52 protein-coding genes and 1 other RNA gene (2 of these 53 running past the window's edge) are annotated in these 56,653 nt (G+C 64.2%); 25 read left to right on the plus strand and 28 right to left on the minus strand.

Annotated features, from left to right (window positions below):
- On the plus strand, positions 1–23 hold the final stretch of the coding sequence (tolR, locus tag V1261_RS02570; RefSeq protein WP_329769875.1) for a protein TolR. It extends 409 nt beyond the left edge of the window; only the last 23 of its 432 coding nucleotides appear in the window; its start codon lies off the left edge, out of view; the stop codon is at positions 21–23.
- Between the two features lie 8 nt (positions 24–31).
- Positions 32–1,141 (plus strand): cell envelope integrity protein TolA, encoded by a 1,110-nt coding sequence (tolA, locus tag V1261_RS02575; RefSeq protein WP_329769876.1) that lies wholly within the window; start codon positions 32–34, stop codon positions 1,139–1,141.
- 12 nt (positions 1,142–1,153) lie between these two features.
- Here tolA and V1261_RS02580 read toward each other — a convergent pair whose 3' ends face one another.
- The 6 genes from V1261_RS02580 to V1261_RS02605 form a co-directional block, all read right to left on the minus strand.
- Positions 1,154–1,516 (minus strand): HepT-like ribonuclease domain-containing protein, encoded by a 363-nt coding sequence (locus V1261_RS02580; RefSeq protein ID WP_329769877.1) that lies wholly within the window; start codon positions 1,514–1,516, stop codon positions 1,154–1,156.
- Entirely contained in the window at positions 1,513–1,803 is a 291-nt protein-coding gene (locus V1261_RS02585) for a nucleotidyltransferase family protein (protein WP_329769878.1), read from the minus strand. The genes V1261_RS02580 and V1261_RS02585 overlap by 4 nt, the downstream gene beginning before the upstream one ends.
- Before the next feature lie 107 nt (positions 1,804–1,910).
- Entirely contained in the window at positions 1,911–5,438 is a 3,528-nt protein-coding gene (gene dnaE / locus V1261_RS02590; protein ID WP_329769879.1) for a DNA polymerase III subunit alpha, read from the minus strand.
- 50 nt (positions 5,439–5,488) lie between these two features.
- Complete coding sequence (locus tag V1261_RS02595; protein WP_329769880.1) at positions 5,489–5,716, minus strand: hexameric tyrosine-coordinated heme protein; 228 nt, start codon at positions 5,714–5,716, stop codon at positions 5,489–5,491.
- A gap of 102 nt (positions 5,717–5,818) precedes the next feature.
- Positions 5,819–6,379: a flavodoxin family protein gene (locus V1261_RS02600; protein ID WP_329769881.1), complete on the minus strand. Its 561-nt coding sequence runs from the start codon at positions 6,377–6,379 to the stop codon at positions 5,819–5,821.
- A 46-nt stretch (positions 6,380–6,425) separates the two neighbouring features.
- Entirely contained in the window at positions 6,426–6,869 is a 444-nt protein-coding gene (locus V1261_RS02605) for a DoxX family protein (protein WP_329769882.1), read from the minus strand.
- A 136-nt stretch (positions 6,870–7,005) separates the two neighbouring features.
- Here V1261_RS02605 and V1261_RS02610 point away from each other — a divergent pair, with 136 nt between their 5' ends.
- The 7 genes from V1261_RS02610 (at position 7,006) to V1261_RS02640 (ending at position 13,834) form a co-directional block, all read left to right on the plus strand.
- Positions 7,006–7,965, plus strand: coding sequence for a LysR family transcriptional regulator (locus tag V1261_RS02610; protein ID WP_329769883.1), 960 nt, complete (start codon positions 7,006–7,008; stop codon positions 7,963–7,965).
- A gap of 27 nt (positions 7,966–7,992) precedes the next feature.
- Positions 7,993–8,898 (plus strand): tRNA glutamyl-Q(34) synthetase GluQRS, encoded by a 906-nt coding sequence (gene gluQRS, locus V1261_RS02615; RefSeq protein WP_329769884.1) that lies wholly within the window; start codon positions 7,993–7,995, stop codon positions 8,896–8,898.
- Between the two features lie 117 nt (positions 8,899–9,015).
- A complete protein-coding gene (locus V1261_RS02620) occupies positions 9,016–9,258 on the plus strand; it encodes a hypothetical protein (RefSeq protein ID WP_329769885.1) in 243 nt (80 codons plus the stop codon).
- Positions 9,259–9,377: 119 nt separating this feature from the next.
- Positions 9,378–10,133, plus strand: coding sequence for a tRNA (guanosine(46)-N7)-methyltransferase TrmB (gene trmB, locus V1261_RS02625; RefSeq protein WP_329769886.1), 756 nt, complete (start codon positions 9,378–9,380; stop codon positions 10,131–10,133).
- A 70-nt stretch (positions 10,134–10,203) separates the two neighbouring features.
- Positions 10,204–11,697: a malonyl-CoA decarboxylase gene (locus V1261_RS02630; RefSeq protein WP_329769887.1), complete on the plus strand. Its 1,494-nt coding sequence runs from the start codon at positions 10,204–10,206 to the stop codon at positions 11,695–11,697.
- Between the two features lie 187 nt (positions 11,698–11,884).
- The gene (gene adk, locus V1261_RS02635; RefSeq protein WP_329769888.1) at positions 11,885–12,541 is read left to right on the plus strand and encodes an adenylate kinase; all 657 of its coding nucleotides are present in this window, start codon (positions 11,885–11,887) and stop codon (positions 12,539–12,541) included.
- A gap of 57 nt (positions 12,542–12,598) precedes the next feature.
- The gene (locus V1261_RS02640; protein ID WP_329769889.1) at positions 12,599–13,834 is read left to right on the plus strand and encodes a tetratricopeptide repeat protein; all 1,236 of its coding nucleotides are present in this window, start codon (positions 12,599–12,601) and stop codon (positions 13,832–13,834) included.
- Positions 13,835–13,845: 11 nt separating this feature from the next.
- On the opposite strand, the gene V1261_RS02645 is transcribed toward V1261_RS02640, so the two are convergent.
- Positions 13,846–14,832, minus strand: a complete 987-nt coding sequence (locus V1261_RS02645) for an asparaginase (protein ID WP_329769890.1) — start codon at positions 14,830–14,832, stop codon at positions 13,846–13,848.
- Positions 14,833–14,939: 107 nt separating this feature from the next.
- Here V1261_RS02645 and lexA point away from each other — a divergent pair, with 107 nt between their 5' ends.
- The 5 genes from lexA to ffs all read left to right on the plus strand — a co-directional run bounded on the left by lexA (position 14,940) and on the right by ffs (position 17,962).
- Positions 14,940–15,590 carry a transcriptional repressor LexA gene (gene lexA, locus V1261_RS02650; RefSeq protein ID WP_329769891.1) on the plus strand — a complete coding sequence of 217 codons (651 nt, stop codon included), beginning with the start codon at positions 14,940–14,942 and terminating at the stop codon, positions 15,588–15,590.
- A 151-nt stretch (positions 15,591–15,741) separates the two neighbouring features.
- Positions 15,742–16,170, plus strand: coding sequence for a hypothetical protein (locus V1261_RS02655; RefSeq protein WP_329769892.1), 429 nt, complete (start codon positions 15,742–15,744; stop codon positions 16,168–16,170).
- Positions 16,171–16,355: 185 nt separating this feature from the next.
- Entirely contained in the window at positions 16,356–17,381 is a 1,026-nt protein-coding gene (locus V1261_RS02660) for a D-2-hydroxyacid dehydrogenase family protein (RefSeq protein WP_329769893.1), read from the plus strand.
- Positions 17,382–17,479: 98 nt separating this feature from the next.
- Positions 17,480–17,797 (plus strand): quaternary ammonium compound efflux SMR transporter SugE, encoded by a 318-nt coding sequence (gene sugE, locus V1261_RS02665; protein WP_329769894.1) that lies wholly within the window; start codon positions 17,480–17,482, stop codon positions 17,795–17,797.
- 68 nt (positions 17,798–17,865) lie between these two features.
- An RNA gene (ffs, locus tag V1261_RS02670) (signal recognition particle sRNA small type) lies at positions 17,866–17,962 on the plus strand.
- Positions 17,963–18,146: 184 nt separating this feature from the next.
- On the opposite strand, the gene V1261_RS02675 is transcribed toward ffs, so the two are convergent.
- The 3 genes from V1261_RS02675 to V1261_RS02685 form a co-directional block, all read right to left on the minus strand.
- A complete protein-coding gene (locus V1261_RS02675) occupies positions 18,147–19,004 on the minus strand; it encodes a ferritin-like domain-containing protein (RefSeq protein ID WP_329769895.1) in 858 nt (285 codons plus the stop codon).
- 117 nt (positions 19,005–19,121) lie between these two features.
- Entirely contained in the window at positions 19,122–22,451 is a 3,330-nt protein-coding gene (locus V1261_RS02680; RefSeq protein WP_329769896.1) for a UvrD-helicase domain-containing protein, read from the minus strand.
- Positions 22,448–25,135: a PD-(D/E)XK nuclease family protein gene (locus V1261_RS02685; RefSeq protein WP_329769897.1), complete on the minus strand. Its 2,688-nt coding sequence runs from the start codon at positions 25,133–25,135 to the stop codon at positions 22,448–22,450. Before V1261_RS02685 ends, V1261_RS02680 begins: the two co-directional genes overlap by 4 nt.
- A 133-nt stretch (positions 25,136–25,268) precedes the next feature.
- On the opposite strand from V1261_RS02685, the gene trxA reads away from it, so the two are divergent.
- Positions 25,269–25,601: a thioredoxin TrxA gene (gene trxA / locus V1261_RS02690; protein ID WP_329769898.1), complete on the plus strand. Its 333-nt coding sequence runs from the start codon at positions 25,269–25,271 to the stop codon at positions 25,599–25,601.
- Between the two features lie 276 nt (positions 25,602–25,877).
- Positions 25,878–27,140 carry a transcription termination factor Rho gene (gene rho / locus V1261_RS02695; protein ID WP_329769899.1) on the plus strand — a complete coding sequence of 421 codons (1,263 nt, stop codon included), beginning with the start codon at positions 25,878–25,880 and terminating at the stop codon, positions 27,138–27,140.
- Between the two features lie 93 nt (positions 27,141–27,233).
- Here rho and V1261_RS02700 read toward each other — a convergent pair whose 3' ends face one another.
- Positions 27,234–28,220, minus strand: a complete 987-nt coding sequence (locus tag V1261_RS02700) for a diaminopimelate dehydrogenase (RefSeq protein WP_329769900.1) — start codon at positions 28,218–28,220, stop codon at positions 27,234–27,236.
- A gap of 211 nt (positions 28,221–28,431) precedes the next feature.
- On the opposite strand from V1261_RS02700, the gene V1261_RS02705 reads away from it, so the two are divergent.
- The 3 genes from V1261_RS02705 (at position 28,432) to V1261_RS02715 (ending at position 31,968) form a co-directional block, all read left to right on the plus strand.
- Positions 28,432–28,680: a type B 50S ribosomal protein L31 gene (locus tag V1261_RS02705; protein WP_329769901.1), complete on the plus strand. Its 249-nt coding sequence runs from the start codon at positions 28,432–28,434 to the stop codon at positions 28,678–28,680.
- A 175-nt stretch (positions 28,681–28,855) separates the two neighbouring features.
- Entirely contained in the window at positions 28,856–30,604 is a 1,749-nt protein-coding gene (locus tag V1261_RS02710) for a hypothetical protein (RefSeq protein ID WP_329769902.1), read from the plus strand.
- Between the two features lie 17 nt (positions 30,605–30,621).
- Positions 30,622–31,968 (plus strand): MATE family efflux transporter, encoded by a 1,347-nt coding sequence (locus V1261_RS02715; RefSeq protein ID WP_329769903.1) that lies wholly within the window; start codon positions 30,622–30,624, stop codon positions 31,966–31,968.
- A gap of 12 nt (positions 31,969–31,980) precedes the next feature.
- Here V1261_RS02715 and phoR read toward each other — a convergent pair whose 3' ends face one another.
- From phoR to pstS (V1261_RS02755), 8 genes are all read right to left on the minus strand, one after another.
- Positions 31,981–33,372, minus strand: coding sequence for a phosphate regulon sensor histidine kinase PhoR (gene phoR, locus V1261_RS02720; protein WP_329769904.1), 1,392 nt, complete (start codon positions 33,370–33,372; stop codon positions 31,981–31,983).
- 124 nt (positions 33,373–33,496) lie between these two features.
- Positions 33,497–34,204, minus strand: a complete 708-nt coding sequence (phoB, locus tag V1261_RS02725; protein WP_329769905.1) for a phosphate regulon transcriptional regulator PhoB — start codon at positions 34,202–34,204, stop codon at positions 33,497–33,499.
- A gap of 23 nt (positions 34,205–34,227) precedes the next feature.
- Positions 34,228–34,932: a phosphate signaling complex protein PhoU gene (gene phoU / locus V1261_RS02730; protein WP_329769906.1), complete on the minus strand. Its 705-nt coding sequence runs from the start codon at positions 34,930–34,932 to the stop codon at positions 34,228–34,230.
- 27 nt (positions 34,933–34,959) lie between these two features.
- Entirely contained in the window at positions 34,960–35,736 is a 777-nt protein-coding gene (pstB, locus tag V1261_RS02735) for a phosphate ABC transporter ATP-binding protein PstB (protein ID WP_329769907.1), read from the minus strand.
- A 21-nt stretch (positions 35,737–35,757) separates the two neighbouring features.
- Positions 35,758–36,627 carry a phosphate ABC transporter permease PstA gene (gene pstA / locus V1261_RS02740; protein ID WP_329769908.1) on the minus strand — a complete coding sequence of 290 codons (870 nt, stop codon included), beginning with the start codon at positions 36,625–36,627 and terminating at the stop codon, positions 35,758–35,760.
- Complete coding sequence (gene pstC / locus V1261_RS02745) at positions 36,624–37,622, minus strand: phosphate ABC transporter permease subunit PstC (protein WP_405198058.1); 999 nt, start codon at positions 37,620–37,622, stop codon at positions 36,624–36,626. The genes pstA and pstC overlap by 4 nt, the downstream gene beginning before the upstream one ends.
- Positions 37,623–37,748: 126 nt before the next feature.
- On the minus strand, positions 37,749–38,879 hold the full coding sequence (gene pstS / locus V1261_RS02750) for a phosphate ABC transporter substrate-binding protein PstS (protein ID WP_329769909.1): 1,131 nt from the start codon (positions 38,877–38,879) through the stop codon (positions 37,749–37,751).
- Positions 38,880–39,138: 259 nt separating this feature from the next.
- Complete coding sequence (gene pstS, locus V1261_RS02755) at positions 39,139–40,176, minus strand: phosphate ABC transporter substrate-binding protein PstS (RefSeq protein WP_329769910.1); 1,038 nt, start codon at positions 40,174–40,176, stop codon at positions 39,139–39,141.
- 209 nt (positions 40,177–40,385) lie between these two features.
- On the opposite strand from pstS (V1261_RS02755), the gene V1261_RS02760 reads away from it, so the two are divergent.
- Positions 40,386–41,888, plus strand: a complete 1,503-nt coding sequence (locus tag V1261_RS02760) for a Ppx/GppA phosphatase family protein (protein ID WP_329769911.1) — start codon at positions 40,386–40,388, stop codon at positions 41,886–41,888.
- Between the two features lie 9 nt (positions 41,889–41,897).
- Here the strand turns inward: V1261_RS02760 and V1261_RS02765 are convergent, their stop codons facing one another.
- From V1261_RS02765 to rplM, 7 genes are all read right to left on the minus strand, one after another.
- Positions 41,898–42,359 (minus strand): SixA phosphatase family protein, encoded by a 462-nt coding sequence (locus tag V1261_RS02765; protein WP_329769912.1) that lies wholly within the window; start codon positions 42,357–42,359, stop codon positions 41,898–41,900.
- A 196-nt stretch (positions 42,360–42,555) separates the two neighbouring features.
- Positions 42,556–43,467 (minus strand): GNAT family N-acetyltransferase, encoded by a 912-nt coding sequence (locus V1261_RS02770; RefSeq protein ID WP_329769913.1) that lies wholly within the window; start codon positions 43,465–43,467, stop codon positions 42,556–42,558.
- 138 nt (positions 43,468–43,605) lie between these two features.
- A complete protein-coding gene (locus V1261_RS02775; protein ID WP_329769914.1) occupies positions 43,606–44,589 on the minus strand; it encodes a cation diffusion facilitator family transporter in 984 nt (327 codons plus the stop codon).
- A 103-nt stretch (positions 44,590–44,692) separates the two neighbouring features.
- Positions 44,693–46,135 (minus strand): multidrug transporter subunit MdtD, encoded by a 1,443-nt coding sequence (gene mdtD, locus V1261_RS02780; protein WP_329769915.1) that lies wholly within the window; start codon positions 46,133–46,135, stop codon positions 44,693–44,695.
- A gap of 84 nt (positions 46,136–46,219) precedes the next feature.
- Positions 46,220–46,600, minus strand: coding sequence for an iron-sulfur cluster insertion protein ErpA (gene erpA / locus V1261_RS02785; RefSeq protein ID WP_329769916.1), 381 nt, complete (start codon positions 46,598–46,600; stop codon positions 46,220–46,222).
- A gap of 152 nt (positions 46,601–46,752) precedes the next feature.
- Complete coding sequence (gene rpsI, locus V1261_RS02790; RefSeq protein ID WP_329769917.1) at positions 46,753–47,145, minus strand: 30S ribosomal protein S9; 393 nt, start codon at positions 47,143–47,145, stop codon at positions 46,753–46,755.
- A 12-nt stretch (positions 47,146–47,157) separates the two neighbouring features.
- Positions 47,158–47,586: a 50S ribosomal protein L13 gene (gene rplM / locus V1261_RS02795; protein ID WP_329769918.1), complete on the minus strand. Its 429-nt coding sequence runs from the start codon at positions 47,584–47,586 to the stop codon at positions 47,158–47,160.
- Between the two features lie 249 nt (positions 47,587–47,835).
- Here rplM and V1261_RS02800 point away from each other — a divergent pair, with 249 nt between their 5' ends.
- Both V1261_RS02800 and V1261_RS02805 read left to right on the plus strand, forming a co-directional pair.
- Positions 47,836–48,717 carry a 23S rRNA (adenine(2030)-N(6))-methyltransferase RlmJ gene (locus tag V1261_RS02800; RefSeq protein ID WP_329769919.1) on the plus strand — a complete coding sequence of 294 codons (882 nt, stop codon included), beginning with the start codon at positions 47,836–47,838 and terminating at the stop codon, positions 48,715–48,717.
- Positions 48,718–48,864: 147 nt separating this feature from the next.
- Positions 48,865–50,313: a tryptophanase gene (locus V1261_RS02805; RefSeq protein WP_329769920.1), complete on the plus strand. Its 1,449-nt coding sequence runs from the start codon at positions 48,865–48,867 to the stop codon at positions 50,311–50,313.
- A gap of 75 nt (positions 50,314–50,388) precedes the next feature.
- On the opposite strand, the gene V1261_RS02810 is transcribed toward V1261_RS02805, so the two are convergent.
- Together V1261_RS02810 and V1261_RS02815 are read right to left on the minus strand one after the other, a co-directional pair.
- Positions 50,389–51,486, minus strand: coding sequence for an anhydro-N-acetylmuramic acid kinase (locus V1261_RS02810; RefSeq protein ID WP_329769921.1), 1,098 nt, complete (start codon positions 51,484–51,486; stop codon positions 50,389–50,391).
- A gap of 74 nt (positions 51,487–51,560) precedes the next feature.
- Positions 51,561–52,946, minus strand: a complete 1,386-nt coding sequence (locus V1261_RS02815; RefSeq protein ID WP_329769922.1) for a M23 family metallopeptidase — start codon at positions 52,944–52,946, stop codon at positions 51,561–51,563.
- 359 nt (positions 52,947–53,305) lie between these two features.
- Between V1261_RS02815 and tyrS the strand changes: the two genes are divergently transcribed.
- The 3 genes from tyrS to V1261_RS02830 all read left to right on the plus strand — a co-directional run.
- A complete protein-coding gene (gene tyrS / locus V1261_RS02820) occupies positions 53,306–54,556 on the plus strand; it encodes a tyrosine--tRNA ligase (protein WP_329769923.1) in 1,251 nt (416 codons plus the stop codon).
- Positions 54,557–54,681: 125 nt separating this feature from the next.
- On the plus strand, positions 54,682–55,089 hold the full coding sequence (locus V1261_RS02825) for a hypothetical protein (protein ID WP_329769924.1): 408 nt from the start codon (positions 54,682–54,684) through the stop codon (positions 55,087–55,089).
- Positions 55,022–56,653: the 5' portion of a PhoX family protein gene (locus V1261_RS02830; RefSeq protein ID WP_329769925.1), read on the plus strand. Its footprint extends 210 nt past the window's final position; only the first 1,632 of its 1,842 coding nucleotides appear in the window; its start codon is at positions 55,022–55,024; its stop codon lies beyond the right edge, outside the window. Before V1261_RS02825 ends, V1261_RS02830 begins: the two co-directional genes overlap by 68 nt.

A 56,653-nucleotide genomic window follows, 5' to 3' on the forward strand; every position in this document is an offset into this window, starting at 1 on the left:
TACAGCCGGTCGCGGCGCGCTGATCCGGGACATGAACAGCCTGCAGATGTCTCATGCGCAGCTGATGCCGCCGGCCACGCCACGGCGCGGCCTGCCGCTGCTGGGTGCGCTGCTGGTGCATGGCACGCTGATCGGCCTGCTGGCGCTGGGATTGCAATGGAAGACCGCCCCGCAGGACAGTGGCTTTGTTGCCGAAATCTGGGATGCGCAGCCAGAGCAGGAAGGGGCACGAGGCGATGCCGGCCCGCCGCCGGAGCAGCCGCCAGCTGCGGCTCCCAGCCCCGCTGAACTGCAGGCGCAAGCCGCTGCAGCACAACGCCAGGCCGAACAACGCCAGCAGGCGGCCGCCGAGCGCGCCGCGGCTGCCCAGCAGCGTCAGGCCGAAGCAGCTGAAGCACGCAAGGCAGCACAAGCCGAGGGCCAGGCCGCCGCCGCGCAGGCACACGCGCAAGCCCAACGCGATGCCGACATCGCCGAACGCCGCCGCAAGGAACAGGAACAGCGCCAGGCCGATGCCCGCAAGCAGCAGGAACAGCAACGCCAGCAGGCGGCGCGTGACAAGGCCGAGGCCGAGCGCAAGCAGGCAGAAGCACGCAAACAGCAGGAGCAACAGCGCCAGCAGGCCGCCCGAGACAAGGCCGAAGCCGACCGCAAGCAGGCAGAGGCGCGCAAACAGCAACAAGCCGCAGCCGCCACGGCAGAAAAACGCAAGGCCGATGCCGCCGCTGCTGCGCGCGCGCGCGCCGATGCAGCAGACCATGCCGCGCAGATGGCGCGGTTACAGGCACAGGCGGGTGGCAGCGGATCAGGCACTGGCTCTGCCCAGGCCAAGGGCACCCAGGGCGGTGGACAGGCCGCACGCAGCAGGGGCGGGCCGTCGGCCGGCTACGCCGCAAAAGTCCGCGCCAAGGTACGTCCCAACATCATCTACAACGATTACGATCGCGACAATCCGCGCACCGACATCGAGGTACGTGCCGCCCCTGACGGCACCATCATCGGTCGCCGCATCGTCCGCCCAAGCGGGATCAAGGCCTGGGACCAGGCCGCCCTGCGCGCGGTAGACCGCACGCGCACCCTGCCCAAGGATGTGGATGGTAGCGTGCCGGCCACCATTGTGCTGGAGCTTCGGCCGGGTTGATCCCTGCCGCGATCAGGCCTGCTGAAGGGCTGCCTGGTGCACAGCCGGCAAGTCACCCAGGAGTTGTGGCAAGGCCAGCTGTACCGTATCCCAGACCACCTCCAGATTGATATCAAAGTAGCCGTGAGCGATGCGATTGCGCATGCCCCGCATGTTGCGCCAGGGAATGCTGGCATTCTGGGCAGCAAAACCCGGATAGGCATACATAACCTTGGTCGCCGCTTCGCCCAGAATAATCAGGCTCATGATGACGGCTTGCTGGGTGCGCTTGTCCTGCAGAAAGTCATCCTTGCCCAGCCCTTCCACGAAAGAGCAGGCATCTGCAGCCGCCTGCTGCATGTGCTGGACATAATCCGGCAAGCGGTTCTGGCTCATACCGGCTGTGCCTCGGACAAGACAGCGGCGCGGAATTTCGCTGGCAGGTCGCCTGGCGTCAGCACATCAACCTGCACGCCCAGGATTTGCTGTACTTCGTCCTGAAAACCGCCCAGATCAAACAGGGTCACGCCCGGCTGCACTTCCACCAGCAGATCCAGATCGCTGCCATCTGCATCAGTGCCGTGCAGCACCGAACCGAATACGCGCGGATGCGACATGCGGAAGCGCCGTGCTGCGGCCAGTACGGCCTGACGTTGGTGGCGAAGGGCTACAGAGGGGCGCATGGGACCAATCCGGACTATGACTGCCATAGATGAGCAAAAACAGTAGCAATGCTATTGTTTCCCATCATCCCAGAACAGGACGGATTGTCAAACCCGTCACCCGCCCTTCACTCGTACACGACCCGCACATCCCCACGCGGCAGCAGCGCCATCCAGCCCGCCAATGCCGCATCGCTCGGATAGAAGCGCGCGGCATCGCCGAGCTTGAGCATGCCCTGCACCTGCTCGTCCGGATAGTACTGCTGCACCTGCAGGCGCACCGGCAGGCCGCGCACGATTTCATCGCCGGTATCGAGTATCTCGCGTTTGGCCGGATGCTCGCGCAGCACGCGCTGCAGGTCCGGGCCAGCCGCATCGGCAGACAACTGCACGCTGGCCAGCAGGTACTTGCCGAAACGCACGCGGGCCGCCGGCAGATCCCAGATCTGTTCCAGGTTCAGGCGCAGGTTGCCGCTGAAACGGTCAAAGCGCGTCACTGCCTGCACGATGATCAGCGCGTCGTCCTTGAGCAGACTCGGCTGCTGTCCCCAGACCTGTTCGTCGGCGCTGACCTCGTACACGGTGGACTTGTCATCGAGCTTGAACAGCGCCAGCTTGCCGCTGCGGCCATTGATGACGCGGAAATCGCTGACGATGCCGGCCAGCACCACGGTGTCACGGCTGTCGCTCAGGTCGTCCAGGCGCGTGCGCGCAAAGCGGCGGATTTCAGTTTCGTGCTCGTCAAACAGGTGGCCGGACAGGAAGAAGCCAATGGCAGTCTTTTCCTGCACCAGCCGCTCCTTGATGCCCCAGGGCGCAGCCTCGACCAGCGGCGGCTCGTCGGTGCTGGAGCCAGGACCATCGAGCATGTCGAACAGGCCGCCCTGGTTGGCGTTGGCGGCCTGGGTCGCGGCAAACTCAAACGCCAGATCGACGCTGGCAATCAGCTCGGCACGATTCAGGTGCAGGCTGTCAAAGGCGCCGCCACGGATCAGTGCCTCCACCGTGCGCTTGTTCAGACGCGTGCGATCAACGCGGTTGCAGAAGTCGAACAGGCTAGTGAACGGCCCGCCCTCCTCGCGCGCATCGGTGATCGCCTTGATGGCGTTTTCACCAGTGCCCTTGATCGCGCCCAGGCCGTAGCGGATCACCTGATCCGTGACCGGCTCAAAGCGATAGTTGCTGCGGTTCACGTCCGGCAGCTCGAAGCCCATGCCCATCTTGCAGGCATCTTCGTACAGCACCTTGAGCTTGTCGGTGTTGTCCATTTCCACCGTCATGTTGGCGCAGAAGAATTCGGCCGTGTAGTGCACCTTGAGCCAGCCGGTCTGGTAGGCCAGCAGCGAATAGGCGGCGGCGTGCGACTTGTTGAAGCCATAGCCGGCAAACTTCTCCATCAGGTCGAAGATCTCGTCGGCCTTCTGCTCGCTGATGCCGTTGCCGGCCGCGCCCTTGCGGAAGATCAGGCGGTGCTCGGCCATTTCCTCGGCCTTCTTCTTGCCCATGGCGCGGCGCAGCAAGTCGGCGCCACCCAGCGTATAGCCGCCGAGGATCTGCGCTGTCAGCATCACCTGCTCCTGGTAGACCATGATGCCGTAGGTCTCGCCCAGCATCTCGGCCACCAGCGGGTGCGGGTACTCTACCTCCTCGCGGCCGTGCTTTCGCGCGACAAAGCTCGGAATCAGGTCCATCGGGCCGGGGCGATACAGCGCGTTGAGCGCAATCAGGTCTTCCAGTCGCGTCGGACGCGCATCGCGCAGCATGCCTTGCATGCCGCGGCTTTCAAACTGGAACACGGCTTCGGTCTTGCCATCCTGGAACAGCTTGTAGGTCGGCTTGTCGTCCAGCGGGATGTCGTCAAAGCTGAAGTCCTCGCGGCCCTTGTGGCGCTTGCGGATGAACTCGCGCGCCAGCTCCATGATGGTCAGCGTGGCCAGCCCCAGAAAGTCGAACTTGACCAGGCCAACCGCTTCCACGTCGTCCTTGTCGTACTGGCTCACGGCGGAATCGCTGCCGGGCTGCTGGTACAGCGGGCAGAAATCGGTCAGCTTGCCCGGCGCAATCAGCACGCCACCGGCGTGCATGCCGATGTTGCGCGTCATGCCTTCGAGCTTCTGCGCCATCTCGATCAGCGTGCGGACCTCGTCATCGTTCTCGATGCGCTCGGCCAGCTGCGGCTCGGCGGCAATCGCGTATTTTTCCAGCGCCTCGCCGCTCAGGCCAGCGGGCGGATACTGGATCGTTACCGGCTTGCCCGGCTTGTTCGGGATCAGCTTGCTGATGCCATCGCAGAAGGTATAGCTCAGGTCCAGCACGCGGCCAACGTCACGGATCGCGGCACGCGCCGCCATGGTGCCGAAGGTGGCAATCTGGCTCACTGCAGCGCGGCCGTACTTGTCCTTCACGTAATCGATCACGCGGTCACGGTTGGTCTGGCAGAAGTCGATATCGAAGTCGGGCATGGAGACCCGTTCCGGGTTCAGGAATCGCTCGAACAGCAGGTTGTATTCGAGCGGATCCAGGTCGGTAATCTTGAGCACGTAGGCGACCAGCGAACCGGCACCGGAGCCACGGCCCGGCCCCACCGGGCAGCCGTTGTCCTTGGCCCAGTTGATGAAGTCCTGCACGATCAGGAAGTAGCCCGGGAAACCCATCTTGATGATGGTGCCAAGCTCGAACTCCAGCCGCTCCACGTAACGCGGGCGCTCGGCATCGCGCTTCGCCGCATCGGGGTAGAGATGCTGCAGGCGCTGCTCCAGCCCCTCGTAGGAGAGCTGGCGGAAGTACTCGTCCATGGTCAGGCCATCGGGGATCGGGTAGTCCGGCAGCTGCGCCTTGCCCAGCGTCAGCGTCAGGTGCGTGCGCTTCGCAATCTCGACGGTGTTTTCCAGCGCCGAGGGAATATCGGCAAACAGCGCCTGCATCTGCGCGCTGCTGTGGAAATACTGCTGCTGCGTGAAATGGCGCGGACGACGCTGGTTGCCCAGGATTTCGCCTTCGGCGATACAGACGCGTGCCTCGTGCGCCTCGAACTCGGCCGGGGACTGGAACTGGATCGGGTGTGTGGCCACCACCGGCAGCTGCATGCGCTGCGCCAGCTGCACGGCGGCGATTACATGTGGCTCGTCGGTACTGCGGCCGGCACGCTGCAGTTCCAGATAAAAGCGGTTCGGGAAAGTCTGCACGCATTGCATTGCCACGGCGTGCGCCTGCTCCATGTCGCCAGCCAGCAGCGCCGGGCCGAGCGGACCGGCCTGCGCGCCCGACAGCATGATCAGGTCATCGGCCAGCTCCTGCACCCATTCCCAGCGCAGGCTGGCCTGCGGCTTGTTGCCGGCATGGATCCAGCCGCGCGACAGCAGCTCGCACAGGTTCAGATAACCCTGGTGCCCTTGCGCCAGCAGCAGCACGCGCGGCAGCGGGCGGTCCTTGACTGGAGGCAGCAAGTCTTCCAGCATCACCTCGGCTCCCAGGATCGGCTGCACGCCCTTCTTCTGCGCAGTCTTGTAGAACTTGACCGCACCGAACATATTGTTCAGGTCGGTCAGGGCCATGGCCGGCTGGCCGTCTTTGGCGGCAGCGGCTACGGCGTCATCGATACGGACGGTGCCGTCGACGACAGAAAATTCGGAGTGGAGGCGGAGATGGACAAACATCCGGGCATTTTAGCGGCCGGGCCTGCTGCCGTCCGCGCCCGGAGGGTTTGTCACTTGCGCCAGTAGTTGTTGGCTGCAGCCACAGTCTGGAAGTTGACCGCGACCACATGCGATGCCGCGGTCAGCGCATCGGCAGAGTTAGCGTAATGGGCACGCAACTCCTTCAGTACGACCGGATCAGGCTGGGTGTACTTGACGCCGCGGCGGCTGAGCGTGATTGCCAGCTCGAAGCCTTGTTGCGGGGTGTCGGTGATCAGGGAATCGAGCCAGGTATCCATGGATTGCTCCTCACACAGGATGGGTTCAGGGGGTGAGGGCCATGGTAGCCCATGGGTGCCGCGCGGTCCTGCAAAGCACCCATGGCAGGCAAGTGATTGCACTCAGGCCTGCTGCCAGCGCGCTGCTGCAGCCGCCACGCGTTCGCCATAGGCACGCGCGGTGTCCAGATCGCCTTGCAGCATCTCTTCCACGCTGGCGTCAGATGGCGTCTGCGCCATGGCACCGGCGTAGGCACCGAGGTAGTTGGGATCGTTGCGGCTGGCCTCCTTGTGGCTGGAGGGCAGCACGCCCAGGCTGACCCAGAGGCCGCCATGCTGGCTGGCCAGCGTCTGCAAGTACTGCAGCGTGCCCTGCTTGTCACCGTTCATGCCGGCGCTATTGGTAAAGCCGCCAAACAGCTTGTCCTTCCAGGCCTGCACAAACCACTTCTTGGAAGTGGCATCGGCAAAACGCTTGAACTGCCAGCTCGGACCGCCCATGTAGGTAGGCGCGCCCAGGATGATGGCATCGGCTGCATCCAGCAGCTTCCAGGCCGGGTCGGGCAAGTGGCCGTCGGCATCGATGGCGATGGCGCGGGCCCCGGCACCGTCGGCCACAGCCTGCGCCATGCGCTGGGTATGGCCGTAGCCGGAATGGTAGACGACAACAATCTTGGCGGACATGGGCAGCTGCTCCTGAAAACAATCAGGCAGCTAGCTTAGCAAACTCTCAGGCGCGGCGTGCGTCCAGTGACAGGCGACCGGCACCTGCGGCTGCCAGCACCAGCAGGCCACCCACCACAGCGATGTTCTTGTTGAACAGCAGCTGTTGCACCATTTGCGCATCAGCCGGGGCAGACCAGTAGGCGTGGAAGAAGAAGCTCGCCACCAGCGTGAAGCCGCCCAGCACCAGCGCGGCAATGCGGGTACGGAAGCCGACGATCAGGGCCAGCGCGCCGAGGATTTCAACCGCTGCACCGACGATGGCGGCCAGTTCTGGCAGGGGCATGCCGACGGACTGGATATAGCCCACGGTACCGGCAAAACCGGTCAGCTTGCTGATACCGGCAGGCAGGAACAGCGCTGCCAGCAGCAGGCGGCCGATCAGGTTGGCGGAATCGGCAGCGGTGCTGGACGAAGAAGAGGCAGTCTGGAAAGCAGTGGTTTGGGACATGATGATTACCTGTATGAAAAATAATGAGTGAAAACTGGTGCAGCCCGTCTTGGCCGAACCACGATGTGTATGGTAGAACTCGTTCCATCAATCAATAACGATCTGTATTGATGTCAACATTCAAATTTTTTGAACCATGAATCTGGACCACCTGCACGACCAGCTCAACCCGGCCAATCTGCGCATGCTGCAGGCGATTGCCGATCACGGCAGTTTTGCCGCTGCCGCGCGCGAACTGGATCTGGTGCCCAGCGCGCTCAGCTACCGCGTGCGCCAGCTGGAAGACGCGCTCGACGTGCTGCTGTTCAACCGCCAGGGGCGCCGCGCCATTCCCACCGCTGCCGGCCTGGAGCTGCTGCAGGAAGGTGCGCGCCTGCTGACCGAAACCGGCCGCATTGCCCAGCGCGTGCGCCGCATCGCCACCGGCTGGGAATCGCACCTGAGCATCGTGATGGACAACCTGATCGATAGCGGCACCGTGCTGGAGCTGTGTCAGGCGTTTTTCGAGCTGGGCGCGCCCACGCGCATCCGCATCCGTGAAGAAGTGATGAGCGGCACGCTGGAGGCGCTCAGCCTGGGCCAGGCCGATCTCGCCATTGGCGCGGTGCTCGATACCGGCTGGAACGACCACCTGATCGAGGCGCGCCATCTGGGCGATGTGGAGTTTGTCTATGCGGTGGCGTCCAGCCACCCGTTGGCGGCGATCGACCGGCCACTGACACCGGATGACCTGCTGCAGTATCGTGCCGTCGCCGTGGCCGATAGCGCCTCGCGCGGCCAAGGGCGCACCGTTGGCCTGCTGGCGGGCCAGGACGTGCTGGCGGTACCGAACATGGCGACCAAGATCACGGCCCAGCTCTGCGGCATCGGCGTCGGCCATGTGCCGCTGCATCTGGTGCAACCGCGCCTGGATCGTGGCGCGCTGGTGCGCAAGGAACTGGCGCAGGAACAGCACGAAACCCATTTTTCCAGCTACTACGCCTGGCACCGTGGCAAGCAGCTGCAAGGCCAGGCACTGCAATGGTGGTTGCAGCAGCTGGACAGCCCGGCCACGCAGTGCGCGCTGCTTGCCGGCCACCAGCGCCAGCGCTGCTGAGGCACTTGCTACACTGCCGGCTGCCCCATGTATATCGGTCGATTCGCCCCCTCCCCCACCGGCGCGCTGCACGCCGGCTCACTGGTCGCCGCGCTGGCCAGCTGGCTGGATGCGCGCGCCCATGGCGGACGCTGGCTGGTGCGCATCGAGGATGTGGACGCGCCGCGCTGCAGCCCGGCATACAGCGCGCAAATTCTGCAGCAACTGCATGACCACGGTCTGCATCCGGATGAGACTCCGGTACTGCAATCAGAACGCAGTGCCCATTACGAACAGGCGCTGCAACAACTGATCGATACCGAACTGGCCTACCCCTGCGGCTGCTCGCGCAAGGACATTGCGACGGCGCTGGCTGCCAGCGGCCAGCAGCAGGCGCGCCATGGCGAACTGGTCTACCCCGGCACCTGCCACCCCTCACGTGGCGGGCTGCAGGGCAAGCCGGCGCGCGCCTGGCGGCTCGATGTCGCGGCCTGCCTGCAACGCATCGGCCTACCGCCCGATGGCAGCGTGCACTGGCAAGATCGCCGGCTGGGCGCGCAGCAGCAGCCGGTGCTGCAAGCCGTGGGCGACTTCGTGCTGCGTCGTGCCGATGGCCTCTGGGCCTACCAGCTGGCGGTGGTGGTGGACGACGCGCTGCAAGGCATCACCGATGTGGTGCGCGGCGAGGACCTGGCCGACAACACCGCGCGCCAGATCGTGCTGCAGCAGGCGCTCGGCCTGCCGGCGCCACGCTACCTGCACACGCCGCTGGTGCTGGGCCCAAATGGCGAAAAGCTGTCCAAGCAGAATGCGGCGCAGCCGCTGCCGGCCGGGCAGGGAATGGACAACTTGCAGCTGGCCGCCCAGGCACTCAGCCTGCCAACCCAGGCTGCCAGCACGCTGGACGCCCTGCTCGCCAGCTGGATTCCGCACTGGCAGCAACGCTATCCGTAACCGGCAGATACCCGCCGTCACCCCGGAGTCACGCCCGCGTCATGCCGCACTGCTACGGTAGCCGGGTGGCATCTGCATCATGCCCGCCCTGTCCACCCGATGCACGAGGAGATTCCCATGAGCGATACAAGCAAGCTGCTGGCCGCCGCCGATCTGGCCGACCGCTACATCGAAACCATCCTGTCCACCCAGCCCGACCTGCTGGTGGGTGATATCGTCGATTGCGACAGCTCCGAAGTCGGCGCGCTGGCCGAGCGCCTGGCGCACTACCGCGAAGCCCTGATCAACGAACTGCAGGGCCAGCCGCTGCCCTACGATTACTACGACGACGAAGACGACGAGGAAGAGAGCGAGGACTGAGCCGATTCCGCGTCCTGCCGGCGCATCGGCACTGCCGATCCCGGCGCGCATCGGGTACGATGCAGTCTGACCAGGTCGCCCAGGAGGCGGCCTCCCTGCATTGCTGGCTTCAAGACTTCATGAGCTCCGATACCCCGTCCCTGCCCACCCCCGACTCTTCCGATGCCGCCCCTGCCCCCGAGGGCGTGGCGCATCCGCGCACCATCCGCAGCTTTGTGCGCCGCACCGGCCGCGTCACCACCGGTCAGGCCAAGGCCTACGCCGAATTCGGTGATCGCTTCCTGCAGCCCTACACCGCCGCGCCGCTGGACATGGAGCAGGCCTTTGGCCGCCAGGCCCCCGTGGTGCTGGAAATCGGCTTTGGCATGGGCGAAGCCACGGCACATATCGCCGGCGTGCTGCCCGACACCAACTTCCTCTGCTGCGAAGTGCACGAACCCGGCGTGGGCGCGCTGCTCAAGCGCATCGGCGAACAAGGCCTGCAGAACATCCGCATCTGCGCGCACGATGCCGTCGAGGTGATCGACCAGATGCTGCCGCATGGCAGCCTGCACGGCGTGCACGTGTTTTTCCCCGACCCCTGGCACAAGAAACGCCACAACAAGCGCCGCCTGATCCAGTCGCCGCTGGTACGCAAGCTGGCCGAACGGCTGGCACCGGGCGGCTATATCCACTGCGCCACCGACTGGCAGCCCTATGCCGAACAGATGCTGGAAGTGCTCAGCGCCGAAGTCATGCTGCGCAACACCAGCCCGCACGCGCACGGCTACGCCGACAAGCCGCACTACCGCCCGCTGACCAAGTTCGAGAACCGCGGCCTGCGCCTTGGCCACGGCGTCTGGGATCTGGTGTTCGAACGCCAGCCGCTGGATTGAGCCGATCCCGGTTGAAGCATTCCTGACCATCCCCAGCTACAGAGATCATTCACAGACACAGGAGAAAACCATGCCCACCACCAGCTCCCCCAGCAGCACCTTCAGCCGCCAACTGGCCCGCCTGCTGCCCCAGGCGCTGTCAACCGTGGGCATGAGCGGCCTGGTCGATGCACCGCGCCAGGGCAACAAGCCCGATCCGCGCACCCCCACCCGCTCCACCCAGGAGCGCATGGACGCCTACCTGCGCGTGGAGCCGGAACAGCTGAGTCCGCGCAACCTGCGCAAGCTGCTGGCCGAGCTGCAGGCGATTGTCGAGCCGCGCATCAGCGAGGCCGAGGCGATCCGCCAGGCGCAGCCCTTTGTCGACTGGTACCTGCAGGCCGATGCGGAATCGCGCGCCGACGCCTGGCGCCTGATGACCGAGCAGTTTGCGCCCGATACCGCCAAGGTACGCCAGGCCAAGCAGCAGTACGATGCCGCCCTCGGCACGGCAGAAGAAGCCCAGGCCGAAATCCGCCTGCGCAAGGCTTTCCATTCGCCGCGCACACGTCTGCTGCAGCGCATCAGCGCCACCCGCCACGGCATGCGCTTCCTGCTGGACCTGCGCACCGAACTGATGCCCCAGCTCAAGCGCGAACCGGCGCTGCTGCCGCTGGACGCCGAGCTGGAGCACCTGTTCACCGGCTGGTTCGATATCGGCTTCCTGCAGCTGCAGACCATCAACTGGGATTCGCCCGCATCGCTGATCGAAAAACTGATCAAGTACGAAGCAGTGCACGATATCGTCAGCTGGGACGATGCCAAGAACCGGCTGGATCATGATCGCCGCTGCTTCGCCTTCTTCCACCAGCGCCTGCCCAACGAGCCGCTGATCTTTGTCGAGGTGGCGCTCACGCGCGAGCTGGCCGACAACATGGTGCCGCTGCTGGACGTCAGCGCCGGCGATGTCGATCTGGCCCGTGCCAACACCGCCATCTTCTACTCCATCAGCAACACCCAGACCGGCCTGCGCGGCGTCGGCTTTGGTGATTCGCTGATCAAGCGCGTGGTCGAGGCGCTGCAGACCGAACTGCCGCAGATCAAGCGCTTTGCCACGCTGTCGCCGATTCCCGGTTTCCGCAAGTGGCTGGAGCAGGAACAGAACGCCGAAAGCGTGGCCCAGGCCACCACGCCCAAGCTGCGCCAGCCGCTGGTCGAGGCCAGCGGCCTGTCCGAAGCCGACTGGATGCGCCAGTGGCCGGCCAAGATCGACAGCACCCTGCCGCGCGACGCCAATCACCCGGCGCAGCAACTGCTGCGCGGCGCGGCGGCGCGCTACCTGAGCAGCCTGAACGAACGCGGCCAACCGCTTGATCCAGTAGCGCGCTTCCACCTCGGCAACGGTGCCCGGCTCGAGCATGTGCATTGGCTGGCTGACCCTTCGGCCAAGGGCCAGCGCCAGTCCTGGGGCCTGATGGTCAACTACCTGTACGACCTGGGTCGGCTGGATCGCCATCGCGCCATGCTGGCCGAAGGCAAGGCCGCACTCTCGCGTGAAGTGATGCGCCTGGCGCAGCTCGGCTGAGCCCATCCGGGCAAACCCTGAATATCACGCCCGGACAAACTGTTGCTACAGCTGGTTGCCATGGTATTCTTGGGTGTTCCCTTGCGCCAGGCGGTGCGGGAGGAAGACAGGTGACCTGCGGGTCACCCATGACAAACAAGCATCCCGGACCTGATTCCGGGCTCCGAACCAGACCAAGGATCCACCTATGAAACTGATTCTCCTGGGCGCACCCGGCGCCGGCAAGGGCACGCAAGCCAACTTCATCTGCCAGAAATACGGCATCCCGCAGATCTCCACCGGCGACATGCTGCGCGCTGCCGTCAAGGCCGGCACGCCGCTGGGCCTGGAAGCCAAGAAGGTGATGGACGCCGGCGGTCTGGTCAGCGACGACCTGATCATCAACCTGGTGAAAGAGCGCATCGCCGAAGCCGACTGCGCCAATGGTTTCCTGTTCGACGGTTTCCCGCGCACCATCCCGCAGGCCGAAGCCATGAAGGAAGCCGGCGTCAAGCTGGACTACGTGCTGGAAATCGACGTGCCCTTCGATGCCATCATCGAACGCATGAGCGGCCGCCGCAGCCACCCTGCTTCCGGCCGTACCTACCACGTCAAGTTCAACCCGCCGAAGACCGAAGGCGTGGATGACATCACCGGCGAACCGCTGGTGCAGCGCGATGACGACAAGGAAGAGACCGTCAAGAAGCGCCTGGACGTCTACAGCCAGCAGACCCGTCCGCTGGTCGACTACTACAGCAACTGGGCCAAGGAAGACCCGGCAGCTGCGCCCAAGTACCGTGCCATCAACGGCATGGGCAGCGTTGACGAGATCACCCAGGCTGCGTTTGCTGCGCTGGCGAACTGATCGGCTGATCTGACACCCCAAGGAGCTGCCTGCAGCTCCTTTTTTATTGCAGGCAACATGGCTTCGACATCGCACCCAAAAAAATGGCATCACCCCAGCCAGGACCACTGGTTGCAGGGTCGGCAGGCGCAAGCGATCCAGACCCTGATTGCTCACCTGAATACCCTGGGCAGTACCAAGCCGGTCGACATGCTGCAGCAGCTGGCGTACTACTTTTACGGCCAGCAGGACTACCGGTCTGCCGCCACGATCACGGCACAGGCATTGGCACAATGCCCTGACGATCCGGCCATCCTGGCCAATATGGCGACCTGCTGCAGCAAGGCCGGCCAGCTGGAACAGGCCGTGGAGTATGCCCGCAAGGCTGCCCGGCTGCAGGCGGACAACGCACTCGCCTGGGACGTGCTGGCCGCTTCGCTACGACGTATTGGCCAACTGGAAGAAGCACGCGAGGCCGGCAGCACCTCGCTGCGCATCAAGGACCAGGCCCAGCCGTCTGCCACGCCTGGCTGGCAACTGCCCGCTGGCAAGCCGTCCGAGCTGGCCTTGCAGTCCGGCAAGCAGCACGTGATCGCCTTCTCGCTCTGGGGCAAGCAGCCACGTTACCTGCTGGGCCTGCTGCAGAACGCACTGATGGCACCGGTGATCTACCCCGGCTGGGAGCTGCGCTGCTACCTGGACGATTCGGTCCCTGCCGATTACGTTATAGCGCTGGAACAGCTCGGTGTGGACGTACGCCGGCAGCCGACCGGGCAAAGCCTGCGCGAGCGCCTGTGCTGGCGCTTCCAGGTAGCAAATGACCCGGGCGTCGGCTATTTTCTCTGCCGTGATGCCGATTCCGTCATCAATCCCCGTGAAGAGCAGGCAGTACGCGAATGGCTGGATTCCGGGCGCTGGTTCCACACCATGCGCGACTGGTGGAGCCATACCGACCTGATGCTGGCCGGCATGTGGGGTGGCGTGGCCGGAGTGCTGCCGCCGTTGGCACCCATGCTGCTCGCCTACCACTCCGGCGCGGTGGAAACTGCCAATATCGACCAGTGGTTCCTGCGCGACCGGGTCTGGTGCATGGTGCGGCAATCCTGCCTGATCCACGACCGCTACTTCAGCCTGCATGACAGCCAGCCCATGCCCTGCTTGCAACCTGGGCAGACCGACCATGTCGGCATGGACATGACCGCGGTCATGCCAGGCCGGCAGTTGCGCATACTGGCACCGTGGATTCGCGAACTGGCTTGTCTGGCTCCGTTGCGACCAGCGCTGCAACAGGTACTGCAGCATGCCGCCGGCTGACCGGCATCCGCTCAACTGGCCTTCAGCAGCAAATCCAGTAACAAGGCGATGCGCGCCTTGACCGGCGTCAGCGGCAAGCCATCCTCCAGCGCCAGCGGGACAGCTGCGGCCGCTCCAGGCACGACATGGCCAGCCAGGCAGCGGCTGCTGCGCCAGACCGGCACACCCTGCTGCTGCGCCAGCGTAGCCGCCTGCTCCAGGCTGTGGTGCAGGGTGGCATTGCCGGTGCCCGACAGCACCAGCCCGTGCACTCCCGCCTGCAACAGCGCCTGTAGCGCGCGCGCACTGCTGCAGGCATGGCTGGCCAGCAGCTCCACCCAGGGCCAGTCGCTGGCCGGCGTGTCCTGCACCTGGCGCCACAAGCGGCTATCCGCCTGCGGCCAGGGCGCTGCCGTACGCAGCCAGCGCACGCTACCCTCTTCCATCCACGCCAGCAGGCCGGCATCACCGGGAGAAAACGCATCCAGCCGATAAGGATGGATCTTGCTGACCTCGCTGGCAGCAAACACCTTGCCCGCCACCACGGCCAGCACGCCACAGGCCCGCGCATCTGCCGCCAGCGTCAGGGCATCGGCCAGGTTCTGCGGGCCATCGCTGAGGCGCGCCGTGGCCGGACGCATCGCCGCCGTCAGCACCACCGCCTTGCCCTGTTGCTGCCAGCTGCCTGGCGCTGCAGCCAGCACCCGTTGCAGGAAGTAGGCGGTTTCTTCCAGCGTATCGGTGCCATGCGTAATCACCACGGCACGCACATCCGGTCGTGCCAGCGCATCGGCACAGGCCTGTGCCAGCTGCTGCCAGATAGCAATTTCCATGTCCTTGCTGTCAATCTGCACTAGCTGCCGTGCCTCCAGCGCATGGCGCCCGTCGCCTAGCGCCTGCGCGGCCTCCAGCAGGGCTGCAACCGGGCGTTGCGCGGCCTGGTAGGCAACGGCTTCGGCCGCACTGGCAGCCTCGCCGGCAATCGTGCCACCTGTGGCCAAAACAACAATTTTTTCCATTTGGGCGATTTCCTCTTGCCAAAGGCAAAAAGCTGGTTAAAAATACAGGTACTGTATGTGCAAACAGCATGTATGCATCCCCAGACCCCTAACCGGCAGTGTAGACTATGAAACCCGCGATCAAACTCACCGCTCGCCAGCAACAGATCCTGGACCTGATCCAGCAGGCCATTGCCAATACCGGCGCGCCTCCCACGCGTGCCGAAATTGCGGCAGAACTCGGCTTCAAGTCGGCCAACGCTGCAGAAGAACACCTGCAGGCGCTGGCGCGCAAGGGCGCCATCGAACTGGTCAGCGGCACCTCACGCGGCATCCGCCTGCGCCACCCCGAAGGCGATGCCCAGCCTGGCATGCTTGAAGCCCTGTCGCAACTGGCGCTGCCACTCGTTGGCCGTGTCGCCGCCGGCTCGCCGGTATTGGCACAGGAGCATGTCGATACGGTCTACCACGTCGCCCCCACGCTGTTTGCCCACAAGCCTGACTATCTGCTCCAGGTACGCGGCATGTCCATGCGCGATGTCGGCATCCTCGATGGCGACCTGCTCGCCGTGCAGGCCACGCAAAACGTGCGCAACGGCCAGATCGTCGTCGCCCGCGTCGGTGACGAGGTCACCGTCAAGCGCTACGAGCGCCGCCCCGACCACATCGCCCTGCACGCAGAAAATCCGGACTACCCCACCATCGTGGTCCAGCCCGGCGAACCCTTCGCCATCGAAGGTCTGGCCGTTGGCCTGATCCGCAACAGCGTGCTCATGTAAGCACATTCCTTAAGCACACCCCTTTTCCCAGGCTGCCACAAGGTGGCGGGCGTTGTTGATGCTGCCTCACGGGTGGCAGGGACAACCCTTGCGGTCAGCCAGCATTCCCAATCCTGCCTATGTGTCACCACAAGCCCATAGGAGCACCACCATGAATGCCAATACCACCTTCCAGGCCATCCGCAACTGGTTCACCGGCCAGCAGTCTGAAGCTGCCCAGCGCCCCATGGCCATCCTGCGCGATGAAAGCCAGGCCTACAAGCCAGCCAACACCACCGCAGCGACGCGTCCGCAACTGCCAGCAACGCGGCCCTACAGCGCGGCCGCCCGCCTGGCCCTGCGCCAGGCTAGCCAGCAGTCTCAAGCCACACTGCAGCTGGTACCCGCCACAGCAGCGACCCGCCCGCCTTCCCGCCTGTATGCCGCAGGCCGCACACCGGCCCTGCAAACTGGCGGCCATCCGCGTCAGCTAGCTGCAGTTACACTCGAGCACCTCTACCTGAGCGGCAAGCTGTCCGAGGTATGCCAGCAGCTGGAGCAACTGGTGGCCCAGGAAGAGCAATTCCTGCGTCTGGGCTGAAGTGGCACGCGCACGCTGGCAATAGCCAGTCGCGTGCGCCTCACTGTCGCGTCAAGCCACGACTGAAACTGACAACACATCGGGGGCGCGCCCGCAAGTGTTTCAAATTGCAAGCTTTCGGCAGTGAATGCAAATTTGCGCCTTGTCATCGCTGTTTTTACTTCAGCTTTGTGCACAATGTGCGCATGAACATTGTGATTCTGGACGATTATCAGGACGCCGTGCGCAAGCTGCCCTGCGCCCACAAGCTGGATGCCTTTAACGCCAAGGTGTACACCAACACCGTCAAGGGCATCGGCCAGCTGTCGGTACGCCTGAAAGATGCCGACATCATCGTCCTGATCCGTGAGCGCACCGCTCTCAACCGCTCGCTGCTGGAAAAACTGCCGCGCCTCAAGCTCATCGTGCAGACCGGCCGCGTGGGTGACCATCTGGATCTCAACGCCTGTACCGACCTCGGCATTGCCGTGGCGGCCGGTACCGGCTCGCCCTACGCCGCCGCCGAGTTGACCTGGGGCCTGATCATGGCCGCCAGCCGCCGTATTCCACACTACATGGCCAATCTGCGCCATGGCGTCTGGCAGCAGTCCGGTCTCAAGGCGTCTTCCATGCCGCCCAATTTCGGCATCGGCACCGTGCTACGCGGCAAGACACTCGGCCTGTGGGGCTTTGGCCAGATCGGCAAGCTGGTCGCCGGCTACGGCAAGGCCTTTGGCATGCAGGTCCTGGTAGGCGGCAGCGATCGTGCCCGCAACGAGGCCGCACAACTCGGCTACACCCCGGCCCTGAGCCAGGAGCAGCTGTTTGCTGACAGTGACTATCTGAGCCTGCACCTGCGCCTGACGCCCGAAACGCGCGGCACGGTGCGCCTGGAAGACCTGCTGCGCATGAAGCCGACCGCCACCCTGGTCAACACCGCGCGCGCCGAACTGTTGCAGCCCGATGCCCTGATTACCGCACTCAACCGTGGCCGTCCCGGCATGGCCGCCATCGACGTATTCGAGAACGAACCGGTACTGCAGGGCCAGGCCCTGCTGCGCCTGGAAAACTGCCTGTGCACGCCGCATATCGGCTATGTCGAGCAGGAAAGCTACGAGCTGTATTTCAGCCAGGCCTTTGACAGCATCCTGGCCTGGCTGGATGGCAAGCCGATCAATCTGGTGAATCCGCAGGCGCTGGAAATCCGCGACCGCCAGCTGGCCAGCCGCTGAGCGATCTGCTACCATTTTCATTTGCAGGAGGACGACCTCCCCCATTCCGGGCACATGTTGCGGGACGACCCGACCACACCCTGGAAAGGAGTCCCCTCATGGCATGGATTGCCCTCTTGCTCGCCGGCCTGCTCGAAATCGTCTGGGCCACCAGCATGAAGCTGTCGCACGGTTTCACCCGTCTCACCCCCTCGCTCGTCACGCTGGTCGCCATGGCCTTGAGCTTCTGGCTGCTCAGCGTCGCCATGCGTACGCTGCCGCTTGGCACTGCCTACACGATCTGGACCGGCATCGGTGCCGTGGGCGCCTTCATCGTCGGCATCGTGATGCTGGGAGAGCCACTCACGGCCATGCGCCTGGTCGCCGCCGTACTGATCGTCTCCGGCCTGGTATTGATGAAACTGTCAGCCTCGTAAACGCAGAAGCAGACAATCGATGCCCCCTGTTACGGTTACAGTGGGCATCCTGGTCTACAATGGTGGGCGACGGGCCTTCCCGCATGGTGAAGCGGCCAACCGGGTCAGGTGGGGAACCAAGCAGCCCTAACTGTGTAGCCAGTGCCGGGGTCAAGGCTCGTCACCCTTTTCCAATTTCCTGTTGTCTTTCAACACCTTGAATCACCACAGGTCATTATCCCCTGCTTGTATCACTTCGCTGTATCACGTGAAGTGTGATCCAGCCATATGACACTGGGCATCTTTCGACCCAGCCCGCATCACTTGGCTGTATCACTGCCATCACCCAGATGGCAGTTCTCATTCTGCCTCACGAAGCCACCACCCGCCGTGCCACCCGCACCAGCGTCGGGCTAATCCACTGCTCCAGCCGCGTCGGCAATTGCAAGGGCTTGAGCAGCATGCGCACCGCCAGATCGGCCGGCAACTGGCGGCTCACGGTCTGGTAGATGCGCTCGCTGATCGCCTCATAACTCTGCGCACCGTTGGCAAACATCGGCCCCTTGTGCGCCCAGACATGACGCAGTGCCACATCCGAATCGCTTTCGCGCAGTTCCAGCAGGCGCTGGTAGAGCACGCGCGCCACGCGCAGGCGTGACACCGGCTGCTGCGCCGACAGCTGGCGGAAATAGGCGAGGAAGTGCTTGTAATGGTTGACCTCGTCGGCGCGCACCTGGCTCAGCAAGCCGGTCAGCACCGGCTCGTCGCTGAGCTCGCGCAGCGTGTGGTAGTAGGTAGTGGTGCCCATTTCGACCACGCAGCGCGCCGCCATTTCCAGCGCCGGCTCCGGATCCAGCTCTTCCACCGTGCACATCGGGCCGTACTCGGCCATGAACCCCTCGAAGGCCTGCTGCCACGGAAACTGCGGCCAGGCCGCCTGCACGTAGGCGGCAAAGGCGCGACCGTGCTGCAGTTCTTCCTGCTCCCAGTGCGCGCCCAGCCATTGCGCCACCTCGGGCCAGCGGGCGTAGTGGCCAATCAGGTTACGCGTGTACAGGTCCGAACCGGATTCAATAAACGACGCGCTGGTCAACAGATAGAACAGCAGCTCATCATCGGCGATACGGGCATGGTCGATGCCGTTCCAGTCGATCTCTTCCACGCGCCAACGCATGCGGGCGGCGTGATCCTGCGCGGCGGCAGGCATGGGGGAGGCAAGGCTATCCATGATGGGATTCAAGGTACTGCAAGCTAAAGTCCCAGCATAGCGCAGCCGGCCTGCCCGGCAAGCGCCTATTCGGTGACAAATCATGACAGGCGACCAGCCCGGAGGCCGGCCCCCGTCTCAGGCCAGTTCCTGCATCTGCCCGTCCTGTGTCAGGAACGCCGCGCGCACCGGCGCGTCTGGATATAGCGCCTGCACCGCCTGCCGGTAGTCCTGCATCTGGCGGCGCAGCGCGGCCTGCTCCTGCGGCGCCAGCGAGGACTTGAAGTCCAGCACCCACCAACTGGCCGGTTCACCGGCCTGCGCACGCCGACGCACCAGGCGGTCGATACGCAGCACCTGCTGCTTCCAGGCAATGTCGATTTCATTCGCCTGCCAGTCGATCTGCAGCTCGTCCCAGGCCCAGGCCGCATCGCCTTGCAGAATGCCTTGCGCCTGCGCCACGACCTGGGCTGCCTGCGCCGCGTCCAGCTGGTAGCGCTGCTGCAAGGACTGGCGCTGCTGTTGAGCATCCGGCGGTTGCGCGCCCTGGCGATGCCATTCCAGCACCTTGTGCATGGCCTCGCCGAGTGTGGCCTGCAGCGCACGGCTGGCATCACGCGCCGCCAGATCGGCGGTAGTGAGCTGCACATGGCGCTGCAGCTCCGCTGCCAGTGGCGGCAGCTCCAGCACCTGCCCGGCCTGCACCGATGCGGCTTCGTGCGCCTCAGGCTTGTGGCTGATGGCCGGCCAGTCGGCCGCTACCGACAGCTCGCCGGCATCGTCTGGCTGCAGCGCGATGGCATCAGCCTGGCGCTGCCATTGCTGCCACCAGCTGTGCTCCTGCACGCTGCGCGGCTCGGTGCTGGAAAACGCCAGCACCTGGCGCGCCCGCGTCATGGCCACGTACAGCGCGTTCGCTTCCTCGCGCTCCTCGGCCTGCTGTTCCTGCTGCACCAGTGGCAACACCGAGGGCGGCGGATTGGAAAAGCTCTGTAGAAACACCAGCTGCGCCGGATGCGTGTGGCTGCCGGGCCAGTCCACCAGCACATCCATCGCCTTGCTGCGGCCCTTGGCGGCATCGGTATCGAGCAGCAGCACCAGCCCCGCTTCCAGCCCCTTGGAACCGTGCACCGTGAGCAGGCGGATGCCCTGCCCGCCAGCCACCGGCGTACCGGTCGGATCACCGCCGCGCATGGCGCGCACCCAGCGGTAGGCGCTGACAAAGCGGCCGCCATCGAACGCCAGCATGTGGCCGGGCAAGGCCTGCAGCCGCTCCAGCACGCCAGCGCGCTGCGCCGGGCTGGTGCGGGCGGCATAGCGCGCCAGCAAGTCGCCATCGCGGAAGATGGCATCGAGCGCATCATGCGGCAACCGTTGCTGCAGCCACTGCTGCCAGCGCTGCAGCTGGCGCGCCAGCGGCTGCCAGGGAGATACGGCCGGGTCGGTATCGGCATGCGCCAGCAGCCAGTCCAGCCAGCTGATGGCCGCCGGTTCGGCCTGCTGCGCGGCCTGCAGCACGCCCAGACGGATCTCCACCAGCTGCGCATCGTCCAGACCGAAGATCGGCGACTTCAGCGCACGCGCCAGCGACAGGTCGTGGCGCGGCGAGACCAGCGCATCGACCAGCGCCACCACGTCCTGCACCTCGGGCGCTTCAGCCAGCAGCAGCTTGTCGGCCTTGAGTGCCGGCAGGCCGGCCTCGGCCAGCGCGTGCTGCATCGCCGCCACGCGCGCGTTCTTGCGCGCAATCACCAGGATTTCGCTGGCCGGCGTGCCGGCCTGCACGCAGCGCTGCAGCCATTGCGCCGCCTGGCGGCATTCGCGCGCCATCAGGGCCTCCTCTTCCTCGAGCTGCGGCGTGGTCAGGCTGTCGCGCCAGCCGCTGGCGGCATCGGTCTCGGCCTTTTCCGGTCGCGCGATCTGCGGCAGCGTCAGCACGCAGCCAGCCACCTCTGCCGCCGTGGTGTGGGTACGGAAATCCGCATAGCGCCCCTCGTCCTGCGCCGATTGCATCAACGCGTTGACGGCATCGATCACCGGCTGCGCGTTGCGCCGCGTATGGTCGCATTCGAGCACGGCACCGCCCAGCGCCTGCTGCACAAAACGGCGCGCCTCTCGGAACACCTCAGGATCGGCACGGCGGAAACGGTAGATGCTTTGCTTGGGATCGCCGACGATGAACACGCTGGGCGGGGTCGCCGCGCCAGCATAGCCGGACAGCCAGCCCTGCAGCGCATGCCACTGGATCGGGTTGGTGTCCTGGAATTCGTCGATCAGCAAATGGCGCACCTGGGCATCGAGCCGCTCCTGGATCCAGCCGCTCAGCAGCTCGTCACCCAGCAACTGGCCGGCGCTGACCTCGATATCGGCCATGTCGATCCAGCCATGCTCGCGCTTGACCTGGGCGTAGCACTCCAGCAGCAACAGCGTCAGCCGCACCATGCGCTGCTGGTAGAGCCAGGCGGCGTGCTGTGCCTGGGCGCGGCAGAGCAGCTGCAGCTCGGCTTCGGCATCCTGCGCGGCATCGAATTTCTGCAGGTTCTTCGTCAGCCGATCCTCGTCCTTGACGAAGAAGGTCTTGCGCAAAATCTGCAGCCGCTGCTCCAGATCCGGCTGTTCAAAGGCTTCCACCACCTTGGCAGCCGCCTGCTGCGGTGTCTTGAGCTTTTCCGACCCCAGCGCGGCCGAGCGTGCATGCCAGCGCTGCGCCGCCGCCTCGCTGTCCAGCGATGCCGCCGGCGAAGCAAAGTCCTTCAGTTCCAGCACCAGCTGCTGAAACGGCAGCACCGATCGTTCCAGCACCCCGTGCTGGTGCGCCAGACGGAATTCAACACGCTTGGCCAGTGCGGCTTCCAGCGCCTTCAGCGTGTTGCTGCGGCCATGCAGGCCTACCAGCGCATCGAAATCGGCGCGCGCCGAATCATCGCGCAGCAGCGCCTGGAAAAACGGCCGCCAGACTTCGGCCACGGCGCGCGCATCATCCTGCAGCAGTTCGTACTGGCTGGGCAGGCCCTGCTGTTCCAGCACCTGCAGCGGTGCCGCGCGCAACAAGGCGGCAAACCAGCTGTGGAAGGTGCGGATCTGCGGGCTGCGACCGTGCTGCAGCAGCTTCAGGTACAGCCCCTGCAGCGCCGGCGCATGCTGCTTCGCCTGCTCCGGCGTCATGCCGCGCATCCGCAGCTCCGGCTCCAGTTGCTCCGGCGTCTTGCCGGCAAAATCGGCCAGCCATTCGTTCAGGCGCTGGCGCATTTCGGCAGCGGCCTTCTTGGTAAAGGTGATCGCCAGGATCTGCTGCGGCTCGGCTCCTTCCAGCAAGGCACGGAGGATGCGGCTGACCAGCATCCAGGTCTTGCCGGCACCGGCACAGGCCTCGACCACCACATGGCGTGCCGGGTGGCAGGCCACGGCGTAAAAAGCCTGGTCCGGCACGATCTCGCCGTTGACCCGATAGGCGTGGGCGCTGCTCATGCCTGCTCCTCCATCCAGAAATCGCGCCGGCACAGGCCGCGCATCGCACAGTAGTCACAACATCCGCCCTGGCCCAGCGCCTGCAGCGGCTGGCCATCGGCAATGCGCTGCAGGTCGGACGCCAGGCTGCGCATCAGCAGCCGGCTCTGGCGCTGCACGCCGGGCAGCTCATGCATCTCGGTCTTGCCGTTCTCGCCCACGTTGACATAGGCCACGCGTACCGGATCGGGCGCCATCATGGCGGCATAAAACGACAGCTGCGCATCTTCATCGCCATCCTTGACGCGGTTGCGCGTCTTTTCCAGCCGCTCCGCCTTGTAGTCGAGCAGCATCCAGCGCGCCGGAGCGCCCGGCAACGCATCAGCAGCGGCAGGCAGGGCATCGATGCGATCGATACGGCCATGCAAGGACACCTGCGGCAGCCGCGCCGGATCGCAGGCAATGGCAGGCTCGCCCTCTTCCAGCTGATCGGCACCGAGCCCGGCAAACACTTCGGCCAGAGGCTTGTCGCGCCAGTGCTCGCCATGGGCATAACGCGCCTGTTCCTGCTTCTGGTAAGCCAGCAGCCATGTCAGATAACCATCGCGCAGCTTGGGCCAGACCGCCTGCCAGGGCACAAAATCGACAGCATCCAGCCCCTCCTGGCGCAGGGCTTCATCAGCAGCCTGATCCAGCCACTGGCGCAACTGCGCCTCGCCAACATCCTGGCCGCCGGCCTGCTGCCAGTAATCATGGAACAGGTAGAGCAGCTGGTGCAGCCAGTTGCCGACATCGCGCTTGTCGAGCTCGGTGCGCAGCTCATTCGCCTCGCGCAGGCGCAACTGCTGCTGGCCAAAGAACTGGTAGGGACAGGCGCGCAGCGTGTCGTAGGCGCTGGCGGAAATCTGCGCCAGCGGCAGCCGGCTACCCGGCGCCTGTGGCATCCACACGGGATCGGGCGCAAGCGTTCGCGCCACACGCACATCGCCTGCCAGCTGCAGGCCGCGTTGCATCCCTGGCGCTTCGGCCAGGCCGGCTTCCAGCAGCAGCGGGCTCGGCAACAGTGTTTCGCCGGCACCATCGCTGTCACTGGTCAGCAGCGCCAGTTGCGGAAACTGCCAGGCGTGCAGCCAGGCCGCGCGCTGCGCCTGTTGGAGCTGCTGGCGCGACGGCAGACCGATCAGTTCACGCTGGCTGCTGGTCCAGTCACCGGGCGGTTCCGGCGCTGCCGGCAGCTGGGTGTCGTCGCACGCCGGGATCACCACCGCCGCAAACGCACGCGCCAGCAACTGGCTCAGTGGCAGGATCACCACCTGCTCTTCCAGCGGATACGGCGGCTTGAAACTGCCAGCCTCCAGCACATCCTGCACCCAGCGCACAAAATCCGGCTGATTCCAGTCCCGCGCATCCGACGCCAGCGGCAGCGCGCCCGGCTGCAGATGCAGCGCCTGCAGCACCGCCTGGCCGGCAGCATCGGCATGCAGCCAGTCCCACTGGCTGCTCTGCTGCAAGGCCGTCTGCAGATCCGTCAGCCATTGCGCCAGGCTGCGTGGCTTCTGCAGCGCCAGACGCCAATCCTCTACCTGCAGGGCATATTCCCGGCCCGCATGCTCCCACTGCAGCCAGGCCTGGCGATGCGGCCACTGCGCCTGCACGCGTTCACGCAGCCAGGCTTCCAGCGGCTGCAACCAGTGGCCAGATACGGCCGATCCCGGCACGGTCTGCGCCAGCTTCAGCCATTCAAGCACGGCATCGCTGTCCGCCTGCGGTGCGCAAGCGCGCAACAGGCTCATCAGCTGGCTCGCCGCACGCGTGGTGGAGAGCTTCCAGCCGGTCTCGTCACGCACCGTCAGGTGCTGTGCCTCCAGCTGGGCGCGGATACGGCGCGTCAAGGCGCGGTCGCTGTCCACCAGCGCCACCAGCCCGCTGCGCCGTTCCACGGCCTGCTGCACGCAGGCCGCGGCGCGCGCTGCCTGATCTTCCAGGTCGCGCGCCCGATGCCATTGCACCGGCTCCAGCACTATCGCCTGGCCGACCTCCTCCCAGAACGCGGGGATGTCGATCACACAGCCAGCCTCGGGCTGCTGCTCCAGCCAGCGCGCATAGAGGGCCTCGGACAGCGGATCCCGCTGATAGCCGCGCAGCAGCACCAGCGCATCGGGCGTTTCCTGTTCCAGCGTATCGAACAGGATGTCGGTGCCATAGGACGAACTGCCAACCCAGGCCAGCGCCACCTGCGCCACCACCTGCTCGTAACGCATTGGTGCCGCGCCCAGACTGTCCAGCAGCTGTGGCAGCAACGCCTGCATCCAGGCCAGCCGCTGCTGAGGCGGCTGCGCCTGTGCCAACGGTGCCAGTTGCTGCGCGGCCTCGCGCACGCGGCCCGCCAGCCAGCTCGCCTGCTGGCGCAAGCCGGCAGCCTGCAGCAGCTGGCCAGCCGTCAGCAGGTCCTGCGCGGCATCCTGGCTGTAGTCGGCGGCCGTCGGTACATGCGGCGCCAGCCGCGCCGCCCAGTTGAAGGTGGTCTCGAACCGTGGCAGCAAGCCGGCCTGCGGCAGCTGTGCCCAGTGCGCGCGCACCACGGGCAGCAGCTGCGCATAGGGCAGCAGTACCACCGTGCGTGCCGGATCGGCCCCGCGTTGCTGCAGATGTTGCTGCAACTGCATGCACAAGGCCAGCCATTTCTCCTGTGTGATTGTGCTCATTGCTCCTCCCTGCCCCTGATGCTAGCGGATCAATTTCCCATCCATGATGGGGTCGCCTGTTTCTGTCACAATAAGGCCATCATGGCAGCCCCGCAGCCCGGTTGGCTGCTGCATACCACCAAAGGAAACCACCATGGCCAGCGACCTGATCAAACACACTACCGACGCAACCTTCCAGGCAGATGTCCTGCAATCCACGGCGCCCGTGCTGCTGGACTTCTGGGCCGAATGGTGCGGTCCCTGCAAGGCGATCGCCCCGGTGCTGGACGAACTCGCCAAGGAATACGACGGCAAGCTGCAGATCGTCAAGATGAACGTCGATGACAACCGCAACGTGCCGGCCCAGTACGGCATCCGTGGCATTCCCACGCTGATGCTGTTCAAGGGCGGCCAGGCCGTCGCCACCAAGGTGGGTGCCCTGGCCAAGCCGCAGCTGGTCGCCTTCATCAACGAACAGCTGGGCTGATTACGCACGACTCCTGTCTTCCCGGGCCGGATGGTCAGCACATGCCCTCCGGCCCCGCATCCAGCGCAGCTTTTGTGTCTATAATCTGCGCACACCATGTGCATACCCGTCAGATACCGGCAATCGGTATCTCCGGCACAGCCAGCCTACCCTGCTGCCGCTGATTGTCAGTCCGGTATCCAGATCACCTCCCAGTTTTTCCCGGTATCCGCCCCTGTACCCGAGCGTACAGTCGCGCCACACCGCCCCCTTTCCTTTTTCCCTAGACGCAATACCATGCATCTGAACGAACTCAAGGCCCTGCACGTCTCCGAAGTGCTGAAGCAGGCCGAAGAACTCGAGATCGAAAACACCGGCCGCATGCGCAAGCAGGAGCTGATGTCTGCCATCATCAAGAAGCGCGCCCGCGCCGGCGAACAGGTGTTTGCCGACGGCGTGCTGGAAATCCTGCCCGACGGTTTCGGTTTCCTGCGCAATCCCGACAGCAACTACACCGCCAGCACCGACGACATCTACATCAGCCCGAGCCAGGTACGCCGCTTCAACCTGCACACCGGTGACATGGTCGAGGGCGAGGTGCGCACGCCCAAGGACGGCGAGCGCTACTTTGCGCTGAACAAGCTGGACAAGATCAACGGTCTGCCGCCCGAGGCGAACAAGCACAAGGTGATGTTCGAGAACCTCACGCCGCTGTTCCCCACGCAGCAGATGAAGCTCGAGCGCGACATCAAGAGCGAGGAGAACATCACCGGCCGCGTGATCGACATTATCGCCCCCATCGGTCGCGGCCAGCGTGCGCTGATCGTGGCGCCGCCCAAGAGCGGCAAGACCATGATGATGCAGAGCATCGCCCACTCCATCACGGCCAACCACCCGGACGTGCACCTGATGGTGCTGCTGGTGGACGAGCGCCCCGAGGAAGTGACCGAGATGCAGCGTTCGGTGCGCGGCGAGATCATCGCCTCCACCTTTGACGAGCCCGCCACGCGCCACGTGCACGTTGCCGAGATGGTGATCGAGCGCGCCAAGCGCCTGGTCGAACTCAAGAAGGACGTGGTCATCCTGCTCGACTCCATCACGCGCCTGGCTCGTGCCTACAACAACGTCGTGCCCTCGTCCGGCAAGGTGCTGTCCGGCGGTGTCGATGCCAACGCGCTGCAGCGCCCCAAGCGTTTCTTTGGTGCCGCACGCAAGATCGAGGAAGGCGGCTCGCTGACCATCATCGCCACCGCGCTGATCGATACCGGCAGCCGCATGGACGAGGTGATCTTCGAGGAGTTCAAGGGCACCGGCAACAGTGAAATCCACCTGGACCGCCGCCTGTACGAAAAGCGCATCTTCCCGGCGATCCAGCTCAACCGCAGCGGCACGCGCCGCGAGGAGCTGCTGCTGCCGCCCGAAATCCTGCAGAAGACCCGCATCCTGCGTCAGTTCATGTACAACATGGATGAGATCGAGGCGATGGAGCTGGTGCTCAAGAGCATGAAGCAGACCAAGAACAACCACGAGTTCTTCGACATGATGCGCAAGGGCGGCTAAGCCTTCCCTGCTGCTGCATGCAAAAAGCCCGCCGGATGACTCTGGCGGGCTTTGTCATTTCCGGGCCGGCACAGGGGCCGCCCGGCAAGACGCTTACAGCTGCTCGGCGCGCAGCTGCTCGGCACTCTTGGGCGAGAGCAGGCCCGGCGCCACGTCAAACACGGTCTTGGCACCGATATCGCCCTGCTGCTGCATGCGATGCACGGCACGCGCGTAGGCCACCAGCACACTGGAGGTGAACTCCGGATTGCTGCCCAGCTTCAGGCCGTACTCGATCACCTGGCTGTTCTCTTCCGAGGTGTTGCCACTGCGGATGACGAAACCGCCGTGCGGCATGGCGGCATGGTCGCGGCGCAGCTCCTCGGCGCTGATGAAGTTCACCGTGGTGTCGTATTCGTCAAAATAGTGCGGCATGGTGACGATGGCCTGGCGCACGGCATCGGCGTCGGCGCCTTCGGCCAGCACCACGTAGCAATCGCGGCGGTGCTTTTCACGCGTCGTCAGCTCGGGGCGCACGCCGCTGCGTACACGCTCCACCGCGTCTTCCACCGGCAGTGTGTACTGCACGCCACCGGCCACGCCCGGCACGCGACGGATCGCGTCGGAATGGCCCTGGCTCAGGCCCTTGCCCCAGAAGGTGTAGGTCGCGCCATCGGGCAGCAGCGCTTCGCCGATGATGCGGTTGATCGAGAACATGCCCGGATCCCAGCCGGCGGAGATCAGCGCGGTCTTGCCGTTGGCGCGCGCTGGAGCATCGACTGCGGCAAAGTATTCGGGAATGCGCGCGTGGGTATCGAAACTGTCCACGGTGTTGAACAGCGCCGCCAGCTGCGGGCCCTGCTCGGGCAGATCGCTCTTGGAGCCGCCGCACAGGATCAGCACGTCGATGTTGCCGGTGTGCTGCGGCAGCGTGTCCATGCCAAACACCGGCGTACCAGGCACCAGCGGCTGCAACTGATCCGGCGGGCGGCGCGTGTAGATACCCACGAGCTGCATGTCGGGGTTCTTGCGGATGGCGGCTTCGACGCCGCGGCCCAGGTTGCCGTGACCGGCAATACCAATGCGGATGGGTTGGCCCATGCTGTTGTTCCTTTGCAGAGATAAAGACAGTTGCCGGCCCGGAGTGGCCGCAACTGTTGCATTTTCCCAGAAACCGGCCCGGAGCAGACCGACAGGATCGCAGAAACCTTTGCACCACGGCAATGAAAATGCGATAATGCCAGATTAAAGTCGCGGAAAGTACGCTGGAATAGGCCGGCACGGCTCCCGCAACGACCCTCAAGGAATACCCATGAAAGAAGGCATCCACCCCAATTACCGTGAAGTCTGCTTCGTTGACCTGTCCAACGGCTACCAGATCATCACCCGTTCCTGCGTGAACACCAAGGAAACCATCAAGCTGGAAGACGGCCGCGAACTGCCGCTGTTCAAGCTGGATACCTCCAGCGAATCCCACCCCTTCTACACCGGCACACAAAAGTCGGTGGACAACATGGGTGGCCGCGTGGAGCGCTTCCGCAACCGCTACGCCAAGCGTTAATTGGCACTGGCCAGGCACGGCATCCCGTGCCGGTCCGCAAAGGCAGCCTCCGGGCTGCCTTTTTTCGTACAATCGGCGACTATTTCCGCTACCCGTCCCGGTCCGTGGCAGCACTTTTGCCGCCGACAGCGTGTACCATGCCGTCGATGACCTTCCTCTCTGCGAGCACCCCACCGTGAACCAACCCAGCCCTGCCATCGTCGCCCAGGAAGGCGTGCGCCGCCTGCCGCGCTGGGGCCTGCTGCTGTTCTGTGCGGTCTACGTGCTGTTCGGCTTCCTCTGGCGCGACCCCTGGCGCCGCGCCGATATCTCCAGCTTTGGCGTCATGCTGGAGTTGGCGCAGAACCCGGCCAGCTTCCTGTCGCCCACGCTGCTGGGCCAGGCTGTCGATGCCAACGCGCTGCTGCACTACTGGCTGGGCGCAGCCGCCATCCACTGGCTGCCGCTGGAGCCCTTCGCTGCCGTGCGCGTGCTGTTCGTGCTGATGCTGTGGCTGACGCTCACTGCCACCTGGTACGGCATCTATTACCTGGCTCGCGGCCCGAGCGCGCAGCCGGTCAGCTTTGCCTTTGGCGGCGAAGCCCATCCCACCGATTACGCCCGCACCCTGGCCGATGGCGGCCTGCTGGCACTGACAGCCTGCCTGGGCCTGGCCCAGCCCAGCCACGAAGTCGCCGCGCCACTGACGCAGCTCTGCTGCGCCGCGCTGATGCTGTACGCCTTTGCCGCACTGCCCTACCGCACTGTGCTGCCGGCGCTGTTCGGCACGCTGGGCACACTGGGCCTGACCCTGTCCGGCGCGCCCGCCATGGCCGTGCTGTTCGCCCTGGCTGGCGCCCTGATCTACGCCGGCAGCAAGCGCGAATGGAATGCCCTGATCCTGGCCGATGGCTACGAGGCCGATCCGGCCGCGCTGCAGCCGCACGAACGCCGCCGCTGGCTCTGGGTGGCCGGCCTGGCCGCGCTGACCCTGCTCAGTGCGCTGCTCGCCAGCCAGCTGGAGCTCTGGCGCTGGCGCCTGCAGCCGCTCCCCTCGCGCTGGGTCGAATGGCGCGACCTGATCAAGCTGCACATCTGGTTCACCTGGCCAGTCTGGCCAATGGCGATCTGGACCATCTGGCGCTGGCGCAACCACTGGCGCCGTGGACGTGGCGCGTTTTCGCTGACACTGCCGCTGGCTGCCGGCCTGATCTGCAGCATAGCCGGCTGGATCGGCGACAGCCCGAAAGACAGCCTGCTGCTCGGCCTACCGGCCTATGCTGCACTGGCCGCCTTCGCCCTGCCCACGTTCAAGCGCAGCGCCCAGGCCTTTATCGACTGGTTCTCGCTGATCGTGTTCACCGCGGCGGCCACCGCCATGTGGCTGGTCTGGATCGCGCTGCAGGCCGGCTGGCAACTGCGCATCGTGGAGCGGGTGCTGGCCGCCGTGCCGGGCTATGCGCCGGTGTTTGAATGGGGCCTGTTCCTGTCGGCGCTGGCAGTCACGCTGGGCTGGCTGTACCTGGTGCGCTGGCGCACCCGGCGCCTGCGCCCGGCACTCTGGAAGAGCATGATCCTGCCGGCAGGCGGCGTCACGCTGTGCTGGGTGCTGATGATGACGATCTGGCTGCCGGCCATCAACCACGCACGCAGCTATACCGTGGTGGCCCAGGAAATCACGCAGACCATGCAGGCGGCCGACCCGGACGTGCGCTGCCTCGACATCATCGGACTGGACGAAGCCCAGGCCAGCGCCCTGCTCTACCACACCCCATTCGAGATCCACCGCGCCGGCACCAGCCTGCAATGCAACTGGCTGGTCACCGACGAAAGCCAGGTGATGCTGCTGCCGCATCTGCACGACATGCAGCAGTGGACCGAAGCCGCCGTGGTCTACCGCCCGGGCCGCAGCGAAGCGATCCACCTCTACCGGCGCCTGCCCTGACGCCATCTGCCTGCAACGTGAAACTGTTCGACCTGCGTGCCATTGGCAGCCATGCTGCCACCATCTGGATCGGACAGCTGGCCGTGATGGCCTTTGCCGTCACCGATACCCTGGTCGCCGGCCAGTATGACCCGCAGGCGCTGGCCACGCTCTCCATCGCCACGGCGATTTATGTCAGCATCAGCATTGGCCTGCAAGGCTATGTACAGGGCCTGCTGCCGATCTGGGGCCGCTTGCATGGCCAGGGTGCTGTGCCGGAACTGGGCCGTAGCGTTCGCCAGGCGCTGTATGCGTTGGCGATCTGCTCGGTCATCGGCGTGACGCTGCTGCTGCTCAGCCCGGCGCTGCTGCAGCTGACCCAGGTTCCGCAGCACCTGCACCAGCCCGTCAGCCATTACCTGGCCATCCAGGCCATCACGCTGCCCATGAGCATGCTGGTGCGCGCCTTCAACACCTTCAGCCAGAGCATTGGCCAGCCACGCTGGGTGGCTCGGCTGCAGGGCGGTGCGCTGCTCTGCAAGATCCCGCTCACGGTCTGGTTCGCCTTTGGCGGCTGGGGTGTACCGGAACTGGGTCTGGCCGGCTGCGCCTGGGCCACCTGTGTCACGCATGTCGGGCTGCTGCTGGTCATCGGCTGGCTGTTGCGACGCCACCCGCTGTACCGGCCCTACCAGCTGCTGCAGCGTCCGCCGCGCCCGGACTGGACCGTGCAGCGCCAGTTCCTCGCCCTTGGCCTGCCCAGCAGCCTGGCGATCTGGGTCGAAGTGACCTCCTTCACCACCATGTCGCTGCTGATCGCACCGATGGGCGAAACCGCTTCGGCGGCGCAGCAGATTGCCAGCACCACCGCCGCCCTGCTCTACATGTGGCCGCTGTCACTGGCGATTGCCGGCAGCGCCCGCGTCAGCTTCTGGCAGGGTCGCCAGGACCTGCCCTCGGCACTGCTGGCACAACGCAGCACGCTGCTGCTGACCCTGCTCAGCGCCGGCCTGTCTGCCGCGCTGCTGGCACTGCTGCGCGAGCCCATGGCCAGCCTCTACGTGCAGGATGCTGCCGTGGTGCAGCTGGCGGCCTCGCTGCTGCTGCTGGTCGCCGGCTACCATCTGGCCGATGCCTTCCAGGTCTGCGGCCTGTTCCTGCTGCGCTGCTACCACGTGGTACGGCTGCCTACGCTGATCTACAGCGTGATGCTCTGGGGACTGGGTCTGGGCGGTGGCTACTGGCTGGCCTGGTTCGGTCCGGCAGCCTGGCGCGGGCCACATGCCTTCTGGGCCATGGTGTCGGTGGCGATGGCCCTGGTGGCCGGCCTGTTCCTGCTGCTGTTGCGGCAGGCTTCGCGCCGCGCCCTGGAGCAGTCGGCCTGATCGCAGAGCGGATCAGTGCCGCGGCGACAGTTCAGGTCGCGCTGGCAGCGCCTCGTGCTGTTGGTACAGGCGGTACTCCGGGAAATCCAGCGCAAACCGGGCGCCATCGTCCGGCTTGCTTTCCACATGCAGGCGTGCGCCATGGCGCTGCGCCACATGCTTGACAATCGCCAGGCCCAGGCCGGTACCACCGGTTTCACGCGAACGGCTGCGGTCCACGCGGTAGAAACGCTCGGTAATGCGCGGCAGGTGTTCTGCCGGAATACCCGGACCGTGGTCCTTCACGTACAGCTGCACACCGCCTTCAGCGGTGCGGCTCAGGCCGGCAATAATCTCGCTGCCCTGCGGCGTATAGCGCACCGCATTGCTCAGCAGATTGCCGATCGCGCTCTGCAGTTCGCTGACACTGCCAAACACCTCTTCCGGCACGCCCGATTCGATCTCGCAGCGGATGCGATGCGGCAATTCGCCCTTTTCGGTTGCCAGCACCTCGGTCAGCACACGCGCATCGTTGACGCCGATCTCGAGCAGTTCGGCCAGGTGGGCGCGCTCGCTCTGGTCGGGCGGCGGGCTGCCTTCCAGCCGGGACAGGGTCAGCAGATCCTGCACCAGATGCTGCATGCGACGCGCCTGCAGCGCCATCAGTTCCAGGTAACGCTGGCTTTCTTCCTGCGTCAGCGGCACGCTCTGCATGGTCTCGACGAAGCCGGACAGCACGGTCAGCGGTGTACGCACCTCGTGCGAGACGTTGGCCACAAAATCGCGGCGCATGCGTTCGGCCTGCTCTACCGCCGTCACGTCACGCACCAGCAGCATGCGTCGACCCTGGCCAAACGGAAAGGCCTGCACCGACAGGCGCACCGGACGCTCCAGCGAATGGCGGCGGCCGTTCATGGTGACGCCTGCCGACTGCACATCCTGTGCCGCCCAGTAGCGGCTGAAAGCCGGATCGCGCACCAGGTTGCCCAGATGCTGGCCATGGTCGCGCGGACTTTCCAGCCCGAAGAACTCACCGCCGGCCGGGTTGAACCACTCAATATGCCCCAGTTCATCGACCAGGATGATGCCGTTGGGGGATGCGCGCAGCGCATCCAGGAACACCAGCATCTGGCGCTCGGAATCCTCGACCAGACGGCGCTGCTTGCGCATGCTGCGGTAGGCCGCCACCTCCATCTCCTGCCAGATGCCGCGCAGATCCGGCTCGGGACTGGGCATTTGGTGGCGCAGCCAATTCAGCAGACGCTGGCCCTGCCAGGCGTCCAGCAGCAACAGCAGGACATCCAGCAGCAGTACCACCGTCAGCACCCACAGTGCAGACTCCAATTGCTGCCTGTCCTGCAAATACCAGGACAGGCCCAGGCCACCGAGGTGCAACAGCACGATCCAGACAATGCGTATGCTCATTCGCGATTCCTGTCAGTCCATCAAAAAACTGGCCAGGGCCGCCTAGACCCTGGCCAGTCACTTGTCATCCCGTGGCAGACAAAAATATCCACCAATGATGACAATTATCACACTAACAGGCGCATTAACGCGATGCAGCCGGCTCGTTCAATGCAGTAATGCGGTAACCCGCACCGCGCACTGTCTCGATCATGGTCGAGGCCGGCCCCATGGACTCGCGCAGGCGCTTGACATGCACGTCCACGGTACGCTCCTCGATGAACACGTGGTCGCCCCAGACCCGATCCAGCAGATGAGCGCGGCTATGTACGCGTTCGGCATTGCGCATCATGTAGTGCAGCAGCTTGAACTCGGTCGGGCCCAGCTTGATCGGCTGGTCGCCGTAGTGCACGCGGTAGGTTCCGGTATCCAGCGACAGCTGGCCCAGTTCCAGCACCGTGGTTTCCGGTTCCGGCGCACGGCGGCGCAGCACCGCACGGATGCGTGCCAGCAGTTCCTTGGTCGAGAACGGCTTGGTGATGTAGTCGTCGGCACCTACATCCAGGCCGGCCACGCGGTCATTTTCGTCACCGCGTGCCGTCAGGATGATGATGGGCACGGTCTTGGTCCGCGGATCGGCGCGCCAGCGCTTGGCCAGCAGCAGTCCGCTTTCACCCGGCAGCATCCAGTCCAGCAGGATCAGATCAGGCAGGGTTTCGTCCAGCTCGCGCTGCGCGCTCTTGCCGTCCGTTGCCCACGTGATCTGATAGCCGTTATGGCGCAGGTTGACTGCGATCAGTTCGGCAATGGACGCTTCGTCTTCGACTACCAGGATTTTTGGCTGCAATCTCATCTTTCAGTCGTCCGTCGCTCTGCTCACACCAGCTTGTCTTCGATGTCTTCCACCGAGCTGTGGCGAACGTCCAGACCCTGCACAATGTAGATCACGCTCTCGGCGATGTTCTTGGAATGGTCACCGATGCGCTCCAGCGCCTTGGCCACCGTCATCAGCTCGAGGCTGACGCCAATCGTGCGCGGATCTTCCATCATGTAGGTCACCAGCTTGCGCAGATAGCCTTCGTATTCGACGTCGATCAGCGTGTCGGCCTTCAGGATCTCGACCGCGATACGCGTATCCAGACGCGCGAAGGCATCCAGCGAACGGCGCAGCAGGTCCGATGCCATCTGGGCCGCAATGCGCAGCTCGGAGGTCGGCAGCACACGGTGGGCGTTGCCGTGCGACAGCACCTTCTGCACGTTGCGGGCAATGCGGTTGGCCTCGTCGCCAGCGCGCTCCAGGTTGGCCGTGATGCGCGCAATCGCGATCAGCAGGCGCAGGTCACGCGCCGTCGGCTGACGGCGGCTGATGATGGAAGTCATCTCGTGGTCGATCACGACTTCCATCTCGTTGACGCGGGGCTCGTTCTGTTCGACGACGCGTGCGGCCTCCAGGTTGTGCTCCAGCAGCGCCTCGACGGCCTGGGCCATCTGCTGCTCGACCAGGCCACCCATCTCCATGACCTGGCTGGTCACCATGTTGAGTTCGGCATCGAACTGGCTGGACAAATGTTTTTCCGACATGCGAGTCTCCTCTCCCTGCTAATCAGATCAGCCGAAACGGCCGGTAATGTAATCTTCGGTTTCCTGGCGCTTCGGCTTGAAGAACATTTCCTTCGTGTCGCCGAATTCGATCAGGTCACCCAGGTACATATAAGCCGTGTTGTCAGAGCAACGCGCTGCCTGCTGCATGTTGTGCGTCACGATCACCACGGTGTAATCGCCCTTCAGTTCGGCGATCAGCTCCTCGATCTTGGAGGTGGAGATCGGATCCAGTGCCGAGCAGGGCTCGTCCAGCAGCAGCACTTCGGGCTTGACCGCGATACCGCGGGCAATGCACAGGCGCTGTTGCTGGCCGCCGGACAGGCTGGAGCCGTTCTGCTGCAGCTTGTCCTTGACTTCGGTCCACAGGGCCGCCTTGTTCAGGGCCCACTCGACGCGCTCGTCCATTTCGGACTTGCTCAGGTTCTCGAACAGCTTCACGCCGAACGCGATGTTGTCGTAGATGGACATGGGGAACGGCGTCGGCTTCTGGAACACCATGCCGATCTTGGCGCGCAGCAGCGCCACGTCCTTGCTCTTGTCCAGCAGGTTGGTGCCGTTGAACAGGATCTCGCCTTCGGCGCGCTGCTCGGGATACAGCTCGAACATGCGGTTGAAGATGCGCAGCAGCGTGGACTTGCCGCAGCCAGACGGGCCGATGAAGGCCGTGACCTGCTTCTCGGGGATGTCCAGGTTGATGTTCTTCAGGGCGTGGAACTTGCCGTAGTAGAAGTTCAGGTTACGGCAGGAAATCTTGGCCGGGGGGGGAGTAATGATATCGCTCACGATGGAACCTTTTCAGAATGATCAGGACTTGCGCGTCAGCAGGCGCGCCAGGATGTTGATGGCCAGAACGGTGACCGTGATGACGAACACGCCTACCCAAGCCAGCTCTTGCCAGTTGCCATAGGGGCTCATCGCGAAGTTGTAGATCATGACCGGCAGGCTCGCCATCGGGCTAGACATGTCGGTGCTCCAGAACTGGTTGCTCAGCGAGGTGAACAGCAGCGGTGCGGTCTCGCCGGCAATACGGGCCACGGCCAGCAGCACGCCAGTCACCACGCCTGCCATGGCAGACTTCAGGGTGATGTCCTTCACCACGCGCCACTTGGGTGTACCCAGGGCGTAGGCGGCTTCACGCATGGAAGCAGGAATCAGGTTCAGCATGTTCTCGGTGGTACGGATCACGACCGGAATCACGATCAGCGCCAGTGCCACGGCACCAGCCCAGCCGGAGAAGGTCTTCATCGGCGCTACCAGCATGGCAGCCACGAAGATACCAATCACGATGGACGGGGCAGACAGCAGCACGTCGTTGACGAAGCGCGTGGTCTTGGCCAGCCAGCTGCTCTTGTCGTACTCGGCCAGGTAGATGCCGGCCATGATGCCGATCGGCGTACCGATCACGGTGGCCACGGCCACCATCATCAGCGAGCCGACGATGGCGTTGCCGATACCGCCGACTTCGTTCGGAGCCGGCATGCTTTCGGTAAAGACGTGCACGCCCAGGCCCTGGATGCCCAGCATGAAGGTATCCCACAGGATCCAGAACAGCCAGACGATGCCCGAGCACATGGCCAGAAAGGACATGGTCAGCGCAATCGTGTTGACCAGCTTGCGCTTGTTGAACTTGGCCAGGCGGTAGTCGTGTTGGTTTGCAGTTGCGGTGGCGCTCATGACTTGGCTCCTTCGCCCTTCTGAAGCTTCATCAGCAGCAGCTTGGACAGGCTCAGCACGATGAAGGAGATGATGAACAGCACCAGACCCAGATAGATCAGGGATGCACGGTGCAGGCCTTCGCCAGCTTCGGCGAATTCGTTGGCCAGCGTGGCGGTAATGCTGGTAGCCGGCTCGAACAGGCTGAGCGAGGCAAACTGGCTCATGTTGCCGATGACGAAAGTCACGGCCATGGTCTCGCCCAGGGCGCGACCCAGACCCAGCATGATGCCGCCGATCACGCCAGCCTTGGTGTAGGGCAGCACGACCTTGTAGACCACTTCCCAGGTGGTGGAACCGAGGCCATAGGCCGATTCCTTCAGCAGCGTCGGCGTGACCTCGAACACGTCACGCATCACGGATGCGATGTAGGGAATGATCATGATCGCCAGGATGATGCCGGCAGAGAAGATACCCATGCCCACGGGCGGGCCGGAGAACAGCATGCCCAGGCCGGGCACTTCGCCAAAAGCAGCCTGCAGCGGTGCCTGTACATAGGTCGCCAGGATCGGGCCGAATACCATCAGGCCCCACATGCCATACACGATGGAGGGGATGGCAGCCAGCAGTTCGATGGCGGTACCGATCGGGCGCTTGAGCCAGGCCGGCGACATTTCCGTCAGGAACAGCGCAATGCCGAAACTGACCGGCACGGCGATCAGCAGCGCGATGATGGAAGTAGCCAGGGTACCGAAAATCATGGCCCAGCCACCGAAATTCTGGTTGACCGGATCCCAGGCACTGGTCCACAGGAAGGCAGCGCCGAACTGCTTGATGGCAGGCCAGGCACCAATGATGAGGGACACGATAATGCCCACCAGCAAGCCCAGCGTGATATACACGGCCAGCTTGGCGCCACCACCGAACAGCATGTCGGCAAGGGCACCGACGCGACGCGGCTCGGGCGGAGGGGATTGCAGCTTCTTCTGTTGCTGCTTCGTACGCTCTTCGGTCATGGTCTGTGCGGTTGAAGCTAAGGAAGACATGGTATCTATCCTAAAAAGGGACTTAGAACCAATGCCGTGCCACCCAGTTCAAGAACTTGAACAGAGTGCACACGGCACTGGCAGGATCAACAGGGATTACTTGTAGGCAATCGCGTTGCCGGAAGCATCCTTGATGTTGGCCCAGGATTCACGCACGATGGCCTTCACGTCGTCGGGCATCGGCACGTAGGTCAGATCGTTGGACATGGCGTCACCGTTGCTGTAGGCCCAGTCAAAGAACTTCAGCGTGCCAGCAGCCGCATCCGGCTTGTCCTGCGTGGTGTGCATCATGATGAAGGTAGCAGCAGTGATCGGCCAGGCCTGGTCGGCAGCCTGGTTGGTCAGGATCTGGTAGAAGGAGCTCTTCCAGTCAGCAGAACCGGCAGCAGCCTTGAAGCTCACGTCGTCCGGAGCCACCACGTTGCCAGCGGCGTTCTTCATCTTGGTGTAGGTCATGTTGTTCTGCTTCACATAGGCGTACTCGACGTAGCCGATGGAGTTGGGCAGACGGCTCACGAAAGCGGCCACGCCTTCGTTACCCTTGCCACCGGTACCGGTGGGCCAGTTCACGGCCTTGCCTTCGCCAACCTTGTCTTTCCACTCGGTGTTGACCTTGCTCAGGTAGTTGGTGAAGTTGAAGCTGGTGCCGGAACCGTCAGCGCGGCGCACCACGGCGATCTTGGCGTCAGGCAGGGTCACGTTCGGGTTGGCAGCGGCGATGGCCGGGTCGTTCCACTTCTCGATCTTGCCCAGGTAGATGTCACCCAGCAGCTGGCCGTCCAGGGTCAGGTCGCCCGGCTTCACGCCGTCGATGTTCACCACCGGCACCACGCCACCGATCACGGTGGGGAACTGCACCAGGCCCTTGGCCTTCAGGTCTTCATCCTTCAGCGGCTCGTCGGAAGCACCGAAGTCCACGGTCTTGGCTTCGATCTGCTTCATGCCGGCGCCGGAACCCACGGACTGGTAGTTCACCTTCACGCCGGTAGCGTTGGCGTATTCAGCAGCCCACTTGGCGTACAGGGGAGCCGGGAAGGAAGCGCCAGCGCCGGTGATGTTGCCAACACCGCTAGTGGTACCCGGAGCAGCTGCCGTGGCAGATGCGGTCGGCTGGGCAGCAGAAGCGCCCTGCTGGCTGGTTTCGGTCTTCTGGCCACAGCCAACCAGACCATAGGCAACAGCAGCAGCTGCTGCGCTGAACAGGGCAATACGACGGGTTTGTTGCATGAGAGCACTCCTGGGTAGGAAATAAGGATGGTTTGTCTGTCTGATGTGGATCAAGGAAAACCCGCATCACGCTACGAACTGTAAAAACAGTTCATGACACAAATATGACAATTCGGTGATGTTTCGTCATATAGCGGCATCGATGTCGCATCTGCACCAAAAATCGGCACCCATGATGCAAAACACCCCGGAACTGGTGACAGCTCCGGGGTGCGATGGCGTCAGCAACACCACGGTACAACCGCAGTGTCAGCTGTCATCAACGGTAGGAAACGGCCTTGCCGGAACCATCCTTGATGTTGGCCCAGGAAGCGCGGATGTGGTTCTTCACGTCAGCGGGCATGGCCACGTAGTCCAGGTTGCTGGCGCCAGCGTCACCGGTGCGGTAGGCCCAGTCGAAGAACTTCAGGGCAGCAGCGCCGTTGGCCGGCTTGTCCTGCTTGGCGTGCATCACGATGTAGGTCGCAGCCGTGATCGGCCATGCGTTGCGGCCAGCCTGGTTGGTCAGGATCTGGTAGAAGGAAGACTTCCAGTTGGCGGAAGCGGTAGCGGCCTTGAAGCTGTCTTCGTCAGGAGCAACCACCACACCAGCGGCGTTCTTCATCTTGGCGTAGGTCATCTTGTTCTGCTTCACGTAGGCGTACTCGACGTAGCCGATGGAGTTCGGCAGGCGACCCACGTAAGCGGCCACGCCTTCGTTACCCTTGCCACCCACACCGGTCGGCCAGTTCACGGACTTGCCCTCGCCAACCTTGGACTTCCACTCGGCGTTGACCTTGCTCAGGTAGTTGGTGAAGTTGAAGCTGGTACCGGAGCTGTCAGCACGACGTACCACGGCGATCTTGTTGGCCGGCAGGTTCAGGCTCGGGTTCAGGGCCTTGATGGCGGGGTCGTTCCACATGGTGATCTTGCCCAGGTAGATATCGCCCAGCACCTTGCCGTCCAGCACCATGGCGCCCGGAGCAATGCCGCGCACGTTCAGCACCGGCACCACGCCACCGACCACGGTCGGGAACTGCACCAGGCCCTTGGCACGCAGGTCAGCGTCCTTCAGGGGTTCGTCGGTCGCGCCGAAGTCCACGGTCTTGGCTTCGATCTGCTTCATGCCGGCGCCGGAGCCCACGGACTGGTAGTTGATCTTGTTGCCAGTAGCCTTGGCGTAGTCGGAAGCCCACTTGGAGTACAGCGGAGCCGGGAAGGAAGCGCCAGCGCCAGTGATGTCCTGGGCCTGGGCAACGGAGGCGAAGCCGAGCGTCAGGGACACGGCCAGCAGGGAAACTTTGGGAGCGAATCGCATGGAGAAATCCTTGAAATCGAAAATAGTGAAAACAGCCGGTACGTCACATACCAACCTCCACCGCGCCACTCTAAAAACCCAGTATGACGGCTTCGTGACGTTTTGGATTTTCCCCACACCTGTCACAGGAACGTCATCTGCGCCGCGTCTGGCGGACTATGATGTCAGGACACATATCTTTCACAAATCGAACAAGAACTGACTGCAGCATGCGTAATGGCACCCGTCTGGCAGCCCTTGACCTGGGTTCCAACAGCTTCCGCCTGGAAATCGGAAAATTTGAAAACGGCCAGATTACCCGCGTCGAATACCACAAGGAATTCGTGCGCCAGGGTGGCGGCCTGGACGAGAACAACATGCTGTCGCTGGAAGCGATGGAGCGCGGCTGGAGCTGTCTGGAGCGCTTCAACGAGCGCCTGACCCGCTTCCGCAAGGACCATATCCGCGCGGTGGCCACGCAGACGCTGCGCCAGGCGGAAAACCGCGATGTCTTCCTGACGCGCGCCTGCCAGATCCTCGGCTTTCCGATCGATGTCATCTCTGGCCGCGAAGAAGCGCGCCTGATCTATCAGGGCGTGGCCAACCTGCTGCCGCGCTCCAGCGCCCGCCGGCTGGTGGTCGATATCGGTGGCCGCTCCACCGAACTGATCCTGGGCAAGAACCTGGATGCCAACCAGCTGCAGTCCTTCCAGCTCGGCAGCGTGACCTGGTCGATGAAGTTCTTCCCTGACGGCAAGCTCGGCAACAGCGCCTTCAAGCAGGCCCAGATCGCCGCCATGGCCGAACTGGACGAGGCCAGCCAGCTCTACCGGCCCGGCAAGTGGGATGTCGCCTATGGCTCCTCGGGCACCATCGGTGCCATCGCCGAGATCCTGACGGCAGCCGGCCAGACCCCGGGCATCATCACGCGCCAGGGCCTGGAATGGCTCAAGAGCCGGCTGGTACGCGCCAAGTACGTGGACAACCTGCAGATCGAGACGCTGAAGGAAGAACGCAAGCCGGTGCTGGCTGGCGGCCTGGCGGTACTGATCGCGATTTTCGACGTGCTGCAGATTTCCGAAATGCAGCACGCCCTGGGCGCCCTGCGCCAGGGCGTCATGTACGACCTGCTGGACCGCGAGCAACCCACCACCGACCTGCGCAACACCACGGTCAACAACCTGATGCAGAAGTTTGCGGTCGACAACGCCCAGGCCACGCGCGTGGAGCGCACTGCCCTGCAGCTGTTCCGCCAGTATCCGGCGATCGAAGGCATGGCCAAGGTGCGCGAGCGCGCCGAGCGCAAGCTGCGCTGGGCAGCACGCCTGCACGAGATCGGTGCCCATATCTCGCACAGCAGCTACCACCGCCATGGTGCCTACATCATGGACAATGCCGAGGCGCCGGGCTTCGCCCTGCCCGAGCTGCACAACCTGAGCCAGCTGGTATTGGGCCAGCGCGGCAAGCTGCACAAGCTCGATGCCGATTTCCGTGAGGTGCCGTTCTGTTCACAGCTGCTGGCGCTGCGGCTGGCCGTGATCCTGTGCCACGCGCGCCGCAACCCGCAAATGGAAGGCCTGCAACTGCAGCGCCGCCTGCTGCCGACACTGAGTTTCACGCTCAGCGTCACGCGCGACTGGGCGCAGGCCCATCCGCAATCGCTGTATCTGCTGCAGCAGGAAGTCGAGGCCTGGAACCGGATCAATCCGAACTTCAAGCTGCAGATCCGCTAAGCGCGGCGCTTACAGCATGCGCGGGTTCTGCACCGCCTTGAGCACCACCTGCTCCTGGTCTTCGCGCACGCGCTTCTGCAGCCACCAGACTGCGCCCTTCTTGACCGAGCAGCTCATCTGCATGCCCAGCAGGCGCTGCGCCACATCGCCCAGGATCGGCTGGTGTCCGACTACCAGTACGGTGCCACCGGCATCGGGCCAGCCAGCGGCCTGCAACAGGTCATCGGCGTTACGGTCGGGTGCCAGCTCGGGCACGATGGTGTAGTTGCGCTTGGTCAGGCGCAGCACGGTCTGGCGCGTACGCAGTGCCGGGCTGACCAGGATGCGCGTATCGGTCGGCATGTGACGTGCCAGCCAGGCCGCCATTTCAGCCGCCTGGTGCTCCCCTTCCTGGGTCAGCGACCGTTTCAGGTCATCAATGGTGCCGTCGGCATCGACTGCCTGCGCATGGCGCCACAAAATCAGTTCCATGAGTTCTCCTTGCATGATGGCCGCATCAGGCACCGCAACCATGGTGCTCTGCCGCCTTTGTTGTTGCTTTCTTTCATCATACTCCCCCGCCTGACAGGACACATGGCAGCCCCCCGCAACAAAACGTGCCTGTACGGCAAAAGCCGCAGCAGGCACGAAGCGGAGGGGCAGCCCGGTGTGCTGCCCGCAGCAGGAATTACAGGCCGAACTGGCGACGGTAGCGGGCCGGCAGTTCCGGCACGCGCACCATCATGGGCAAGTCAGCGGTATTGAAGTCCGGATCCCACGCCGGTGCACCCAGCACCTTGGCTCCCATGCGCAGATAGCCCTTGATCAGCGCCGGCGGATCCACCTGCACGTCACACTGCAGCTCGTCCACCGGCAGCGCCAGGCGTGGCGTGACGCGGTATTCGATCGGGGCCAGGTGCTTTTCACGCACCTGCTGCCAGATGCTGGCGGCGGCATGGCCGGAAGGGAGGCCCTGATGCTGCATCGGGATGCTGGCACAACCAACCATGGTATCGAGCTGGTTGCGCGACATGAACTCGGCCAGCGCGCCCCACAGGGCGAGGATCACGCCGCCGGAGCGGTGCTCGGCATGCACGCAGCTGCGGCCCAGTTCCACCATGTTGCTGCGCAGATGGCGCAGGCGCACCAGGTCAAATTCGGTTTCGGTATAGAAGCCGCCAATGCGGCGCGACTGTGCCGGCGTCAGCACGCGGTAGGTACCCACCACCATGCCGGTTTCGCTGTCACGCACCAGCAGGTGCTCGCAGTAGTCGTCGAACAGGTCGATATCGTGTTCCGGCAGGTCGGACTTGAGGCGCGCACCCATTTCGAGGGCGAACACCTGGTAGCGCAGGCGCTGGGCCTCACGAACCTCGTCCAGATGACGGGCCCACTGGATCTGGTAAGGCTGCGGACGCGCGGCCACCGGAGTAGCTGCCGGCACGTCAGCGCGTACCACTTCTGCCGGCAGTGCCGGCGGCGGCACGGCCACCGTACGAACTGCAGCAGTGCCCGTCATCAGCAGCGGCTTGCGCAGCAGGGCCGGCAGGCCACGCTTGCGCGGCGACAAGTCCAGCGTGGGGGTGGGCAGATCTTTCATCGGAACATCCTGTCATTTATCGTTCAATCCCAGCAGTTTGGCTGCAGGATATGACAGGAATGATGCGTTCCCGTGAAACTTGCATGACAGAAGTGTCACCCTCTGTATCAGACTGCGACAAGTTGGCACTGCGCCGGCTCAGCTGGCACTGACCGGAGACCCGGCGGCTGCAACCTCGGCGCTGTCGGTTTCATTCTCGGCGGCATCGAACAGCGACTGGTGTGGCTCCACGTCAAACGGCATCATCTCGATGGTGGCGTGCAGGTGCGGCTGCGCCTGCAGCAGCGTACGTTCCAGATCGTTGCGCAGCTTGGCCGACTTGCCGATCGTCCAGCTGGACGGCATGTGCATGTGCATGGAGACGAAGTTGCGTTGGCCGGCTGCACGCGTGGCCACGTGGTCAAACCGCAACTGCTCGCGGCCCTGGGCATCACGCTCACGGTTCACGTAGTCGTCCAGGATATCCTGGATCTGCGCCTGTTCCTCGGGCTTGAGGGCCGCGTCCATCAGGCCGTTGCCCGAAATACGGATCAGCTGCCAGCCTTCCCACATGATGTTCAGTGCCACCACGATGGCCACCACCGGGTCCAGCCAGAGCCAGCCAGTCAGGTGCACCAGGCCCACGCCGGCGATCACGCCGATGGACGTCCAGACGTCGGTACGCAGATGGCGGCCATCGGCTTCCAGCGCCGGTGAGCGGTGATGGCGACCGGCCATGATCAGCACCCAGGCACCGGCGGCGTTCAGTACGGTACTGGCCAGCGACAGTGCCATGCCCCAGCCGAACTGCTCCAGCTCCTGCGGGTTGAACAGGCGGTCCACGGCGGTCCAGAGAATCGCGGCGGCCGCACCAAAAATCAGGATGCCCTCGAAGCCCGAGGAGAAGTACTCGGCCTTGTCATGGCCATAGGGATGCATTTCATCCGGCGGCTGCTCGGCCACGGTCACCATGGCCAAGGCAAACACGGCACCGGCCAGGTTGACGAAGGATTCCAGGCCGTCGGACAGGAAGCCGACCGAGCCGGTCAGGTACCAGGCCGACATCTTCAGGCCGATGGTGATGATGGCCGCCAGGGCCGACAACATCAACAGGACTTTGGGAGGCGGAAAACGGAATGTCATGACACACCAGAAGAGTGATAGTTACGTGCTGTCAGTGTAGCCCTGCCCCGGAAAAATGCACGGGTTTGCCCTAAGTCCCCACAAAAAATGCCAGTCAGATGGGCTACTCCGGCAGATCCAGCTGCTGCAGCTTGCGCGTGAGTCGTGATCCGGGTGATTGCTGCCAGAAAATCCAGGTCGATGCCAGCGTCATCAGTCCCATGCAGACATAGGTACCCTGCAGCGCCAGCACCACTTCCTGGCCATGGTCATCGATCTGCAGCCAGTCGCTGAAGCCCCCCAGCACGGCACCAGCCAGCGCCACGCCCAGGCTCATCGCCAGCATCTGCATCATCGAGAACAGGCTGTTGCCGCTGCTGGCCTGGTGCGGATCCAGGTCATGCAGGGTCAGCGCATTCATGGCGGTGAACTGCACCGAGTTGCAGGCTCCGAACAGCGCCAGATGCAGCAGCATCCAGCCGACGCCCTGGTACAGCGGCACCAGCGCAAAGCTGGCAATCAGCAGGCCCAGCAGCACGGTATTAGTGACCAGTACCTGGCGATAGCCATAGCGCGTAATGGTGCCGGTGGCAATGCGCTTGACCAGCATGCCCGCCATTGCCATCGGCAGCATCATCATGCCAGCCTGGGCCGGCGAATAGCCCATGCCAAGTTGCAGCAGCAGCGGCACCAGGAACGGCATGGCACTGCTGCCCAGCCGCGAGAACAGGTTGCCCAGCAGGCCAATCGTGTACGACGGCACCTTGAACAGGCCCAGCGGGAACAGCGGCTGCTCCTGGCGCGAGGCACGCACGAAGTAGGCCGCCAGGCAGGCCAGCCCGCTCACCAGCATGACGACCGCGGCAACGACCGGCAGTCCGTAGCTGTGCACGCCATCGACCGACAGCGACACCATCACCATGGACAAGGCCAATAACAGATAACCGGCGACATCCAGCCGCACCCTGCCCTCGCCGCGGAAATCCGGCAGATAGCGCATGGCCGCCAGCCAGCCAATCAGGCCGACCGGTACGTTGACCAGGAATACCCAGTGCCAGGAAGCCGCCTCAGTCAGCCAGCCGCCCAGCGTCGGGCCGAGCAACGGCCCGACCAGGCCGGGAATGGCGACAAAGCTCATCGCCGCGAGGAACTGCTCCTTCGGGTAGGCGCGCAAGACCGACAGGCGGCCGACCGGCAGCAGCAATGCGCCACCAGCCCCCTGGATCACGCGCGCCAGTACCAGCTCGCGCAGGCTGCCAGCCATGCCGCACAGCAGCGATCCGAGCACGAACACCAGGATCGCCCCGAGGTAGATGCGGCGCGTGCCAAAACGGTCGGCCAGCCAGCCCGAGATCGGGATCAGCGTGGCCATGGTGAGCGAATAGGCAACGATCACCGACTGCATGCGCAGCGGACTTTCGTTCAAGTCACGCGCCATCGCCGGCAGCGCGGTGTTGACGATGGTGCCGTCCAGCGTCTGCATGAAGAAGCCGACCGCGACCAGCCACAGCAGGATGCGCAGCGAGCGGTCATCGGTATCGGCCGGTCGGGAATCGTTCTGGGTCACGGGAAGATGGCAGCAGTCACGAAAAAGCCGCCCGGCAAGGGCGGCCCGTCGCTGGAGGCCTGCGCATCGGCAGGCCGATCCAGTTTACATGCTGAAGCTGGAACCGCAGCCGCAGGTGGTTTCCGCGTTCGGGTTGCGGATCACGAACTGCGCGCCCTGCAGGTCTTCCTTGTAGTCGATCTCGGCACCGGCCAGGTACTGGAAGCTCATGGCATCGATCAGCAGGGAAACGCCATTCTTGGTCATCACGGTGTCGTCTTCGTTGGTGATTTCGTCGAAGGTGAAACCGTACTGGAAACCGGAGCAGCCGCCGCCCTGCACGAATACGCGCAGCTTGAGATCCGGGTTGCCTTCTTCGGCGATCAGGTCGGCCACCTTGGCAGCAGCGCTCTCGGTGAACAGGATCGGATCGTCGGAAGCAGGCACATCAGCCACAGGGGTGCTGACATCGGTAGCAGTGGTCATGGTGTTCTCGTCTATCTAGATAATGGGAATGCCCAATAGTACAGCAATTCACTCAACCATTGGAGGGGTGGGGGCAAACGCTGTTGCCGCCCAGGCACAAAAAAACCGCAATGGCCGAAGCCAGTGCGGTTTTCTGCCAGATCGGGCCAGTATCAGCGCTTGCTGAACTGCTTGGCACGGCGGGCGCCGCGCAGACCGATCTTCTTGCGCTCCACTTCGCGCGCGTCACGCGTCACGAAGCCAGCCTTGCTCAGCTCGGGCTTCAAGCCTGCGTCGTAGTCGATCAGGGCACGCGTGATGCCGTGACGGATCGCGCCTGCCTGGCCGGATTCACCGCCGCCGTGCACGTTGACTTGCACGTCGAAGGCTTCCAGATTTTCAGTCAGGGCCAGCGGCTGCTTGGCGATCATGATGGAGGTCTGGCGGCCGAAGAACGCTTCGATGTCCTTGCCGTTGACCGTGATCTTGCCGGAGCCTTTTTTCAGAAACACGCGGGCGACGCTGGATTTGCGACGGCCGGTGCCATTGTTCCAATCACCAATCATTGTGATGCTCCTTTAGACTTCCAGCACTTTGGGTTGTTGGGCGCTGTGCGGATGCTCAGCACCGCCATACACCTTCAGCTTCTTGATCATGGCGTAACCCAGAGGACCCTTGGGCAGCATGCCCTTGACGGCCTTCTCGAGTGCACGGCCAGGATGCTTGGCTTGCAGGTCGCGGAAGTTGGTGGCAGTGATGCCGCCCGGGAAACCGGAATGACGGTAGTACATCTTGTCCAGGCTCTTGGTACCAGTGACCTTGATCTTGGATGCGTTGATGATGACGATGTAATCGCCAGTGTCAACGTGAGGCGTGTAAATGGCCTTGTGCTTGCCGCGCAGACGGAGGGCAACTTCGCTGGCTACCCGTCCGAGCACCTTGTCGGTGGCGTCAATCACAAACCACTCATGTTGCACCTCAGCGGGTTTTGCGCTGAAAGTTTTCATGGTTGAATTTCCTTGGGAAAAGTGGTTTGGTGGCTATTTCGCTAGCCTGTCGTGCACCATGCACGACGCGGGCGTCCGGCCTATTCCACGGTCGGTGTTCTTCTGACGGAACCTCTTAGGTGGGGTACTGCTCTTGCCGCGGGCCGAAAACGCAAGCAAGCCTGTGATTATACGAAGAAAACCGTAGCCTGCGCAAATTTCCTGCTGCAGCCCCCTTTGGCGCACGAAGCCCTGTACCATTTGCACATCATGTTCAGCTACCGCCACTCCTTCCATGCCGGCAACCATGCCGATGTGCTCAAGCACCTGACACAACTGGTCATCCTGCGCTACCTCACCAGCGCCAAGGACACGCCGCTGCTGTTGACCGATACCCACGCCGGCACCGGCGTCTACCGGCTGGACAGCAACGATGCCCAGACCAGCGGCGAAGCCATCGAGGGCATCCTGCCGCTGTGGGAGCAATACGGCCCGGGCGGCAAGCAGGCCCCCGAGGCGCTGCAGGACTACCTGGAGCTGCTGGCCAGCTTCAACCCGGACGGCGGCCTGCGCAAGTACCCCGGCTCGCCCTTCATCACCGCCAGCGTGATGCGCCCGCAAGACCAGCTGCGCCTGTTCGAGCTGCATCCGACCGACGGCCGCCTGCTGTCCAAGCACATGGACGAGTTCGGCAAGAGTACGCAGATCCAGGTGATCCGCAACAACGGCTTCATGGGCCTGAAAGCACTGCTGCCGCCGGCCAGCCGCCGCGGCCTGGTGCTGATGGATCCGAGCTACGAACTCAAGACCGATTACGGCCAGGTCGCCAGCTGTATCGACGACGCCCTGCGCCGCTTTGCTACTGGCTGCTACATGATCTGGTACCCGGTGATTCCGCGTCCGGAAGCGCACGAGCTGCCGCGCAAGCTCAAGACCATGACGCAACGCGCCGGCCGCTCCTGGCTGCACGCCACGCTGTCGATCGGCCGTGACGAGGAGCAGCAGGCACACCCCGGCCTGCGCGCCAGCGGCGTGTTCGTGATCAACCCGCCCTTCGTGCTCAAGGGCCAGCTTGATGCCGCCCTGCCCGTGGTGCACCAGTGCCTAAAGCGCGGCAGCGGTGCCGGCTGGCTGGTCGAAAGCAGCGGCTGACACTCGCCACCAGGCGTGTTCCCGCGCTGGCGTGCGTCTGGCACGCTTTATGCAGGCGCATAATATCGGATTCACCTGTAGCGGATGGGCGTGACTCGGCCATCCGCTGCGCTGCTTTTCCATTCCAACATTCGGAGAATTTCCCCCATGGCCAAGGTCTCGTTTTTCAGCGGCAAGCAGATTCCGCTGGAAATGCACAAGGTGCGCATCGTCCAGAAACTCAACCTGCCGCCGGTAGAGCAGCGTCTGCAGGCCATCACCGATGCCGGCAACAACACCTTCCTGCTGCAGAACCAGGACGTGTTCATGGACATGCTGACCGACAGCGGCGTCAACGCCATGAGCGACCGCCAGCAGGCCGCCATGATGGTGGCCGATGACAGCTACGCCGGCAGCGAAACCTACACCCGCCTGGCCAGCAAGCTGCACGAGATCTTCGGCATGGACTATTTCCTGCCGGCGCACCAGGGTCGTGCCTGCGAGAACATCCTGGCGCAGACTTTCGTCAAGCCCGGCACCATCGTGCCGATGAACTACCACTTCACCACCACCAAGGCGCATATCGTGCTCAATGGCGGCACTGTCGAGGAAATCATTGCCGACAAGGGCCTGGAGGTGGTCAGCGAGGAGCCGTTCAAGGGCGACATGGACATCGCCAAGCTGCAGGGCCTGGTGCAGCAGCACGGCAGCGAAAAAATCGCCTTCGTGCGCATGGAAGCCGGCACCAACCTGATCGGCGGCCAGCCGATTTCGCTGCAGAACCTGCGCGAAATCCGTCAGGTGTGCGACCAGCACGGCCTGCTGCTGGTACTGGACGCCAGCCTGCTGGCCGACAACCTGTATTTCCTGAAGCAACGCGAGGCCAGCTGCCAGCCGCTGTCGATTCGCGCGATCACGCGCCAGCTGGCCGACCAGTGCGACATCATCTACTTCTCGGCACGCAAGCTCGGCTGCGCACGCGGTGGCGGCATCTGTATCCGCGACAAGGCGCTGTTCGAAAAGATGCGTGGCCTGGTGCCGCTGTACGAAGGCTTCCTGACCTATGGCGGCATGTCGGTGCGCGAGATGGAAGCGCTGACCGTGGGCCTGGACGAGACCATGGACGAAGACGTGATCAGCCAGGGCCCGCAGTTCATCGCCTACATGGTGGACGAGCTGCAGAAGGCTGGCGTGCCAGTGATTACCCCGGCCGGCGGCCTGGGCTGCCATATCAACGTGATGGAGTTCCTGGACCATATCCCGCAGCAGGACTACCCGGCTGGTGCCATGGCGGCGGCCCTGTACATTGCCAGCGGCGTACGCGGCATGGAGCGCGGCACCATGTCCGAGCAGCGTGATCCGGATGGCACCGAGCCGATGGCGAACATGGAGTTGCTGCGCCTGGCCATGCCGCGCCGCGTGTTCACGCTGTCGCAGGTGCAGTATGCGATTGACCGCATCGTCTGGCTGTACCAGAACCGCCAGCTGATCGGCGGCCTGCGCTTTGTCGAAGAGCCGGAAATCCTGCGCTTCTTCTACGGTCGCCTGGCACCGATCGACGACTGGCAGAACAAGCTGGTGGCCAAGTTCCGCGAAGACTTTGGCGACAGCCTGTAATTGCGACCACGGGGGCATCGCCCCTGAGACGACAAAGGCACCCTCGGGTGCCTTTTTGCTGTCTGACGCTGGGGCTCAGGCCGGGTAGATACAGCCCAGCACGCGCGGCCCGGCAGCGCCAGTCACCGCCGACAGGTCGATCGGCTGGCGCAGCCAGCTGTTCCAGGCCAGCCAGGCAAAGGCCATCGCCTCGACCGCCTGCGGGTCCATGCCGTGGTCGGCCGTGGAACAGACCTCGACGCCGGGCAGACCGCTGCGCAGATGCTGCAGGATGGTGGCATTGCGCACGCCCCCGCCGCAGACCAGCAGGCGCTGCGTTCCCACACCGTGCTGCTGCACGGCCTGGACAGCGGCCTGGCCCGTGTAGGCGGTCAGCGTGGCCTGCACATCGACCGGGGCGGCATCGGCATGGCCCTGCAGCTGTTGCGCCAGCCAGTCCGGGTTGAACAGGTCACGGCCGGTGCTCTTGGGCGGCGGCTGCTGCAGATACGGCTCAGCCAGCAGGCGCTGCAACAGCGATGGCAGCAGCTGACCCTGGGCCGCCCACTGGCCACCGGCATCGTAGGGCTGGCCGGTATGGCGCAGGCACCACCAGTCCAGCAGCGCATTGGCCGGGCCACAGTCAAAGCCCAGCGGTGCCTGACCGGGGCGCAAAAAGCTCAGGTTGGCGATACCCCCCAGGTTCAGCACTGCCAGCGCCTGGCCGACACCCCAGACCGCCTGGTGGAAGGCCGGCACCAGTGGCGCGCCCTGCCCGCCTGCCGCCACGTCGCGGCTGCGAAAGTCACAGGCCACGGCAATGCCGGTCAGTTCGGCCAGCAAGGCGCCATTGACCAGTTGCAGCGAGTAGCCGGTGCCATCGAACAGTCCGGGACGGTGGCGCACGGTCTGGCCATGCGCGCCCTGCACTGCCACCTGTTGCGGCGACACGCCGGCCTCGCGGCACAACTGCAGGCTGCAATCGGCATACAGCCGCATCAGTCCGTTGGCGGCCAGGGCGGCTCGGTGCAGTTCGTTGTCGGTGGGGCTGTTGAGCGCCCAGAGCTGCTCGCGCAGGGCTTCGGGCATGGGCAGGCTGACCAGCGCGCGCTGACGCAGCTGCGGGGAGCCATCAGCGGCCACGCTGCATTCGGCCAGCACGCCATCAACCCCGTCCATGGAGGTGCCGGACATCAGGCCAATGCACAACAGCCCGCCCGCCGCAGGAGCGGCAGCAGCGGGCTGCGGAATCACCGGATCAGGCGTGATCACTCGGCGCTGGCGAGCTGGATGGCTTCGGCCATCTCCCAGTGGCGCTGGGCCTGGACCACTACCTGGCGGAAGGCATCACGCTCGGAAGCGGCAATGCTGGTGCTGCGCTGTTCAGCCATCACCACCAGCGGGTCTTCGGCCACGCCGTTGTTGCGCGTCTCGAAGTGCAGGTGCGGGCCGGTGGACCAGCCGGTACTGCCGATCTTGCCGACCTGTTCGCCCTTGGCCACCTTCTCGCCGACCTTGACGCCGATGCTGCTCAGGTGCGCAAAGAAGGTAGTCTGCTTGCCACCGTGCTGGATCTCGATGGAGTTGCCGTAGCCGTTCTGCCAGCCGGCAAACGTGACCACGCCATCGGCGATCGTCTGCACCGGGGTGCCAGTGGGTGCGGCATAGTCGACACCGGTATGGGCACGCGCCACGCCAAACACCGGGTGGATGCGGTAGGAGGTGAACTCGCTGGTGATCACGGCACCGGGAGCCGGCGTCGGCAGCAGCGCCGGCGTCAGGCCCTCGCCTGCCGGCGTGTAGTAGTCGCCCTTGGCCGACTTGCGCGACGGCTGGTACCAGATCGCTTCATGGCTCTTGCCCTGCACCTGCACCGAGGCGCTCAGCACGCGGCCGGCACCCAGGATCTGGCCATCGAGCAGGTAGCGCTCATAGGCCACCTGCAGGCTGTCGCCCTTGCGGATATCGCCCTTGACGTCAGCCACCGGTTCGAAGATGTCCAGCATCTGGTTGGCCACGGTTTCGGGGATGCCGGCCTGGGTGGTGGCGCGGAAGAAGGAATCACGCACCTCGACCTGGGCCAGGGCCACCGTCATCTCGGCAGAGCCAGTCTTGACCTGATGCACAAAGCCCTTGTCGGTGCGCGTCAGCACCAGCTGGCGGTAGCGACCGGGACGCTCGGCATCGAGCCAGCTCACGGTGAGCTGCTTCAGGCGGTGATCGGGGTAGACCTCGGCCTTGACCAGGCGGTCCTGCGGGCCGAGCAGTTCGGTACGGACCGTGTCCATCTCGCGCACATAGCTTTCGGCAGCGCCGTCCTGCACGGCCAGGCGCTTGAGCAGCGCAGCCGCGGTATCGGTGCTGCGCGTTTCCGTGCTGCGATAGAGCGTGAAATCATGGGCGCGCAGGGCAGCGGCCTGCTGCTCGTAGCTGGTGACGGGTTGGACCACTTCCAGCACCTGGCGCACAACGATCTGGTCGTCAGACGGCTGGGCCACGGCAAAGGCACCGCTGGCACCCAGTGCCAGGGAGACGACTACGCCGGCTGCACCGAAACCGGGATGGGCACGCAGCCAGGTGCGCGCTTCCTGCGCGGCCTGGCGCAGGGTGCCCTGCTGTTCCTGAGATGCTACGTCTTGTTCTTGAGTATTCATCAAGCAACCTGTTCTTCCGGAAGGACATGCACACGACTTGCGTGTACGGCCTCACATGACAAGCGGCCCTGTTGCCGGACCGCTGCCTGTGCTGCACGGCGAGCATCTGCCGGTGATTCCGGTTGATGCCCTGCCCCTGGACTGTGCCAAGAGGCGTTGCCGCTGCCTGCCACTGGCGCCCATGGATAAAATGGTAACCAGTCTTGCCAAACGACCGTCCTGGCCCACACAGTTGTAGGATCAGGACGACATGATTGTCGGAGTATGACAGCATTTGCCTGTCACAACCCTGAATTTGCTGCAAGAGCACATAACAGATCGGGGCCTAGTTTCCGCCCCGGACACCGCGGATATTTTGTATGAACGAGAACAATTCCACAGAAAACAAGCAGTTGGAGCCAAGTGATCAGGTAAAACATGCCATGCAGGTGACGTTGCGGGGATGCGACGAACTGATTCCGCAGGAAGACTGGCTGAAAAAACTGGTCCGTTCCGAACAGACCGGCACGCCGCTGCGCATCAAGCTCGGCCTGGATCCGACCGCGCCTGACATCCACCTGGGCCACACCGTGGTGCTGAACAAGCTGCGCCAGCTGCAGGATCTGGGCCACACGGTGATCTTCCTGATTGGTGATTTCACCAGCCTGATCGGCGATCCGTCCGGCCGCAACAGCACGCGCCCGCCACTGACCGCCGAGCAGATCAAGCTCAACGCCGAAACCTATTACCAGCAGGCCGGCAAGATCCTGGATCCGGAGCGTACCGAGATCCGCTACAACAGCGAGTGGAACGACCAGCTGGGCGCGCGCGGCATGATCCAGCTCGCCGCCCGCTACACGGTAGCGCGCATGATGGAACGCAACGACTTCCATGACCGCTTCCACGCCGGCAACTCGATCAGCGTGCACGAGTTCCTCTACCCGCTGATGCAGGGCTACGATTCGGTGGCACTGAAGTCCGACATGGAGCTGGGCGGTACCGACCAGAAGTTCAACCTGCTGATGGGCCGCCATCTGCAGCAGGAGTACGGCCAGGAGCCGCAGTGCATCCTGACCATGCCGCTGCTGGAAGGTCTGGACGGCGTCGAGAAGATGTCCAAGTCCAAGGGCAACTACATTGGCGTGACCGAAGACGCCAACGCCATGTTTGCCAAGACGCTGTCCATCAGCGATACCCTGATGTGGCGCTGGTACACCCTGCTGTCCTTCCGTGGCGAAGCCGAGATTGCCGCGCTCAAGGCCGAGATCGAGGCTGGCCGCAACCCTAAGGACGCCAAGGTCGCGCTGGCCAAGGAAATCACCGCGCGCTTCCACAGCGCAGCCGCGGCCGATGCGGCCGAACAGGACTTCATCAACCGCAGCAAGGGCGGCATTCCGGACCAGATCGACGAGCGCAGCCTGCCGCTGGCCGATGGCGCGCCGGTCGGTATCGGCGCCCTGCTCAAGCAAGCCGGCCTGACCGCTTCCAGCGGCGAGGCCAACCGCCTGATCGATGGCGGCGGCGTGCGCGTGGACGGCAACGTCATCAGCGACAAGGGCCTGAAACTGGGCGCTGGCACCTATGTGCTGCAGGTAGGCAAGCGCAAGTTCCTGCGCGCCACGCTGGCCTGACGAGGCCCAGGGTGACGCGGAAAACACCGTGTCACCCAAACTTCAACAAGAGGTAACCGATCCGTCATCTTGTAATTGCATGATTGCGCCGTCCGCATTCATTCTTTCCTTACCCTGGAGCATTCATGCAATCCGACAAGATCATTTCCGTCGAGTACGACGATAACGAAATCGTCAACCACAGCAACAACGCCCATTTCGGCGACGTCCTGGCTGCCAACATGAACCGCCGCAGCGTGCTGCGCGGCAGCGTGGCCACTTCTGCCGGCGTGCTGCTGGGCACCGTCGGCCTGACGGCTTGCGGTGGCGATGACAACAATACTCCGGCTGCTCCGACTACCCCGGCTACCCCCAATGAACTGAAGCTGAGCTTTGACTCCGTGGCCCACACCAACGCCGACCTGGTGACGGTTGCCGACGGCTACGAAGTCAGCATCCTGCACGCACTGGGCGACCCGATGCACTTTGGCGACACCTCCTGGGGGCGACAAGGGCCTGGAAACTTCCGAGTCCTACCAGCGTCGTATCGGTGACGGCCATGACGGCATGTACTATTTCGGCATGACGGATGGCAAGTTCGACGACCAGCAATCCGCCCACGGTCTGCTGTGCGTGAACCACGAATACGTGGTGGCCCCCTACGGCCTGCACGCCAATGGCCGCACCGTGACCGATGGCGTTCGCCCGGCTGACGAAGTGATCAAGGAAATCTACGCCCACGGCGCCAGCGTTTCCGAAGTCAAGCGCAATGGCGGCAACGCCATGGAAATGGTACGCGGTTCCAAGTACAACCGTCGCATCCACTCCGAGACCCCGATGGTGTTTGGTGGCCCGGCTGCCGGCAACACCAAGATGGTCAACAAGCTGTCTAGCGATGGCAAGAAAGCCTTCGGCATGAACAACAACTGCGCCTGCGGCTACACGCCCTGGGGCACCTACCTGACCTGCGAAGAGAACTTCCTGAACGTGATCGGCCGCGCCGCCGAAGACGATGCCAAGCGTACCGAGTCTGAAGTGGTGGCACTGAAGCGCTACGGCCTGCCCGAAGGTCGCAAGAACCCCTACGGCTGGGACAGCGCCGAAGGCGAGCGCTTCCAGCGCTGGAACAGCCGCGTGACGGCTGCTGCCGCCAAGGACGACTACCGCAACATCTTCAACACCTTTGGCTGGGTGGTCGAAATCGATCCGTTCCGTCCGGACAGCACGCCGGTCAAGCGTACCTACCTGGGCCGTTTCAACCACGAAGGCGCATGGCCCGCTCCGGCCAAGGCTGGCGAGCCGATCGTGATCTACTCTGGTGACGATGCCCGCAACGAATACGTGTACAAGTTCGTGTCCGACGCCAAGTGGGATCCGGCTGACGTGAACGGCGGCGCAGCCGCTGGCGACAAGTACCTGGACAAGGGCAAGCTGTACGTGGCCAAGTTCAATGACGATGGCACCGGTGAGTGGCTGGAACTGACCCACGGCAAGAACGGTCTGGACGCCAGCAACAAGACCTACCCCTTCGCCGACCAGGGCGACGTGGTGATGCACTGCCGTCTGGCTGCCGACTTCATGGGCGCCACCAAGATGGACCGTCCCGAGTGGGGTGGCGTGAACCCGGCAAACAACGAGGTTTACATGGCCATGACCAACAACTCGCAGCGTGACGGCGTGAAGATCCCGCTGAACGCCGCCAACCCGCGTCCGATCAACCAGAACGGTCAGATCGTGCGCTGGAAGGAAGAAGGCAGCCAGGCTGGTACCAAGTTCCAGTGGGACATCTATGTGTTCGGCTCTGCGACCGAACTGCCGGATGGTCACAAGAACAAGAGCGAGAACCTGTCCGGCCTGACCGCCGCCAACGACTTCTCCAGCCCGGACGGCCTGTACTTCGACGAGCGCAAGGACGGCGGTGCCGGCCTGCTGTGGATCCAGACCGACGACGGCGCCTACACCGACGTGACCAACTGCATGATGCTGGCGGCCATCCCGGGTGAAGTGGGTGACGGTGGCAAGGTGACGACCAAGGAAGGCCAGGAAACCATCATGGGTGCCAAGCCGACCGAAGACAACATCCGCCGCTTCCTGGTGGGCCCGTTCGACTGCGAAATC

It is taken from the genome of Brachymonas sp. J145 (assembly GCF_036312245.1).
Lineage (GTDB): Bacteria > Pseudomonadota > Gammaproteobacteria > Burkholderiales > Burkholderiaceae_C > Brachymonas > Brachymonas wangyanguii.

What these genes read in the sequence shown, in the direction of transcription:
- tolA (WP_329769876.1), top strand. Translation starts at nt 32, where the DNA reads ATGAACAGCCTGCAGATGTCTCATGCGCAGCTGATGCCGCCGGCCACG.
- V1261_RS02580 (WP_329769877.1), bottom strand. Translation starts at nt 1,516, where the DNA reads ATGAGCCAGAACCGCTTGCCGGATTATGTCCAGCACATGCAGCAGGCG.
- V1261_RS02585 (WP_329769878.1), bottom strand. Translation starts at nt 1,803, where the DNA reads ATGCGCCCCTCTGTAGCCCTTCGCCACCAACGTCAGGCCGTACTGGCC.
- dnaE (WP_329769879.1), bottom strand. Translation starts at nt 5,438, where the DNA reads ATGTTTGTCCATCTCCGCCTCCACTCCGAATTTTCTGTCGTCGACGGC.
- V1261_RS02595 (WP_329769880.1), bottom strand. Translation starts at nt 5,716, where the DNA reads ATGGATACCTGGCTCGATTCCCTGATCACCGACACCCCGCAACAAGGC.
- V1261_RS02600 (WP_329769881.1), bottom strand. Translation starts at nt 6,379, where the DNA reads ATGTCCGCCAAGATTGTTGTCGTCTACCATTCCGGCTACGGCCATACC.
- V1261_RS02605 (WP_329769882.1), bottom strand. Translation starts at nt 6,869, where the DNA reads ATGTCCCAAACCACTGCTTTCCAGACTGCCTCTTCTTCGTCCAGCACC.
- V1261_RS02610 (WP_329769883.1), top strand. Translation starts at nt 7,006, where the DNA reads ATGAATCTGGACCACCTGCACGACCAGCTCAACCCGGCCAATCTGCGC.
- gluQRS (WP_329769884.1), top strand. Translation starts at nt 7,993, where the DNA reads ATGTATATCGGTCGATTCGCCCCCTCCCCCACCGGCGCGCTGCACGCC.
- V1261_RS02620 (WP_329769885.1), top strand. Translation starts at nt 9,016, where the DNA reads ATGAGCGATACAAGCAAGCTGCTGGCCGCCGCCGATCTGGCCGACCGC.
- trmB (WP_329769886.1), top strand. Translation starts at nt 9,378, where the DNA reads ATGAGCTCCGATACCCCGTCCCTGCCCACCCCCGACTCTTCCGATGCC.
- V1261_RS02630 (WP_329769887.1), top strand. Translation starts at nt 10,204, where the DNA reads ATGCCCACCACCAGCTCCCCCAGCAGCACCTTCAGCCGCCAACTGGCC.
- adk (WP_329769888.1), top strand. Translation starts at nt 11,885, where the DNA reads ATGAAACTGATTCTCCTGGGCGCACCCGGCGCCGGCAAGGGCACGCAA.
- V1261_RS02640 (WP_329769889.1), top strand. Translation starts at nt 12,599, where the DNA reads ATGGCTTCGACATCGCACCCAAAAAAATGGCATCACCCCAGCCAGGAC.
- V1261_RS02645 (WP_329769890.1), bottom strand. Translation starts at nt 14,832, where the DNA reads ATGGAAAAAATTGTTGTTTTGGCCACAGGTGGCACGATTGCCGGCGAG.
- lexA (WP_329769891.1), top strand. Translation starts at nt 14,940, where the DNA reads ATGAAACCCGCGATCAAACTCACCGCTCGCCAGCAACAGATCCTGGAC.
- V1261_RS02655 (WP_329769892.1), top strand. Translation starts at nt 15,742, where the DNA reads ATGAATGCCAATACCACCTTCCAGGCCATCCGCAACTGGTTCACCGGC.
- V1261_RS02660 (WP_329769893.1), top strand. Translation starts at nt 16,356, where the DNA reads ATGAACATTGTGATTCTGGACGATTATCAGGACGCCGTGCGCAAGCTG.
- sugE (WP_329769894.1), top strand. Translation starts at nt 17,480, where the DNA reads ATGGCATGGATTGCCCTCTTGCTCGCCGGCCTGCTCGAAATCGTCTGG.
- V1261_RS02675 (WP_329769895.1), bottom strand. Translation starts at nt 19,004, where the DNA reads ATGGATAGCCTTGCCTCCCCCATGCCTGCCGCCGCGCAGGATCACGCC.
- V1261_RS02680 (WP_329769896.1), bottom strand. Translation starts at nt 22,451, where the DNA reads ATGAGCAGCGCCCACGCCTATCGGGTCAACGGCGAGATCGTGCCGGAC.
- V1261_RS02685 (WP_329769897.1), bottom strand. Translation starts at nt 25,135, where the DNA reads ATGAGCACAATCACACAGGAGAAATGGCTGGCCTTGTGCATGCAGTTG.
- trxA (WP_329769898.1), top strand. Translation starts at nt 25,269, where the DNA reads ATGGCCAGCGACCTGATCAAACACACTACCGACGCAACCTTCCAGGCA.
- rho (WP_329769899.1), top strand. Translation starts at nt 25,878, where the DNA reads ATGCATCTGAACGAACTCAAGGCCCTGCACGTCTCCGAAGTGCTGAAG.
- V1261_RS02700 (WP_329769900.1), bottom strand. Translation starts at nt 28,220, where the DNA reads ATGGGCCAACCCATCCGCATTGGTATTGCCGGTCACGGCAACCTGGGC.
- V1261_RS02705 (WP_329769901.1), top strand. Translation starts at nt 28,432, where the DNA reads ATGAAAGAAGGCATCCACCCCAATTACCGTGAAGTCTGCTTCGTTGAC.
- phoR (WP_329769904.1), bottom strand. Translation starts at nt 33,372, where the DNA reads ATGAGCATACGCATTGTCTGGATCGTGCTGTTGCACCTCGGTGGCCTG.
- phoB (WP_329769905.1), bottom strand. Translation starts at nt 34,204, where the DNA reads ATGAGATTGCAGCCAAAAATCCTGGTAGTCGAAGACGAAGCGTCCATT.
- phoU (WP_329769906.1), bottom strand. Translation starts at nt 34,932, where the DNA reads ATGTCGGAAAAACATTTGTCCAGCCAGTTCGATGCCGAACTCAACATG.
- pstA (WP_329769908.1), bottom strand. Translation starts at nt 36,627, where the DNA reads ATGAGCGCCACCGCAACTGCAAACCAACACGACTACCGCCTGGCCAAG.
- pstC (WP_405198058.1), bottom strand. Translation starts at nt 37,622, where the DNA reads ATGACCGAAGAGCGTACGAAGCAGCAACAGAAGAAGCTGCAATCCCCT.
- pstS (WP_329769909.1), bottom strand. Translation starts at nt 38,879, where the DNA reads ATGCAACAAACCCGTCGTATTGCCCTGTTCAGCGCAGCAGCTGCTGCT.
- pstS (WP_329769910.1), bottom strand. Translation starts at nt 40,176, where the DNA reads ATGCGATTCGCTCCCAAAGTTTCCCTGCTGGCCGTGTCCCTGACGCTC.
- V1261_RS02760 (WP_329769911.1), top strand. Translation starts at nt 40,386, where the DNA reads ATGCGTAATGGCACCCGTCTGGCAGCCCTTGACCTGGGTTCCAACAGC.
- V1261_RS02765 (WP_329769912.1), bottom strand. Translation starts at nt 42,359, where the DNA reads ATGGAACTGATTTTGTGGCGCCATGCGCAGGCAGTCGATGCCGACGGC.
- V1261_RS02770 (WP_329769913.1), bottom strand. Translation starts at nt 43,467, where the DNA reads ATGAAAGATCTGCCCACCCCCACGCTGGACTTGTCGCCGCGCAAGCGT.
- V1261_RS02775 (WP_329769914.1), bottom strand. Translation starts at nt 44,589, where the DNA reads ATGACATTCCGTTTTCCGCCTCCCAAAGTCCTGTTGATGTTGTCGGCC.
- erpA (WP_329769916.1), bottom strand. Translation starts at nt 46,600, where the DNA reads ATGACCACTGCTACCGATGTCAGCACCCCTGTGGCTGATGTGCCTGCT.
- rpsI (WP_329769917.1), bottom strand. Translation starts at nt 47,145, where the DNA reads ATGATTGGTGATTGGAACAATGGCACCGGCCGTCGCAAATCCAGCGTC.
- rplM (WP_329769918.1), bottom strand. Translation starts at nt 47,586, where the DNA reads ATGAAAACTTTCAGCGCAAAACCCGCTGAGGTGCAACATGAGTGGTTT.
- V1261_RS02800 (WP_329769919.1), top strand. Translation starts at nt 47,836, where the DNA reads ATGTTCAGCTACCGCCACTCCTTCCATGCCGGCAACCATGCCGATGTG.
- V1261_RS02805 (WP_329769920.1), top strand. Translation starts at nt 48,865, where the DNA reads ATGGCCAAGGTCTCGTTTTTCAGCGGCAAGCAGATTCCGCTGGAAATG.
- V1261_RS02810 (WP_329769921.1), bottom strand. Translation starts at nt 51,486, where the DNA reads ATGTCCGGCACCTCCATGGACGGGGTTGATGGCGTGCTGGCCGAATGC.
- V1261_RS02815 (WP_329769922.1), bottom strand. Translation starts at nt 52,946, where the DNA reads ATGAATACTCAAGAACAAGACGTAGCATCTCAGGAACAGCAGGGCACC.
- tyrS (WP_329769923.1), top strand. Translation starts at nt 53,306, where the DNA reads ATGAACGAGAACAATTCCACAGAAAACAAGCAGTTGGAGCCAAGTGAT.
- V1261_RS02825 (WP_329769924.1), top strand. Translation starts at nt 54,682, where the DNA reads ATGCAATCCGACAAGATCATTTCCGTCGAGTACGACGATAACGAAATC.